Annotated in this window: 48 protein-coding genes and 3 pseudogenes (1 of these 51 running past the window's edge); 16 read left to right on the top strand and 35 right to left on the bottom strand. The window is 71.4% G+C overall.

Features of this window, described 5'->3' with window-relative positions; translation table 11 throughout:
- Nucleotides 1-79: 79 nt before the first annotated feature.
- The 3 genes from FLV34_RS05430 to metH all read right to left on the bottom strand — a co-directional run bounded on the left by FLV34_RS05430 (nucleotide 80) and on the right by metH (nucleotide 4853).
- Nucleotides 80-583, bottom strand: coding sequence for a cellulose synthase (locus FLV34_RS05430; protein WP_147942510.1), 504 nt, complete (start codon nucleotides 581-583; stop codon nucleotides 80-82).
- A 68-nt stretch (nucleotides 584-651) separates the two neighbouring features.
- A complete protein-coding gene (locus tag FLV34_RS05425; protein ID WP_142647375.1) occupies nucleotides 652-1293 on the bottom strand; it encodes an HAD family phosphatase in 642 nt (213 codons plus the stop codon).
- 95 nt (nucleotides 1294-1388) lie between these two features.
- The gene (gene metH / locus FLV34_RS05420; protein WP_147942509.1) at nucleotides 1389-4853 is read right to left on the bottom strand and encodes a methionine synthase; all 3465 of its coding nucleotides are present in this window, start codon (nucleotides 4851-4853) and stop codon (nucleotides 1389-1391) included.
- A gap of 220 nt (nucleotides 4854-5073) precedes the next feature.
- On the opposite strand from metH, the gene FLV34_RS05415 reads away from it, so the two are divergent.
- Nucleotides 5074-5928 (top strand): PAC2 family protein, encoded by an 855-nt coding sequence (locus FLV34_RS05415; protein WP_079315266.1) that lies wholly within the window; start codon nucleotides 5074-5076, stop codon nucleotides 5926-5928.
- A 150-nt stretch (nucleotides 5929-6078) separates the two neighbouring features.
- Here the strand turns inward: FLV34_RS05415 and FLV34_RS05410 are convergent, their stop codons facing one another.
- The 5 genes from FLV34_RS05410 to epsC are packed head-to-tail and all read right to left on the bottom strand — an operon-like array spanning nucleotide 6079 to nucleotide 12317.
- Nucleotides 6079-7014, bottom strand: a complete 936-nt coding sequence (locus tag FLV34_RS05410) for a PLP-dependent cysteine synthase family protein (RefSeq protein WP_147942508.1) — start codon at nucleotides 7012-7014, stop codon at nucleotides 6079-6081.
- Nucleotides 7011-7688, bottom strand: a complete 678-nt coding sequence (locus FLV34_RS05405; RefSeq protein ID WP_142647378.1) for a TRM11 family methyltransferase — start codon at nucleotides 7686-7688, stop codon at nucleotides 7011-7013. The genes FLV34_RS05410 and FLV34_RS05405 overlap by 4 nt, the downstream gene beginning before the upstream one ends.
- Complete coding sequence (locus tag FLV34_RS05400; RefSeq protein WP_222709418.1) at nucleotides 7688-9085, bottom strand: MFS transporter; 1398 nt, start codon at nucleotides 9083-9085, stop codon at nucleotides 7688-7690. Before FLV34_RS05400 ends, FLV34_RS05405 begins: the two co-directional genes overlap by 1 nt.
- Complete coding sequence (locus tag FLV34_RS05395) at nucleotides 9082-10356, bottom strand: hypothetical protein (RefSeq protein ID WP_142647379.1); 1275 nt, start codon at nucleotides 10354-10356, stop codon at nucleotides 9082-9084. The genes FLV34_RS05400 and FLV34_RS05395 overlap by 4 nt, the downstream gene beginning before the upstream one ends.
- Nucleotides 10357-10400: 44 nt before the next feature.
- Nucleotides 10401-12317 (bottom strand): serine O-acetyltransferase EpsC, encoded by a 1917-nt coding sequence (gene epsC, locus FLV34_RS05390; protein WP_205830160.1) that lies wholly within the window; start codon nucleotides 12315-12317, stop codon nucleotides 10401-10403.
- Nucleotides 12318-12877: 560 nt separating this feature from the next.
- On the opposite strand from epsC, the pseudogene FLV34_RS05380 reads away from it, so the two are divergent.
- Nucleotides 12878-13291: pseudogene (locus tag FLV34_RS05380) on the top strand (transposase); the annotation flags it as partial.
- Nucleotides 13292-14027: 736 nt separating this feature from the next.
- Here FLV34_RS05380 and FLV34_RS05370 read toward each other — a convergent pair.
- Nucleotides 14028-14366: a hypothetical protein gene (locus FLV34_RS05370; RefSeq protein WP_147942507.1), complete on the bottom strand. Its 339-nt coding sequence runs from the start codon at nucleotides 14364-14366 to the stop codon at nucleotides 14028-14030.
- 33 nt (nucleotides 14367-14399) lie between these two features.
- Nucleotides 14400-14795, bottom strand: a complete 396-nt coding sequence (locus FLV34_RS05365; protein ID WP_147942506.1) for a hypothetical protein — start codon at nucleotides 14793-14795, stop codon at nucleotides 14400-14402.
- A 528-nt stretch (nucleotides 14796-15323) separates the two neighbouring features.
- Here FLV34_RS05365 and FLV34_RS40215 point away from each other — a divergent pair.
- From FLV34_RS40215 to FLV34_RS05355, 3 genes and pseudogenes are all read left to right on the top strand, one after another.
- The gene (locus FLV34_RS40215; protein ID WP_187280545.1) at nucleotides 15324-16217 is read left to right on the top strand and encodes a hypothetical protein; all 894 of its coding nucleotides are present in this window, start codon (nucleotides 15324-15326) and stop codon (nucleotides 16215-16217) included.
- A 142-nt stretch (nucleotides 16218-16359) separates the two neighbouring features.
- Nucleotides 16360-16632: pseudogene (locus FLV34_RS40210) on the top strand (hypothetical protein); the annotation flags it as partial.
- Between the two features lie 148 nt (nucleotides 16633-16780).
- Nucleotides 16781-17110 carry a ribbon-helix-helix protein, CopG family gene (locus FLV34_RS05355; protein ID WP_147942504.1) on the top strand — a complete coding sequence of 110 codons (330 nt, stop codon included), beginning with the start codon at nucleotides 16781-16783 and terminating at the stop codon, nucleotides 17108-17110.
- A 32-nt stretch (nucleotides 17111-17142) separates the two neighbouring features.
- Here FLV34_RS05355 and FLV34_RS05350 read toward each other — a convergent pair whose 3' ends face one another.
- From FLV34_RS05350 to FLV34_RS05320, 7 genes are all read right to left on the bottom strand, one after another.
- Nucleotides 17143-17892: a sirohydrochlorin chelatase gene (locus tag FLV34_RS05350; protein WP_147942503.1), complete on the bottom strand. Its 750-nt coding sequence runs from the start codon at nucleotides 17890-17892 to the stop codon at nucleotides 17143-17145.
- Nucleotides 17889-19052 carry a uroporphyrinogen-III synthase gene (locus FLV34_RS05345; RefSeq protein WP_142647381.1) on the bottom strand — a complete coding sequence of 388 codons (1164 nt, stop codon included), beginning with the start codon at nucleotides 19050-19052 and terminating at the stop codon, nucleotides 17889-17891. The genes FLV34_RS05350 and FLV34_RS05345 overlap by 4 nt, the downstream gene beginning before the upstream one ends.
- Entirely contained in the window at nucleotides 19049-19405 is a 357-nt protein-coding gene (nirD, locus tag FLV34_RS05340) for a nitrite reductase small subunit NirD (RefSeq protein ID WP_142647382.1), read from the bottom strand. The genes FLV34_RS05345 and nirD overlap by 4 nt, the downstream gene beginning before the upstream one ends.
- Nucleotides 19402-21855 (bottom strand): nitrite reductase large subunit NirB, encoded by a 2454-nt coding sequence (nirB, locus tag FLV34_RS05335; protein ID WP_142647383.1) that lies wholly within the window; start codon nucleotides 21853-21855, stop codon nucleotides 19402-19404. The genes nirD and nirB overlap by 4 nt, the downstream gene beginning before the upstream one ends.
- 14 nt (nucleotides 21856-21869) lie before the next feature.
- On the bottom strand, nucleotides 21870-23279 hold the full coding sequence (locus FLV34_RS05330) for an FAD-dependent oxidoreductase (RefSeq protein ID WP_142647384.1): 1410 nt from the start codon (nucleotides 23277-23279) through the stop codon (nucleotides 21870-21872).
- Nucleotides 23276-25372: a molybdopterin oxidoreductase family protein gene (locus FLV34_RS05325; protein ID WP_261985671.1), complete on the bottom strand. Its 2097-nt coding sequence runs from the start codon at nucleotides 25370-25372 to the stop codon at nucleotides 23276-23278. Before FLV34_RS05325 ends, FLV34_RS05330 begins: the two co-directional genes overlap by 4 nt.
- Before the next feature lie 246 nt (nucleotides 25373-25618).
- The gene (locus FLV34_RS05320; protein WP_147942501.1) at nucleotides 25619-26989 is read right to left on the bottom strand and encodes an MFS transporter; all 1371 of its coding nucleotides are present in this window, start codon (nucleotides 26987-26989) and stop codon (nucleotides 25619-25621) included.
- 457 nt (nucleotides 26990-27446) lie between these two features.
- Between FLV34_RS05320 and FLV34_RS05315 the strand changes: the two genes are divergently transcribed.
- Nucleotides 27447-28259 (top strand): peptidoglycan recognition family protein, encoded by an 813-nt coding sequence (locus FLV34_RS05315; RefSeq protein ID WP_261985664.1) that lies wholly within the window; start codon nucleotides 27447-27449, stop codon nucleotides 28257-28259.
- A 105-nt stretch (nucleotides 28260-28364) separates the two neighbouring features.
- Here FLV34_RS05315 and FLV34_RS05310 read toward each other — a convergent pair whose 3' ends face one another.
- The 8 genes from FLV34_RS05310 to FLV34_RS05275 form a co-directional block, all read right to left on the bottom strand.
- Entirely contained in the window at nucleotides 28365-29621 is a 1257-nt protein-coding gene (locus FLV34_RS05310; RefSeq protein WP_142647387.1) for a nucleotide sugar dehydrogenase, read from the bottom strand.
- A gap of 188 nt (nucleotides 29622-29809) precedes the next feature.
- Complete coding sequence (locus FLV34_RS05305; RefSeq protein WP_147942500.1) at nucleotides 29810-30604, bottom strand: bifunctional 2-polyprenyl-6-hydroxyphenol methylase/3-demethylubiquinol 3-O-methyltransferase UbiG; 795 nt, start codon at nucleotides 30602-30604, stop codon at nucleotides 29810-29812.
- 301 nt (nucleotides 30605-30905) lie between these two features.
- Entirely contained in the window at nucleotides 30906-32081 is a 1176-nt protein-coding gene (locus FLV34_RS05300) for a glycosyltransferase family 4 protein (RefSeq protein ID WP_142647389.1), read from the bottom strand.
- A 48-nt stretch (nucleotides 32082-32129) separates the two neighbouring features.
- Nucleotides 32130-33482 carry a lipopolysaccharide biosynthesis protein gene (locus tag FLV34_RS05295; protein WP_168065876.1) on the bottom strand — a complete coding sequence of 451 codons (1353 nt, stop codon included), beginning with the start codon at nucleotides 33480-33482 and terminating at the stop codon, nucleotides 32130-32132.
- A complete protein-coding gene (locus FLV34_RS05290) occupies nucleotides 33479-34618 on the bottom strand; it encodes a glycosyltransferase (RefSeq protein WP_147942499.1) in 1140 nt (379 codons plus the stop codon). The genes FLV34_RS05295 and FLV34_RS05290 overlap by 4 nt, the downstream gene beginning before the upstream one ends.
- Before the next feature lie 8 nt (nucleotides 34619-34626).
- Nucleotides 34627-35895, bottom strand: coding sequence for a hypothetical protein (locus FLV34_RS05285; RefSeq protein WP_142647392.1), 1269 nt, complete (start codon nucleotides 35893-35895; stop codon nucleotides 34627-34629).
- Nucleotides 35892-37007 carry a glycosyltransferase gene (locus tag FLV34_RS05280; RefSeq protein ID WP_168065878.1) on the bottom strand — a complete coding sequence of 372 codons (1116 nt, stop codon included), beginning with the start codon at nucleotides 37005-37007 and terminating at the stop codon, nucleotides 35892-35894. The genes FLV34_RS05285 and FLV34_RS05280 overlap by 4 nt, the downstream gene beginning before the upstream one ends.
- Nucleotides 37008-37044: 37 nt before the next feature.
- Nucleotides 37045-37782 carry a class I SAM-dependent methyltransferase gene (locus FLV34_RS05275; RefSeq protein ID WP_168065880.1) on the bottom strand — a complete coding sequence of 246 codons (738 nt, stop codon included), beginning with the start codon at nucleotides 37780-37782 and terminating at the stop codon, nucleotides 37045-37047.
- 774 nt (nucleotides 37783-38556) lie between these two features.
- Between FLV34_RS05275 and FLV34_RS05270 the strand changes: the two genes are divergently transcribed.
- The 5 genes from FLV34_RS05270 (at nucleotide 38557) to FLV34_RS05250 (ending at nucleotide 44164) form a co-directional block, all read left to right on the top strand.
- Entirely contained in the window at nucleotides 38557-39702 is a 1146-nt protein-coding gene (locus FLV34_RS05270) for a glycosyltransferase (protein ID WP_142647395.1), read from the top strand.
- Nucleotides 39699-40655, top strand: a complete 957-nt coding sequence (locus FLV34_RS05265; protein WP_142647396.1) for an NAD-dependent epimerase/dehydratase family protein — start codon at nucleotides 39699-39701, stop codon at nucleotides 40653-40655. Before FLV34_RS05270 ends, FLV34_RS05265 begins: the two co-directional genes overlap by 4 nt.
- An 89-nt stretch (nucleotides 40656-40744) precedes the next feature.
- Nucleotides 40745-41743 (top strand): NAD(P)-dependent oxidoreductase, encoded by a 999-nt coding sequence (locus FLV34_RS05260; RefSeq protein ID WP_142647397.1) that lies wholly within the window; start codon nucleotides 40745-40747, stop codon nucleotides 41741-41743.
- Nucleotides 41740-42777, top strand: a complete 1038-nt coding sequence (locus FLV34_RS05255; protein WP_142647398.1) for an MraY family glycosyltransferase — start codon at nucleotides 41740-41742, stop codon at nucleotides 42775-42777. Before FLV34_RS05260 ends, FLV34_RS05255 begins: the two co-directional genes overlap by 4 nt.
- A gap of 4 nt (nucleotides 42778-42781) precedes the next feature.
- The gene (locus FLV34_RS05250) at nucleotides 42782-44164 is read left to right on the top strand and encodes a tyrosine-protein kinase family protein (RefSeq protein ID WP_142647399.1); all 1383 of its coding nucleotides are present in this window, start codon (nucleotides 42782-42784) and stop codon (nucleotides 44162-44164) included.
- Here FLV34_RS05250 and FLV34_RS05245 read toward each other — a convergent pair.
- From FLV34_RS05245 to FLV34_RS05235, 3 genes are all read right to left on the bottom strand, one after another.
- Complete coding sequence (locus FLV34_RS05245) at nucleotides 44142-44687, bottom strand: low molecular weight phosphatase family protein (protein ID WP_168065882.1); 546 nt, start codon at nucleotides 44685-44687, stop codon at nucleotides 44142-44144. The two genes, FLV34_RS05250 and FLV34_RS05245, sit on opposite strands and share 23 nt — an antisense overlap.
- Before the next feature lie 342 nt (nucleotides 44688-45029).
- Nucleotides 45030-46790, bottom strand: a complete 1761-nt coding sequence (locus FLV34_RS05240) for a DUF4012 domain-containing protein (protein ID WP_147942496.1) — start codon at nucleotides 46788-46790, stop codon at nucleotides 45030-45032.
- A 31-nt stretch (nucleotides 46791-46821) separates the two neighbouring features.
- On the bottom strand, nucleotides 46822-47709 hold the full coding sequence (locus FLV34_RS05235) for a hypothetical protein (protein ID WP_142647402.1): 888 nt from the start codon (nucleotides 47707-47709) through the stop codon (nucleotides 46822-46824).
- A gap of 393 nt (nucleotides 47710-48102) precedes the next feature.
- Here FLV34_RS05235 and FLV34_RS05230 point away from each other — a divergent pair, with 393 nt between their 5' ends.
- The 3 genes and pseudogenes from FLV34_RS05230 to FLV34_RS05225 all read left to right on the top strand — a co-directional run.
- The gene (locus tag FLV34_RS05230; protein WP_260617228.1) at nucleotides 48103-48735 is read left to right on the top strand and encodes a class E sortase; all 633 of its coding nucleotides are present in this window, start codon (nucleotides 48103-48105) and stop codon (nucleotides 48733-48735) included.
- A gap of 16 nt (nucleotides 48736-48751) precedes the next feature.
- Nucleotides 48752-48892, top strand: coding sequence for a hypothetical protein (locus FLV34_RS40205; RefSeq protein WP_168065884.1), 141 nt, complete (start codon nucleotides 48752-48754; stop codon nucleotides 48890-48892).
- Nucleotides 48893-48905: 13 nt separating this feature from the next.
- Nucleotides 48906-49412 (top strand): annotated as a pseudogene (locus tag FLV34_RS05225) (snapalysin family zinc-dependent metalloprotease); the annotation flags it as partial.
- A 29-nt stretch (nucleotides 49413-49441) separates the two neighbouring features.
- On the opposite strand, the gene mshC reads toward FLV34_RS05225, so the two are convergent.
- From mshC to FLV34_RS05195, 6 genes are all read right to left on the bottom strand, one after another.
- Complete coding sequence (gene mshC, locus FLV34_RS05220; RefSeq protein WP_142647404.1) at nucleotides 49442-50653, bottom strand: cysteine--1-D-myo-inosityl 2-amino-2-deoxy-alpha-D-glucopyranoside ligase; 1212 nt, start codon at nucleotides 50651-50653, stop codon at nucleotides 49442-49444.
- Nucleotides 50654-50663: 10 nt separating this feature from the next.
- Nucleotides 50664-51428 carry an NRDE family protein gene (locus tag FLV34_RS05215; protein WP_260617229.1) on the bottom strand — a complete coding sequence of 255 codons (765 nt, stop codon included), beginning with the start codon at nucleotides 51426-51428 and terminating at the stop codon, nucleotides 50664-50666.
- Nucleotides 51429-51522: 94 nt separating this feature from the next.
- Nucleotides 51523-52284: an SCO1664 family protein gene (locus tag FLV34_RS05210; RefSeq protein WP_142647406.1), complete on the bottom strand. Its 762-nt coding sequence runs from the start codon at nucleotides 52282-52284 to the stop codon at nucleotides 51523-51525.
- 58 nt (nucleotides 52285-52342) lie between these two features.
- Complete coding sequence (locus tag FLV34_RS05205; protein ID WP_142647407.1) at nucleotides 52343-52912, bottom strand: DUF3090 family protein; 570 nt, start codon at nucleotides 52910-52912, stop codon at nucleotides 52343-52345.
- A 9-nt stretch (nucleotides 52913-52921) separates the two neighbouring features.
- Nucleotides 52922-53623: a histidine phosphatase family protein gene (locus tag FLV34_RS05200; protein ID WP_147942495.1), complete on the bottom strand. Its 702-nt coding sequence runs from the start codon at nucleotides 53621-53623 to the stop codon at nucleotides 52922-52924.
- On the bottom strand, nucleotides 53620-54438 hold the full coding sequence (locus FLV34_RS05195) for an undecaprenyl-diphosphate phosphatase (protein WP_147942494.1): 819 nt from the start codon (nucleotides 54436-54438) through the stop codon (nucleotides 53620-53622). Before FLV34_RS05195 ends, FLV34_RS05200 begins: the two co-directional genes overlap by 4 nt.
- Nucleotides 54439-54473: 35 nt before the next feature.
- Between FLV34_RS05195 and FLV34_RS05190 the strand changes: the two genes are divergently transcribed.
- A complete protein-coding gene (locus tag FLV34_RS05190) occupies nucleotides 54474-55412 on the top strand; it encodes an aldo/keto reductase (RefSeq protein WP_142647410.1) in 939 nt (312 codons plus the stop codon).
- 151 nt (nucleotides 55413-55563) lie between these two features.
- Entirely contained in the window at nucleotides 55564-56619 is a 1056-nt protein-coding gene (locus tag FLV34_RS05185; protein WP_147942493.1) for a hypothetical protein, read from the top strand.
- Nucleotides 56620-56681: 62 nt separating this feature from the next.
- On the opposite strand, the gene FLV34_RS05180 is transcribed toward FLV34_RS05185, so the two are convergent.
- Nucleotides 56682-57282 carry the final stretch of an acyl-CoA dehydrogenase family protein gene (locus FLV34_RS05180; RefSeq protein ID WP_221889907.1) on the bottom strand. 623 nt of this gene lie beyond the right edge of the window, so only the last 601 of its 1224 coding nucleotides appear in the window; its start codon lies off the right edge, out of view — the gene reads right to left on this strand; it ends in the stop codon at nucleotides 56682-56684.

Here is a 57282-nt window from a genome sequence, read left to right as displayed (position 1 = left end):
GTCCGCGTCCCGTTTCGATTATGTCGTGGAACTGTAACATTGCACTGGCCGGTAACTTCGTCTCACGATGTGAGATCGATCAGCTGATCCCCCGGCGCTTGAGAATGTCCTCGATGTCCGAGAAATCATCTGCTGCGGACTGTTCCACCTGTCGTGGTGCCATCTTTCCGGTCTGTGCCGTTTTAGACGTGGCCGTCTTGGACGTTCCGGGCTCGGCGGCGCGTTCGGACGCCGCGGCGCCGCCACCCTGCTCCGGCCGTGCCGTACGGGCCCGGGACAGGGCGCGGCCGCGCAGCGTGCCGGAGACGACGAAAAGCAGCGCCGACAGACCGGCCAGGACCACCCCGGCCCAGACCGCGGGCGACAGGACCAGGCCGGTCACGAAACCCACCGCCGCCGCGCCGATGTTCCAGATCGTCCGCAGCGCGCCGGTGAGATAGGCGGCCAGCGGCAGCAGTGACCAGGCGGTGGCGCGCAGGCCGGCGGTCACCCCCCGCCGCCGGAAGGCCAGGTAGCTGAGCCCGACGCCCACCGCGGTGAGGCCGGCGCACAGCGGCAGCCAGGCGATGTCGGTGAAATTCATGAGGGCCCCCTCGATCCACGGCGTACCCCCATCCTGGCACCCGCGCGACGATCATGCGGGGGTCCGCGTTACCGGATGAGCCCCCGCAGGAAATCGACGTCCACGTCGAGCAAAGAGGGCATCACGACCCGGCCCGGCGCCTGGGCGATCGGCAGGACGCCCGGCACGGCGACGACCCTGCACCCCGCGGCGGTGGCGGAGGCGACGCCGTTCGGCGAGTCCTCCAGCGCGACGCACCGCTCCGGGTCCACCGACAGCAGGCCGGCCGCGGTCAGGTAGGGCTCCGGGTGCGGCTTGGTGCAGGTGACGTCGTCGGCCGTCACGACGACCTCGAAGTGCTCCCGGCCGACGGCCTTGAGCACGGCGTCGGCGATGATCCGCAGCGACGAGGTGACAAGCGCGGTGCGCACCCCCTGGTCGCCGAGCCCCCGCAGCAGTTCGAGGGCTCCCGGCATGGGCTCGACGCCCCTCGACAGGCGGCTCTCCATCCCGTCGATCAGCCAGTCCCCCACGATCGCGGGATCGACATCGGCCTGCGTCAGCTCCAGCATGTACGCGACGGTGCGGTCCCAGGAGCCGCCCACGAGCTGTTCCTGGTGCTCCGGGCCCCAGTCACCGCCGAGGCGGGTGACCACCTCGGTCTCGACCTCGAACCACACCCCTTCGGTGTCGACGAGCAATCCGTCCATGTCGAACAGCACGGCGTCCACGTGGCCCCTTCCCCCGGCGAGACCCCCGAAGAGGGGGGACCAACATGGTAAGGGGTGCCCGTGGACGCCCGTGCGGCCGGTCGGACGTTGAAGTGTCAGACGTTGAAGTACTTCGCCTCGGGGTGGTGGACGACCAGTGCGGAGGTGGCCTGCTCGGGGTGAAGCTGGAACTCCTCCGACAGCGTCACGCCGATGCGCGCGGGGTCGAGCAGCTCCATGACCTGCACCTGGTCTTCCAGGTTGGGGCAGGCCGGGTAGCCGAAGGAGTAGCGGCAGCCGGTGATGTTCACCTTGAGCATGTCGGCCAGCGACTCGTCGCCGCCGATGCCCAGCTCCGACCGCACCCGGGCGTGCCAGTATTCGGCCAGCGCCTCGGTGAGCTGCACCGACAGACCATGGAGCTCCAAATATTCGCGGTAGGCGTCCTTGGCGAACAGCTCGGCCGTGGCCTCGCTGATCCGGTTGCCCATCGTGACGACCTGGAAGGCGACGACGTCGGTCTCCCCGGACTCGCGGGAGCGGAAGAAGTCGGCCAGGCACAGGTGCCGGTCGCGCCGCTGCCTCGGGAAGGTGAAGCGGGTGCGCTCCTTGCCGTCGTCGTCCAGGATGATCAGGTTGTCGCCCTCGCTGACGCAGCGGAAGTAGCCGTAGGCGACCGCCGCCTCCAGCAGGTTCTCCGTCTGCAGCCGCTCCAGCCACATCCGCAGCCGCGGCCTGCCCTCGGTCTCGACCAGCTCCTCGTACGACGGGCCGTCGCCGCCCCGGGCTGCCTTGAGGCCCCACTGGCCCATGAACGTCGCCCGCTCGTCGAGGAAGGCGGCGTAGTCGGCCAGCGGGATGCCCTTCACGATCCGGTCGCCGAAGAACGGCGCGGCGGGCACCGGGTTGTCGGCGGCGACGTCGGGGCGGGCCGGCAGGTCCTCCTCGGCGGTCCGCGTGAGCGTCGCGCCGGTCTTCACCCGCCGCGCGCGCAGCGGCGGCAGCGCCGCGCCGTCCTCGCCGCGCTTGACCGCCATGAAGGCGTCCATGAGGCGCAGGCCCTCGAACGCGTCGCGCGCGTAGCGGACCTCGCCCCGATAGAGATCGGCCAGGTCCTGCTCGACGTACGCCCTGGTCAGGGCGGCGCCGCCGAGCAGCACCGGGAACTTGTCGGCGATCCCCCGGGAGTTCATCTCCTCGAGGTTCTCCTTCATGACCACGGTGGACTTGACCAGGAGCCCGGACATGCCGATCACGTCGGCGTGGTGCTCCTCGGCGGCCTCCAGGATCGCCGAGACCGGCTGCTTGATGCCGAGGTTCACGACGTCGTAGCCGTTGTTGGACAGGATGATGTCCACCAGGTTCTTGCCGATGTCGTGGACGTCGCCCTTGACCGTGGCCAGCACGATGCGGCCCTTGCTGCTGCCCTCGACCTTCTCCATGTGCGGTTCGAGGTAGGCCACGGCCGTCTTCATCACCTCGGCCGACTGCAGCACGAAGGGCAGCTGCATCTCGCCGGAGCCGAACAGGTCGCCGACGACCTTCATGCCGTCGAGCAGCACGTCGTTGATGATCTCCAGGGCGGGCCGCTGGGCGAGGGCCTCGTCGAGGTCGGCCTCCAGGCCCTTGCGCTCGCCGTCGATGATGCGCCGCTTGAGCCGCTCCCACAGCGGCAGCCCGGCCAGCTCGGCCGCCTTGCCGGCCTTCATGGACGCCGCGTCGACGCCCTCGAACAGCTCCATGAACCGCTGCAGCGGGTCGTAGCCCTCGCGCCTGCGGTCGTACACGAGATCGAGCGCGACCTGCCGCTGCTCGTCCGGGATCCGGTTCATCGGCAGGATCTTGGACGCGTGCACGATCGCCGAGTCGAGCCCCGCGTTGACGCACTCGTTGAGGAAGACGCTGTTCAGCACCATGCGGGCCGCCGGGTTGAGGCCGAACGACACGTTGGAGACGCCGAGCGTGGTCTGCACGCCGGGATAGCGGCGCTTGAGCTCGCGGATCGCCTCGATCGTCTCGATGCCGTCGCGCCGCGTCTCCTCCTGGCCGGTGGCGATGGGGAACGTCAGGCAGTCGACGATGATGTCCTCGACCCGCATGCCCCAGGTGTTCACCAGGTCCTCGATGAGCCGGGTGGCGATGCGCACCTTGCCCTCGGTGGTGCGGGCCTGGCCCTCCTCGTCGATGGTCAGCGCGACCACGGCCGCGCCGTGCTCCTTCACCAGGCGCATGATCTTCTGGTAGCGCGAGTCGGGGCCGTCGCCGTCCTCGAAGTTCACCGAGTTGACCACGGCCCGGCCGCCGAGCATCTCCAGCCCCGCCTCCAGCACGGCGGGCTCGGTGGAGTCGATCACGATCGGCAGCGTGGAGGCGGTGGCGAACCGGAACGCCAGCTCCTTCATGTCGGCGACCCCGTCGCGGCCGACGTAGTCGACGCACAGGTCGAGCATGTGCGCGCCGTCGCGGGCCTGGGCCCGGGCGATCTCCACGCACTCCTCGTAGTCGCCGGCCAGCATCGCCTCGCGGAACGCCTTGGAGCCGTTGGCGTTGGTCCGCTCGCCGATGGCGAGGTAGGAGGTGTCCTGCCGGAACGGCACGTGCTGGTAGAGCGACGCCGCCCCCGCCTCGGGACGGGGCCGCCGCTCGCCGCGGGCGCGGCCGCCCACCCGCTCGACCACCTGGCGCAGGTGCTCGGGAGTGGTGCCGCAGCAGCCGCCGACCAGTGCGAGGCCGTAGTCGCGGGTGAACGCCTCGTGCGCGTCCGCCAGCTCACCCGGGCTCAGCGGATAGTACGCGCCGTCGGCCGTGAGCTGCGGCAGACCGGCGTTCGGCATGCAGGAGATCGGGATCCGCGAGTGCCTGGCGAGGTAGCGCAGGTGCTCGCTCATCTCGGTCGGGCCGGTCGCGCAGTTGAGGCCGATCAGGTCGACGCCGAGCGGCTCGATCGCGGTCAGCGCGGCGCCGATCTCGGAGCCGAGCAGCATCGCGCCGTTGGTCTCGATGGTGACCTGCGTGATGATCGGCACGTCGCGCCCTGCGGCCTCGACCGCCCGCTTGGCGCCGACGACCGCCGCCCGCACCTGCAGCAGGTCCTGGCAGGTCTCGATGATCAGGGCGTCCGCCCCGCCCGCGATCAGGCCGGCCGCGTTGTCGCGGTAGGCGTCGCGCAGCGTCTCGTACGGCAGGTGGCCGAGCGTGGGCAGCTTCGTGCCGGGACCCATCGAGCCGAGGACGAACCGGGGCTTGTCCGGCGTCGACCAGTGGTCGGCACGCTCCCTGGCCAGCCGCGCGCCCGCCTCGGAGAGCTCGAAGATGCGGTCCTCGATGCCGTACTCGCCCAGGGCCGCCCGGTTGGCGTTGAAGGTGTTGGTCTCGACGCAGTCGACGCCCACCTCCAGGTATGCGTCGTGCACGGCCCGTACGATGTCCGGACGGCTCACGTTGAGCACGTCGTTGCAGCCCTCGTGGCCCTGGAAGTCGTCAAGGGTGGGGTCGTAGGACTGCAGCATCGTCCCCATGGCTCCGTCGGCGATCAGGATTCGCTCGGACAGCACTTCTCGGAACGACGGTCTGCTGGTCATGGAGGCAAGCCTATCGGCCCCGACGGACGGAACATCGTCAGCGCGCGTGAAACGGGAATAGCGGTCGCGCGGGCGACGGCGGGCCCGTGTCCGCCCGGCGATCCGCCGCAGGTCAGCGCCACTACGACGGACCGGTGCCCGGCGGAGGTGACGTATGGGGGCCCTCACCGAATAGTCTTGGACTGAGCCATACTGCACAAGGCCAGTGAGGAGGCGGCGCGTGATCGAGTTCGAAGGGCTCCCCGAGCTCGTCGACCCGGTGCTGATCGCCGCGTTCGAGGGGTGGAACGACGCCGGCGAGGCGTCCAGTGGTGTGCTCGCGCACCTCGAATCCGAGTGGAAGGCCACCCCACTCGTCGAGCTGGACCCCGAGGACTACTACGACTTCCAGGTGACCCGGCCGGTGGTCGAGCTCGGCGACGGCGTGACCCGCTCCATCGTCTGGCCGACGACCCGGCTGCTGCTGGCGCGCCCGCCGGGCGCCAAGCGCGACGTGGTGCTGCTGCGCGGCATCGAGCCCAACATGCGGTGGCGGTCGTTCTGCGCCGAGATCGTCGGGCTCTGCCACGACCTCGGCATCGAGCTGGCCATCCTGCTCGGCGCGCTGCTCAACGACTCGCCGCACACCCGGCCGGTGCCGATCACCGGCTCGGTCAGCGACCCCGGCATGGCCCGCGCGCTCAACCTGGAGCTGACCAAATACGAGGGCCCGACGGGCATCGTGGGCGTGCTGCAGCACACCCTCGGCACCGCCGGGCTGCGGACGGTGTCCCTGTGGGCGTCGGTCCCGCACTACGTCGCCCAGCCGCCCAACCCCAAGGCCACGCTGGCGCTGCTGCGCCGCATCGAGGACATGCTCGACATCCCGATGCCGTACGGCGACCTCGCCGAGGAGGCGCGGGCCTGGGAGCACGGCGTGGACGAGCTGGCGGCCCAGGACAGCGAGGTGGCCGAATACGTGCGTGAGCTTGAAGAGCGCAAGGACGCGGCCGAGCTGCCCGAGGCCAGCGGCGACGCCATCGCGGCGGAGTTCGAGCGCTACCTGCGCCGCCGCGACCGCGGCACCGACCGCTGACCCCTGCGTCCGCTCCCTGTGTCGGACTCCTACGCCTGAGCCCTGGCTCCGGGCCCCGCGTCAGCCGATGTGGCCGGCCGGTCCCTCCGTTCGGGGGACGGCCGACCGGCCGGTTCGGCGTGATCAGGGCGGCCCTGGCGGCGGGATCGGTCAGGCCGGCCACCAGCTCAGGTAGCGCTCGCCGGTGTCCGGGAAGATCGTCACGACCGTCCGCCCCGACAGGTCCCGCCGGCGGGCGAGCGCGGCGCAGCCGTACGCCGCCGCGCCGGACGAGACCCCGACCAGCAGCCCGGTGGTGGCCGCGATGCGCCGGGTCATGGCGGCCGCCTCGCCGTCCGGCACGGTGATCACCTCGTCGATCAGCGTGACGTCGGTGACGGGGCTGATGAAGCCGCCGTTGAGGCCGGGGATCCGGTGCGGCCCCGGGGCGCCTCCCGACAGCAGGGGCGAGCCCTCCGGCTCCACCGCGACGACGCGCAGCCCGGGGTTGCGCTCGCGCAGGTAGCGGGCGGTTCCGGTGAGCGTGCCGCCGGTCCCGACCCCGCACACCAGCACGTCGACCTGACCGCCGGTGGCGGCCCAGATCTCCGGTCCGGTGGTCGTGTAGTGGGCCATGACGTTGGCGGGGTTCTCGTGCTGGCGGGCGTACCAGGACCCGGGGAGGGCGGCGTGCAGCTCCGTCGCCCGGTCCACGCAGCCCTGGAAGCCGAGGGTGTGGTCGGTGAACTCGACCCGCGCGCCCAGCATGCGCAGGGTCAGCGTGCGCTCCCGGGAGGCGTTGTCCGGCATCACGACCACGCACGGGTATCCCCGGCTGACCGCGAGCGCCGCCAGGGCGATGCCGGTGTTGCCGGAGGTCGACTCGATCACGGTGGCGCCGGGGGTCAGCGCCCCGGACGCCTCGGCCTCCTCGATCATGCGCAGCGCCACCCGGTCCTTGATGCTCGACAGCGGGTTGGCCGCCTCCAGCTTGGCGAGCACGGTGACGTCCGGGGGCAGGCCGTCGAGGGAGAGCCGGAGCAGGGGCGTGTCGCCGATGAGGTCGTCGATCCTGGCCGCGATGTCGCCGCCGATCAGCGGGATCATGCCTGCTCCTTCTCGGCCACGAGCAGGTATTCGTGCGAGCGGTTGGTCACCATCGGGCCGTCGTCGCTCACCGGCCAGTTGTAGCAGTGGATCCGCTCGTCGCCGAGGATCAGATGGCGGCCGAGGACCCGGGCGACGTCCCAGGCCAGCGGCACGAACCTGCCGGCCAGGCGGCGGTTCTGCACGGCGAACACCGCCCGCGCGCCGGGCCGCATGACCTTCGCCACCGCGGCCAACGCCTCGTCGATCGCGCTCAGATACTCGTCGTAGTCGCGCAGCGCGTAGAACTGGCCCTCCACGGTGGAGTCGGTGTCGAGGTTGGTGCCGAAGTAGGGCAGGTCGGCCAGGACGAAGTCCACCGACTCCGGCGGCAGCGGCGGCGTGCGGGCGTCGCCGCACAGCATGGTCTGGCCGGGATACGCCTCCAGGCGCCTGCGCGCCTGCTCCGCGCGCTCCGGCGAGACCTCAAGGCCGATCCCCTTCCGGCCCTCGACCGCGCACGCCACCAGCGTGGTGCCCCAGCCGGCGAACGGGTCGAGCACGACGTCGCCCGGCTCGGTCATCTCCACGATCAGCGGCCTCAGCTGGCTGACCCAGCCGCACTGGCCCGCCGCCTCCGGCAGCGCGAACGCGGGGTCCTCTCCCTGCAGCACGTGCCAACTCGATCTGCCCATCACTCAACACCAGCCTTCTGTGTCGCCGTCGCGGCGCGACGGTCGTCCGTGTCCGTCTTTCCGGGGTCTTCGAGAAGGTCTTCCGGGTCTTCGGGGTTCTCGGGGTCTTCGGGGTTCTCGGGGTCTTCGGAGTCCTCGGGGACTTCGGGGTCGTCGGGGACCCGCGCGTGGACGGCCCGGGCGGGCAGCCGGGGCTCCAGGCGGAGCATGGTGAGGGCCGAGCCGGAGACGCCCGCCGCGAGCAGCAGCCACATGGAGACCGGCGACAGGCTCAGCAGCGCGGTCAGCACGGCCGGGGCCAGCGTGATCGGGATCGCCCAGGAGAACTGGTAGACCGCCATGTATCTGCCCCGGGTCTCCTCGGGGGCCGCGCTCGACACGAGCGCCGACAGCGGCGCGCCGTGCAGCATCTCCCCCAGCGTGAACAGCGCCGTCGCGGCGAACACCCCGGCCAGCGCGACCGGCCGGACGGGTACCCCGGCCAGCAGGGCGAACGCCGCGAACGACGCCCCGAACGTGGCGGCGCCCGCCGCGACCGTACGGGTGCGCCGATAGCGGATCAGCCGCCGCGTCACCGGGATCTGCAGCAGCGCGATGCCGACGGTGTTGACCGCGTACAGCACGCCGACCAGCGAGGCCGGGACGCCCAGCTCCTGGGTGACGTAGACGGGCAGCGCCACCGACAGCACCATGTAGCCGAAGGCGGTCGGCACGTTCTGCAGGGTCAGGGCGAGGAACGTCCGGTCGCGTAGGACGAGCCGGTATCCCCCGCTCCCCCGGGCCGCCGCCGGAGCCGGTGCGGCCGCACCTGCCCGCGTGGCCGTACGATCCCGCCCGCCGGGAACGGGGATCGTACGGAGGATCAGCGCGGCGCCCGCGAACGCGGCGGCGCTGACGAGCACGATCACCCGGTAGGCGGCGTCGCTGCCCAGGCCGAGCGCGGCGCCCGCGATGAGGCCGCCCGCGCCGAGGCCGGCGTTGCGCAGGCTGCGCTGCGCGGCGAGGAGCCTGTCGCGGTCCGCGCCCCGCGCGATGGCGGCGACGAACGACTGGATCGACGGCGGGTAGGAGCCGTCGCCGAGCGCCACCAGCGCCACCGCGAGGAACATCGTCAGCGGCGAGTCCACCAGCGGGTAGGCGGCGAACCCCACGGCACGCACCAGATAACCGCCCACGACGACGGCCCGCGCGCCGAAGCGGTCGACGAGCACGCCCGCGATCGGGTTGGCGACCAGGCTGAACAGCGCCGCCGCGGTCATGATGACGCCGACCCGCTCGATCGGCAGCCCGGTGACGTGGTGGAAGAACAGCAGCGACAGGGGCAGGTACATGCCGCTGCCGGTGGAGTCGACCACCATGCCGGCCATGTAGCGCGCCTGCGTCGACGGGCGGATCACGACGGCACCGCCCCGATCCGCACCTGCTCCTCCAGCCGCGCCCCGAGCGAGCGCAGCCTGCGCTCGCACTCCGCGCGGGTGGGGGCCGAGGCGATGGCCACGGTGAGGAAGTCGGCCGAGCCCGCGGCGGGCGGGACCACCTGGCCCGGCCGCGCGTAGAGCCAGAAGTGCTCCACCCAGGGCTCCTGCGGGACGTCGGGCAGCGCGTGGATGAGGCCGGGCCGCTTCATCATCAGCACCTGACCGGCCATCCGGGCCGGCTCCGGCCGCCGCCCCGGCCGTACGGCCCGCTCCACGTCGGGCAGCGGAAGGCCGAGCTGGGCCCGGATGGAGCACTCGGCGAGGTTGACCCCGAACAGAGTGTGGAAGACCTCGCGGATCTTCCCGCCGCCGGACCGGCAGGCGATCTCGCACAGCACCAGCCGGTCGTCGGGCGTGTGGAAGATCTCCGCGTGGAACGCGTGGTCGCGCAGCCGCCCGCCGGGCCGCCGCAGCGCCGCCAGCGTCCGCCCGGTCAGCTCCAGCAGGCGGCCGGTGAGCGGGTCGCCGGGGTCGAGCGCCAGGTCGACCCGGGAGCCCGGGTCGCTGCCGAACGACGCAAGCTCGTACTGGTACTGCGAAGGCCAGGCGAGCACGACCTCGCCGTCCACCACCAGCCCGTCGACGTGGCACATGCGGCCGGGCACGTACGCCTCCAGCAGCAGGTCGTCGCGCTGCCCGTCGTGCCCCGGGCCGTACGCCTCGGCGAGGAAGGCCGTCAGCGCGTCGCCGTCGCGCAGGATGCGCAGGCCGATGGAGTTGAAACCGGCCCTGTTCTTGACCACCAGGGGGAACCCGTGGACGCCCGCGAAGTCCAGCACGTCGGCGGTGGTCCGCGGCACCGTGTGGGGCGCGACCTCCACGCCCGCCCGCGCCGCGTGCTCCTTCATCAGGGCCTTGTCGCGGAACGGCAGCACGTCGGCGGCCCGCGCGCCGGGCAGCCCGAGCTCCTCGCGCAGGGCGGCCACGCGCAGCACGTCGGCCTCGTGCTCCCCGATCAGGTGGGTGGCGCCATATTCGGCGACGAGCCGCGCGACCCGCCCGGCCACCTCGTCGTCGTGGTCGAAGAGCTCCAGGTGGGTGTAGCCGAGGTTCCCCTCGGGGATCCGCTCGCCGAACGGCTCGAACCTGTCGCGGGCGGCGAGGATGACCACCGGGCCCTCGTGGTCGCGCAGCCAGCGGTCGTACGGGAACGGCTCCAGCGGGTTGCGGTGCACGATGACGACGCTCATGTCACTCCCTCGCCCGGCGGCTCGGGGTTCGTTGCCTCGCCCCTTCATGCCGGCACCTCCGCGAGGGACCGCGCCTCGGCCACCTGCGCGAGCCAGGTGCGCCCGTCCTCGCCGGCGACCCGGATCCGGATCGCCTCGTCGATGACCTCCGCGCCGCGGCGGATCGCCGCCTCCGTGTCCGGGCCGGTCACCGCCACCAGGCCGAGCCGGTCCCAGTTGTCGCGCAGCGCGTGCACGGTGTCGCCGGGCTTGGCCGTGACGCGCACGTCGAGCACGCCCTCCCGCGCCGCGGCGTCGGCGACGCCCTCCACCGACTCGACCCGCCCCGGCTCGCTCACCAGGGAGCGCACGCTGGCCCCCGCGTGCGCCTCCGGCCGGTCCGGCAGCTCGGGGACCAGCCGGAACGGCCAGCCAAGGGCATACTCGATCAGGTCGATGCCGTACGCCCCCCGCACGAGCTCCGGGATCATGTCGCCGGCGACGCGGTTGTGGCTCTCGATGACCACCGGGCCGTGCGGGCCGAGCCGCAGCTCTGTGTGCGTCACGCCGTCCCTGAGACCGATCAGGTCGAGGAAGCGGCACACGCTCGCGCGGATCCGCTCCCGCACCGGCTCGTCCAGCCGGGCGGGCACGGCGTGGCCGAGCTCGGCGAACCGGTCGGGGTGCACGAACTTCTCGGTGATCGCCACCACGACGTGGCGGCCCGCGAAGCTGAACGCCTCGACGCTGAACTCCGGCCCCTCGACGTACTGCTCCATGAGGAAGTCCTGCAGGAGGAACATGGTGGAGACCCGGTCGGTGCGGGTGCCGCGCAGCCCTTCCACCGCGGCCCAGACCCGCTCGGCGTCCTCCGGTCCTGCGACGCGGTGGACGCCGATGCTCGCGGTCGCGTCGGCCGGCTTGACGATGAACGGATAGCCGTGGGCGGCGCCGAAGGCGTCCAGGTCCTCGCGGCGCAGGAGCGGCGCGGCGGCCACCGCGGAGGGGTCGAGCTCCGCGCCCGGAACCGACGCGAGGTGACGGCGCATGGCCAGTTTGTCGCGGAACCTCCGGGTGACCTCATAACCGGTGCCGCCCAGGCCGAACAGGTCGTTGACCCGTCCCGCGTTCTCCAGCCCGGGCTCGGTGATCGACAGCGCGACGCGGAACCCAGGCTCCCGCCACAGCCGCCTGGCGACGGGCTCGACCGCCGCCCAGTCGGTGTAGTCGAGCACGCGCAGGACGTCGGCGAGCTCCTCCTGCTCGGCGCTGACCTTGGTGGGGTGCTGGAGCAGCAGGACGGTCAGCCCGAGCTCCTTGGCCTTGCGCACGGTCTCGTCGGTGGCGCCGACTATCAGGACCGTGCTGTCCGGATTCATCGATCCACTCCTTTCGTCGGGGGGTCGGGGCAGGTCGGCTCCGGCCGTACGGGCCGGGACGCCGCCGCGTGGCGCGGAAACGGTGCCGGCTGGGGCGAGGACGCGCGCGCCGGCGGGCACGTCGTCGAGGACGAGCGCCCGCGCCCCGATGACGGCGTCGTCCCCCACGCGCACCGGGCCGAGAACGGTCGCCCCGGCGCCCAGCACCACACGGGCTCCGATCACCGGGTGCCGCCGTTCCCCGTCCGCGCGGAGGTTGTCGCGCCACCAGCCGACCGCCCCGAGGGTCACCTGGTGGTAGATGGTCACGTCGTCGCCCACGACCGCGGTCTCCCCGATCACCACGGCCGCGCCGTGGTCGACGAAGACCCTGCGTCCCAGCTCCGCGCCCGGATGGATCTCCACTCCGGTGACGTGGCGTGCGAGGAGCATCAGCAGCCGGGCCGGCAGCCGCCTGCCACGCCGGTGCAGCCGGTGGGCGATCCGGTGCAGCCACAGTGCAGGCAGCACCGGGTGCAGCAACGCCTCCTTCCGGTCGCGTACGGACGGGTCCCGTTCGACGATCGTCCGCAGGTCCTCGGCCAGGAGACGCGGCAGTCTCACCGGCCGTTCGCTTCCCGGGGGCGGCGGAGAAGACCTGAAATCGGCACGCGGCATCTTCGCCTCCTCACATTCACCTCGGCGAATGAACCATGAATGGAGCCCGGATTCATGGGATGGCAGCCCGCCACTGGCCTGGAGATCCTCCACGGCCATTTCCGGGAGAGTGAATTACGGACCCTTTTTCCTCGGTTATTGGGTAAGCGTGCTTGCCCTGGAACCACCAGGTCAACCCCTACCCGACCGGACTTCGACCGGTAACCGGCAGCCCGACGACCCCGACGGGACAGGCGCCGTACCGAATTATCCGAGCCCAAGGCGGAGATTCCCGGGATCGGCGGAGCCGGAGAACGCGTGCGCGTCGGCCCGAAACAGACCGGCGCGACGAAAAAGAAAAAGGCCCGACCCCCGCCCCCCCCACACGGCGTGGGGCCGCCGCAACGGCCCCCAGACGGCGCAGGGCAAGCGCGGCGCAGGGCTCAGCCGCGGGCGCCGGTGGCTGATGACTAGTGCTGTGACCGGAAACGATCACCGGAGTTCGCGCGTAGCCCTCGGGAGGCGCGGTGGCAGAACCGGTCAGAGTACGCAGACTCACTGACCAGGAGGGGCAAAAACTCCAGCAGATCGTACGCCGGGGCAGCACCAGCTCGGTGCGGTACCGGGGAGCGATGGTCCTGCTGGCCTCCGCGGGCGGCAACACCGTCCCGGTCATCGCCCGCCTGGTCCAAGCCGATGAAGACACCGTCCGCGATGTGATCCACCGCTTCAACGAGATCGGGCTGACCTGCCTGGACCCTCGGTGGGCGGGAGGCCGTCCCCGCCTGCTCAGTGACGATGAGGAAGCCTTCGTCGTCCAGACGGCCACCACACGACCGGCCAAGCTCGGACAGCCGTTCACCCGCTGGTCCATCCGCAAGCTACTCGCCTACCTGCAGGCTCTTCCCGACCACGCGATTCGCATCGGCCGAGAAGCCTTAGGCACCGCGCTCACGGACTTTGGCGACAAACTTCTCGCGATGCGGGTAGCCGGCCTGGTCCAGTGCTATCACCCACTCAAACGCCCTCGTGATCCAGGCCGTGCTCATCGACGAACTCCCCGGCCCACGCGCGGAACGCCTCGTGAAGGTCGATGAGGGTGTTATCCAAGTCGAAGAGCGCGAGCCGCTGCAAAGACACTCACGATATCCATATGCCCTCACGAGAGACGTTCACCGTGACCGAGTCTGCGATTACGTAACCGAGCCTGCGGATAACGCCGCGATGACCTACATATGAAGACATGACCTTGTGGTGGCGTCTGGCGTCAGCTCTGGGAATAGCTCTTGCGGCAGCGGACGTGGCGGCGTGGGCGGTACGAAGCCACACCCCGTTCAGGCGGGATCGGCATCACCATCGCCTGTCGCGAGCACGGTAAGACGTCAATGAGCAGGCCCTGGCTCCGGCCAGTTCTGATTGGCCGACCACCACGTGTCCTCCGGCGAGTAGAGCCACACGTCACCGTAAACTATGACGCGGTGGGTGAGGGTAGCCGGAAGCGACCCGCTGGAATAAAGTGGGTATGTGCGATACAGCCCACCGACTACACCTATCTGCACGGTATAGTGCTTGGCCCAGTATCCCCATCCCCAAAGAACCTTGGTCCAGCTATTGGCCCTCAGGTTTCCGTTCGGCAGGATTCCTCCACTCCACCGTCATTGACCGCGCACGCAGGCGTCAGATGAGCAAATGCGCGCGGCAGGAACGGTCTGTCAGGAGCCAGACTTCGGTCCACGGCGAAATACTGATCGCCGGCAGATAGAAGATGTTCTGGCTGTTGCTTCCTGGTATGTAAGCGCTTTGAGCAATCGCGAACCGACTGTTGGAGATGCTGTAGTAGAAGGGCGCGGCCCCCGAATAACGATGCACCGTGAATGACACCAAATACTCGCTCTGCGCCGAGGTGAGGGCTGTCAGTTCCATGACTTGCACCCCTGCGATATGAAACGACGGCCCCTTGAACAAAGGGGTCCACGTGCCCCCCTGGACGTTGACCCATGCGATCCCTGTGGCCATTCGCCTCTCCCGTCACGGCCATGCGGGGCGCACTCAAGCCCCTTGTCTTGCCCTCGCGTAGTCCAACGCCGCCGGGCCAGCCTCCCAACGGCATCGGACAAGCGCCAGGTGCACCATGCTGAGGAGTTCGCCTTCGTGTGCGATTGGGAACCACTCGTCGGGCATGACCCGAGCGATGGACTCCGCGTCCAGCACATGCCCGCCGAGGGTCAGCCGGTCGCCCCGGAGAACGGCCGTCAGCTCGTCCGTCGAACGCACCGGGTAGGCCAACCCGGCCTGCCGGGCCAGTTGGGCCAGCCTCGTCACCACACGCAGCTCGGGAACGACGCACAGGACGGCGTCCAGCAAATCCAGGTCCTCCGGCGCCAGGTCCAGCTCAATCGCACCGGCCCGCCAGCCTGCTATGGTCCTACCTTCCAGGTCCCTCATCGGTCCTGCTCCACCATTCGCGTAGCAATGCTGTCGGGACATGCGGAGAGTGCCGCACAGAATGTGTGATCGATGACGCTGCGAAACAAGACTACTTCGCCGACCAGAATTTCTCCGTCTTCGGCGATAACCCATGAGACTCCGTCCCGCCCCTCATGTCAACACCGGGCATTTTCGGCTCTCGAACGGAACAGCCCCGATAACGCGCTCAACGGGAGGTGGTGCGGTGTGCACGCTGTCGACGACACAGCCAAGAGTTCGACGGTTCCGGGACAGGACTCCATCGCCTGGCTGTCGCAGCAGTCGGGTGGAGCCTGAGGGCAGCCGAATCCGGGGGATGCCGGGGAGGGTGGGAAGCAGCCCTAACAACGGGGAGACGGGCCAGAACTGCCAGATGGTGCGGGCTCCTCTAGCGGGACGAGAAGGTGTACGCGAGAAACCAGTGCTAAAGCTCCGCAAGCGGAGTGCCGGCTCCAGTGTGGACGACATATTGACCTGAGCGTGAGATCTGCGAATCATGAGCCATAGGTGCCGTCAACCGACTGGACGGCATTCGTCGAGGAGCGGCACATGGCCCCCTGCGGATGGTGCGTTCACGCGAGCGACTGGCTCTACCAGAACGTCTGGGTGTGGATGTGGACGTACATCACCCAATGGTGGACGGAATGCACTGTCCAGCGCTGCCGATGGTGGTGCCTGTGCTGTAACAAATGGCTGTGCTGGATAGCCCTGATCATTCTGACAGTACTGTGGGCGATCGTCTACGCCGTCATCCAGGTCATCACGTTCATCCTCTGCTTTGCATGTCACCTCCTCTGCGCTCTGGTCTGTCTTCTACCCGGCATCCTTACCCACAGCGATCAATGCACGAATGGCTGCACCGGCGGCCCGATCGGCAGCGGCGGGACACCGCCCCGCACCTCCGGCGGTCCGGGACCGATCACCACGAGCGGACGGCGAGTCGCCGACGACGACGCGACCGGCAAGGCGAAAGCACAGGACATGGCCGACAGGCGCGGGCCTGGAGGTCCCGTGGTCATCACTTCCTCCGCTGCCCTGATCATATTCTCCCAGTGGTGGCGGATAGATTTCCTCGGCCGTCCCGCGCTTGTGGAGATCGCTGGCCTGGATCGCTCGGCAAGCGATGTCGCGCAGGCCGCGATGGATCGCAGGAATGCCGCCTGCGGATGTCTGGAGGGGAAAATCGGGGTGGCGGTCGCGCTTGCCGGTTACGTCATAGCGCGGTACTCGTCCGGCTATTCCGCTGGATGGACCGTCGCGATCACGACGGCAGCCCTGTGCGTGGTCTTCGGGGCGGTTCTCGGTAAGACGGTGGGGCTCATCATCGCCCAGGTGCGGCTGCGGAGATCCATATCCCGGATTTCCGAGATATGGATCTCGCCCTCGCCGGAAGAACCGTGACAGGATCCTGGCCCGCTGGTCCTGGAGCGTGATCGCTGAACAACCGCGGTGCGCGGCTTGCGCGAACTGCGGACGCGAGGTCGGCGGCGAGAGCCGGCGAGCCGCCCCCCGACCTTGCCCAAGACCGTCGGCTCACCTCGTGAACCGCTTCTACCTGCTGCGGCGCAAGATCCCGCACAGCATTCCCGAGCCTCGTGACCAGCGGGACAATCGCCGAAGGCTCGGGTCGGCCGATGGACGCCCGACCGGGTTCGACAAAGAGCGCCGCAAGAGGCGCAACGTTGTCGAGCGGGCGATCAATCGGCTGAAGAGCTTCCGGGCGGTGGCCACCCGCTATGAAAGGGGGTGCGAGTGGGCGCGGCGGGCGCGCGGTGCCGGGTCCTTGCCGTTATCCGGGGCCGGCCGCCCCGGATAGTGCCGCCACCCGGTCCTGGTCTGGACGAGCACTGACACTGGCTCGGCGTGAATGATCGCGGGCTGGAGCTCGAGGTGATCGCCGTTCTGACCGAGAAGTACCTGCTGGTGATCCACGCGATGCCGACCGCGTTCAGGAGGAACGAGCGATGACCGAGTACACCGGTCCCTGGCCCCCGGAGGACGTCGAGCTCGCCGTGGGCGACGAGTCGGACGTCGACCTGGACACGAAGGAGCTCTACGACAGGCGGGGGAATCGAATCGACGAGGCCTACGTCGAGGCCGCGGTCGAGCATGTGCGCCGGGCGGTCGGCCGCCCCTCTCTCACGGCACCGGGCAGGCGCTCACCGCAGGTGACGTTCCGCCTGAGTCCGGAGGAGAAGGCGGCCGCCAGGGCACTCGCGGAACGGGAGGGCAAGACCGTGTCGCAACTGGCCAGGGAGGCGTTCGCCCAGTACCTCCGCGACCACGCGGCCTGACCCGGCGTTCGGAAGGCGCGGACGCGGTCCGCTCAGGCCGGAGTGCCGGTGGCGAACGGCGCGCGGGCGGGCGCGACGGGCGCGGCGGGCGCGGCGGGCGCGCGGTGCCGGGCGAGGGCCTCGTCGAAGCGGGTCCAGACGAGGGCGGCCAGGTCGTCGTCCACGCCGAGGGGCGGGCTGACCAGGTCAGCGCCGCTGTTCAGCAGCCGGTCGTGGAAGAACCCGGGCGCGAGCAGGTAGGAGGCGACGGCGACGCGCGGGGCGAGGCCCGCCCTGGTGCGTTCCAGCGCCTCGGCGAGCGTGGGCGTCCCGGCCGAGGCGAACGCGGCCGTGACGGGACGCGAGAGCCGTACGGAAAGGAGCCGGGCCGCGGCGCGGACGTCGTCCAGAGCGGCGGGGTCGGACGAGCCGGCCGCGCCCAGGATGACGGCGTCGCAGGGCCGCAGGCCGGCCACGGCCAGGCGGCGTGCCAGCACCGAGGTCAGCAGCCGGTGCGGCCCGAGCTGCCCGGCGACGACCGCGTCGGGCCGGGTGCGGGCGACGACGGCGGGCAGGTCGATGTGCGCGTGGTATCCCCCGGCGAGCAGCATGGGGACCACCACGACGGGCCCGGCCACCCCCGACAGCACGTCGGACAGCAGCGGCGAGCTGATCTCCAGGAAGCCCAGCTCGACCGCCGAGCCCGGCCTGGCGCGGCGCACGCGGGCCGCCAGGGAGTCCATGACCGACTCCCAGTGGCCGCTGCGTGCCCCGTGCGCGGCCATCACCAGGGTCGGGGTCATCGTTCGTCCCGGCCGCAGGCGAGGCGGTAGCCGCGCTTGACGACGGTCTCGACGATGCCCGAGGGACCGAGCGCCCGGCGCAGGCGGGTGATGGCCATCTCCACCGCGTGCTCGGCCGAGTCGCGCGAGGGGCCGCCGGGCAGCACGACCCGCAGGTCGGCCCGGTTGACGACGTGCCCGGGGCGCTCGGCGAGCCGCTTCAGCACGGCCATCGGAGCGGGCGGCAGCGGCTTGAGCTCGCCGTCGACCACCACGGCGTGACCGCGGATCTCCAGCTCGTGCCCGCCCGCGACGAGCCGCGTGACGCCGCTTTCCGGCAGGTGGCGGGCGAGGATCCGGGCGAGCGCGCCGAGACGGGCACGCTCGGGCTGGACGGCCCGCACGCCGCGCTGGGTGAGCGGCCCGGCCGTGACCGGGCCGACGCAGGCCGCCACCACACGGCTGCCGAACGCCGCGAGCAGCGCGTCCTCCAGCCCGTCGGCGCGGGCCGCGCCCAGCATGGCCAGCACGGCGGGCGCGCTGGTGAAGGCCACCGCGTCCACCGACCCGGTGATCGCCTGGCTGATCAGGCGGCGCAGCGGCGAGGTGTCGCGGTAGGGCAGCCACCGGTAGACCGGCACCTCGATCACCTCCGCGCCCGCCTTCCGCAGCGCCGCGACGAAGCTGTCCAGCGGTTCGCCGTGGAGCTGTACGGCGATGCGGCGGCCGTGCAGGTCCTGCGCGAGCAGATACTCCTTGACCTCCTCGCACGACTCCGTGGCCGGCGTCCAGAAGTCCACCAGGCCGGCCGCGCGGACGGCTCCGCGCGCCTTGGGGCCGCGGGCGAGCAGCCGCGCGTTGGCGAGGTGCGCGTTCAGGTCGGCGGACAGGCCCCAGCCCTCCGCCGCCGCCATCCACCCGCGGAACCCCACCCCGGTGGTGATGACCACGTCGTCGACGGGCGCCTCCAGACAGGCCCGGGTCGCGGCGAGCAGCCCGGCGTCCTCCGCGAGCGGCACGATGCGGATCGCGGGCGCCCGCACGACCCGGGCGCCACGCCGTTCGAGGAGCGCGGCCAGCTCCTCGCTGCGGCGGGTCGCCGTCACCCCGATCGTGAACCCTGCCAGCGCGTCCGGCGCGGTCTCCAGGCTCATCGGGGTCTCGTCCAGCAGCGCGGTCATACCACGCTCACCTCCACGGTTCCATGTGTGACCCGAATGGGATAGGTCGGCACGGCTACGCCCGGGTCGTCGACGCAGACGCCGGTGACCAGGGAGAACACCTGCTTGTGCATGGGCGACGCCACGGTCGGCTCACCGTTCCTGGTGCCGACGATGCCCCGGGACATGACGTACGCCCCGCTGAACGGGTCGAGGTTGCCCAGGGCGTACAGGGCGCCGTCGAAGGTGCGGAAGACCGCCACCTGCCGGTCGCCGACGAGCACCGCCGCACCCCGCTCGGGCAGCAGGTCGGTGTAGGAGCAGACCGGGGTCCAGTGGCCGGCAAGGGCCGGCATCTCGTCGAGGATGGTCATCTGCGGGTCACCTCCAGTGGAATCAGCACCGGCTTGATCTGGTCGCGCTCGGTCTCGAAGGAGATCGAGGGGTCGGGAACGCCGGGGGCGTTGACGAAGCTCACGAAGCGGCGCAGTTTGTCGGGGTCCTCGATGGTGGCGCGCCACTCGTCGACGTACGTGGACACGTGCCGTTCCATCTGCGCGTCGAGTTCGGCGCAGATGCCGAGCGAGTCCTCCATGATCACCTCACGGAGGTAGTCGAGCCCGCCGTCGAGGTTCTCCAGCCAGGCGGCGGTGCGCTGGAGCCGGTCGGCGGTGCGGATGTAGAACATCAGGAACCGGTCGATCGTCCTGACCAGGTCGTCGGTGGACAGGTCGGACGCGAGCAGGTCGGCGTGGCGGGGCTTGAAGCCGCCGTTGCCGCCCACGTAGAGGTTCCAGCCCTGCTCGGTCGCGATGATGCCGAAGTCCTTCGACCTGGCCTCCGCGCACTCCCGGGCGCAGCCGGAGACGGCCGACTTCAGCTTGTGCGGCGAGCGCAGCCCCCGGTAGCGCAGCTCCAGGGCGATGGCCAGGCCCACCGAGTCCTGCACGCCGTAGCGGCACCAGGTGGACCCGACGCAGGACTTCACCGTCCGCAGCGCCTTGCCGTACGCGTGACCGGACTCGAAGCCGGCGTCGACGAGGCGGCGCCAGATGGCCGGAAGCTGCTCGACCCGGGCCCCGAGCAGGTCGATGCGCTGCGCTCCGGTGATCTTCGTGTAGAGCCCGAACTCTCGGGCCACCTCGCCGATGACGATGAGCTTGTCCGGGGTGATCTCGCCGCCCGGGATGCGGGGGACGACCGAGTAGGTGCCGTTCTTCTGGATGTTGGCCAGGAACTGGTCGTTGGTGTCCTGCAGCGCGGCCTGCTCGCCGTCGAGGATGTGGCCGCGGCCGAGGGAGGCGAGGATCGAGGCGACCGCGGGCTTGCAGATGTCGCAGCCGCGGCCGGTGCCGTGCTCGGCGATGAGCTGGGAGAACGTCGTGATCCCCCGGACGTTGACGATGTCGAACAGCTCGGCCCTGCTGTGCGGGAAGTGCTCGCACAGCGCCTTGCCGACGTCGACGCCCGACTTCACCAGGATCTGCTTGAGCATCGGCACGCAGCTTCCGCAGGTGGTGCCGGCGCGGGTGCAGTCCTTGATGCCCTGGACGTCGGTGAGGCCCTTGTCGGCGATGGCCTCGCAGATCCTCCCCTTGGTGACGTTGTTGCAGGAGCAGACCTGCGCGTCGTCGGGCAGGTCGACCGACGCCTTGCCCGCGCCGGCGAACAGCAGGTCGCTCGGCGCGCCGGGCAGCGGCTTGCCGACGAACGGCCGCAGCGCGTTGTAGGGGGCGGCGTCGCCGACGCAGATGCCGCCGAGCAGGGTCTTGGCGTCGTCGCTGATGAACAGCCGCTTGTAGACGCCCCCGACGGGGTCCATGTAGGTGACGTCGAGCGCGCCCGACATGGCGCCGAACTGGGCCACCTCCACGCCGAGCAGCTTGAGCTTGGTGGACATGTCGGCGCCGGTGAAGGCGGCCTGCCCGTCGAGGATCCGTTCGGCGGCCACCTCCGCCTGGGTGTTGCAGGGCCCGACGAGGCCGTAGATCATGCCTCCGGCCAGGGCGCACTCGCCGATCGCGTAGATGTGCTCGTCGGAGGTGCGCATGCCCTCGTCGACCACGATGCCGCCGCGCTCGCCGACCTCCAGGCCGCAGGCGCGGGCGAGCTCGTCGCGCGGCCGGATGCCGGCCGAGAAGACCACGACCTGCGCCTCGATCGCCTCGCCGTCGGGCTTCACGAGCGACGCGACCCGGCCGTCCGGGCCCGCCTCGATCGACCTCACGCCCGCGCCCGTGTGGATGGTCAGCCCGAGCCCCTCGATGTGCCCGCGCAGCACCGAGCCGCCGCCCTCGTCCACCTGGCGGGGCATGAGCCAGCCGCTCATCTCGATGACGTGGGTGTCGAGGCCGAGCCCGCGCAGGGCGTCGGCCGCCTCCAGGCCGAGCAGGCCGCCGCCGATGACGACGCCCGCGCGGGCGTCGCGCGACGCGTCCCTGATGGCGTCCAGGTCGTCGATCGTCCGGTAGACGAAGCAGCCCGGCAGGTCCCGGCCCGGCACCGGCGGCACGAACGGCGCCGACCCGGTGGCCAGCACCAGCACGTCGTACGGCTCGCTGTCGCCGGCGTCGGTGGTGACGGTGCGGTTCGCACGGTCGATCGCGGTGACGCGGACGCCGGTCCTGACCGTGACGCCGTCCGGCACCGGATAGGTGAGGTCTTCGACGCTCTTGCCGCTGAGGTAGGAGGTGAGCGCCACCCTGTCGTAGGCCGGGCGGGGCTCCTCCCCGAAAACGGTCACCGTGCCGTCGAAGCCCCGGCCGGCGAGCGTCTCGATCAGGCGGTGTGCCGTCGGGCCGTGACCGACAACGACGAGTCTCATGCCCTTACGGTCCTTCATGCGCTCACACCTTCCTGCTCACACAGCCAGCCGACGATGCCCTCGACCGCGTCGCGGCAACTGCCGCAGCCGGTGGTGGCCCTCGTCGCGGCGGCCACGGCCTCCACGTTCCGCGCGCCGGACTCCCAGCACGCTCTGATCTGGCCCTTCGTCACGTTGTTGCACTGGCAGACCCGCGCGGAGTCGGGCATCCGGGTGGGGCTGTCGGCCACCGCCGCGCCGCCCATGCCCGCGAGGTCGGGGAACAGCAGCCCGGTGCGGTCGCCGGGCAGAGGGCCTCCCCGGTCGAAGAGCTGGGTCAGGGTGCCCACCGCGGAGGTCTCGCCCAGCAGGATCGCGCCGACCAGCCGGCCGTCGCGGATGACGAGCTTGCGGTAGGTGCCCTTGTGCCGGTGGGAGAAGCGGACGATCTCCGCCTCGTCCTCCGTCAGCTGGGTCTCCCCCATCGCCGCGAGCTCCACGCTCCTGGCCTTGAGCCGGGTGACCAGCCGCGAGCCCCGGTAGCGTGCGCCCTTGTCGGCGCCGGTCACGAGGTCGGCCACGACCGACGCCTGCTCCCACCCGGGGGCGACCAGCCCGTAGACGAGGCCCGCGTGCTGGGCGCACTCCCCGATCGCGAAGATCGACGGGTCGTCGGTGCGCAGCTCGTCGTCCACGACGACGCCGCGCTCGACCTCAAGCCCCGCGTCGCGGGCGAGCCCGACGACCGGGCGCACCCCGCAGGCCAGCACGACCAGGTCGGCGTCGATCAGCTCGCCGCCGGCCAGTCCGACGTGCCGCTCGCGGATCGCGCTCACGGTGACGCCCGTGCGGATGGCGACGCCGAGCGCGCCGAGCGTCTCGCGCAGGATCAGCCCGGCCTCCTCGTCGAGCTGGCGCTCCATCAGGTGACCGGCGAGGTGCAGCAGCGTCACCGGGACGCCCCGCCCCGCCAGGCCCCGCGCGGCCTCGATGCCGAGCAGCCCGCCGCCGACCACGACCGCGCTGCGGGCGCTCTCGGCGGCCTCCCTGATCCGCTCGCAGTCGTCCAGCGTGCGGAATGCCGTCGCCCGCTCCACGCCGGGGATCGGCGGCACGATCGGCTCGCTGCCGGTGGCGAGCACGAGCACGTCGTACGGCTCGCGCGTCCCGTCGGCGGCGATCACCGTCTGACAGTCCCGGTCGATGGCGGTGACCGGGACGCCGAGGCGGGCGGTCACGCCGTGGTCGGCGTACCAGCGGGAGTCGAGCAGCCGGACCTGGTCCGGGCTCGACGTGCCGGCCACCACGTTCGACAGCAGCACCCGGTTGTACGGCTGCCACGCCTCGGCGCCGAACACCGTGATCTTCACGTTCTTGTCCCGGGCGCGGACCTCGCTCACCAGGCGCGAGCCCGCCATCCCGTTCCCCACCACGACGAGCCTCACGCGACACGCTCCCCGTCTTCGGCGCACCGCTCGATGGCGGCGGCGCAGACCTTGAACTCCGGCATGCGCGACATCGGGTCGAGCGCCGGGTTGGTGAGCAGGTTGACGCCCTCCCAGTGGAACGGCATGAACAACGTGTCCGGCCGGATCGAGGTGTTCACCCGGGCCACGCCCTCGGCGGCGCCTCGGCGGCTGCGCACCCGGACGCGGTCGCCGGGGGCGACTCCCAGCCGCTCGGCGAGGTCCGGGTGCAGCTCCACGAACACCTCGGGCGACGCCTGCGTCAGCGGGCGGATGCGGCGTGTCTGCGCCCCCGACTGATAGTGGGCGAGCACCCGGCCCGACGTGAGGTAGAGCGGGAACTCCTCGTCCACGTCCTCGGCGGGCGGGCGGTGCTCCACCGGCACCAGGCGGGCCCGGCCGTCGGGGGTCGCGAAGCGGTCGAGGAAGGGCCGCGGGGTTCCGGGGTGCGGGCCGGCGCTGTCGTCCCCCGTGCCGGGGCAGGGCCAGAACACGCCGGTCTCGGCCGCGATGCGCTCGTAGGTGATGCCGGAGTAGTCGGCGACGCCTCCGGCGGAGGCCCGGCGCAGCTCGTCGAAGACCGTGCGCGGGTCGGCGGGGAACTTCTCGCCGCAGCCGAGCCGCTCGGCGAGGCCCCGCAGGATCTCCAGGTCGCTGCGGGCGCCCGGAGGGGGCGCGGCGGCCTGGCGGCGCAGCAGCACCCGGCCCTCCAGGTTGGTCATCGTGCCCGCCTCCTCGGCCCACTGGGTCGTGGGCAGCACGACGTGGGCCATGGCCGCCGTCTCCGACAGCACGAAGTCGGAGACCACGAGCAGGTCGAGCGCGCCCAGCCGCCCGGCGACGTGCCCGGCGCGCGGCGCGGAGACGACGGGGTTGGAGCCGAACAGCAGCAGCGCCTTCGGGCCCTCCGGTGTGCCGAGCGCGTCGAACAGCTCGTACGCCGACCGGCCGGGACCGGGCAGGTCGTCGGGGTCGATCCCCCACACGGCGGCGACGTGCGCCCGCGCCGCCGGGTCGTCGATCTTGCGGTAGCCGGGGAGCTGGTCGGCCTTCTGGCCGTGCTCCCTGCCGCCCTGGCCGTTGCCCTGGCCGGTCACGCAGCCGTAGCCGGAGCCCTCACGGCCGGGCAGCCCGAGTGTGAGCGCCAGGTTGACGAACGCGGTGACGGTGTCGGTGCCCTTGGCGTGCTGCTCGGCGCCCCGGCCGGTCAGCACCATCGCGCGCTCGGCCTCGCCGAGGATCCGTACGGCCTCGCGCATCCGCGCGACCGGGACGCCGGTGACGCGCTCCACCCGCTCGGGCCACCAGGCCGACACGGAGGTGCGCACCTCCTCGAAGCCGGTCGTGCGGGCGGCCAGGTAGTCCAGGTCGGCGTACCCGTCGGCGATCGCGATGTGCAGCAGGCCGAGCGCGAGCGCGAGGTCGGTGCCGGGGGTGACCTGCAGGTGCAGGTCGGCCATCTTGGCGGTCTGGGTGACGCGCGGGTCGACGACGACGAGCCTGCCGCCGCCGGACCGCATGGCGCTCAGGTGGCGTACGAAGGGAGGCATGGTCTCGGCGACGTTGCCCCCGGCGAACAGCACGGCGCCGGCGCGGGCGATGTCGGTGATCGGGAACGGCAGTCCCCGGTCCATGCCGAAGGCCCGGTTGACCGCGCTGGCCGCCGACGACATGCAGAACCTGCCGTTGTAGTCGATCTGGCTGGTCCGCAGCGCGACCCTGGCGAACTTGCCGAGCTGGTAGGCCTTCTCGTTGGTCAGCCCGCCACCGCCGAACACCGCCACGGCGTCCGGCCCGTGCGCGGCCCTGATGGCCTCGATCCGCTCGGCGACGTAGTCGAGCGCCTCGTCCCAGCTCACCGGGCTGCCGTGCAGCAGCGGGGTGGTGAGCCGTTCGGGCGAGGTCAGCAGCTCCGCCGCCGTCCAGCCCTTCTGGCACAGGCCGCCGGCGTTGGCCGGGATGTCCTCTCGCGGGGTGATCTCTCCTTTCGCGACGTACATGCCGCACTGGAGGGCGCAGTAGGGGCAGTGGGTGGCCGAGCCCACGGTCGTGCCCGCGGTGGCCTGTGACATCACAGGTCCGGGAGCGTGCAGTGAGATCGGCATGGATCCGATGGTGCTGACAGGCGGTTTCACCGCTGGGTCCCTTCTGTTACCGCTGTGCTACAAGGCGCCAACCGCGCTAACTCCGGCGAGCGCGGCGTGTGAGAGACCCCGTCGTCTCGAAAGCTCACTTGTGCTGTCGCCGCTTGTGAGGCGTCGGTCCGGAAAAGGCGGGCGCCGTGACCGGCGCCCGCGAGTGGGTGCGTGTGGCCGGGCTCAGACCCGGGCCGCCGCGAGGCTCGGCGCCGTCTTCGCGCCGAGAGTGCGCATGTAGCAGAACCAGGTCAGCGCGAAGCAGAGGACGTAGAAGGCGGCGAAGGCCGCCAGCGCCGCCCCCGCGCCGCCGGTCGCGGAGATGGAGCTGCCGAACCCGCGGTTGATGAAGAACCCGCCGAACGCGCCGATCGCGGAGATGAACCCGATGGCCGCCGAGGCGTCGCGCTTGCCGGTCGCCAGCGCCTCCTCGTACGCGGGGGTGCCGGGCTCGACGCCTGCCACCGCCTTCGCCCGGAAGATCGCCGGGATCATCCGGTAGGTGGAGCCGTTGCCGACGCCCGCGGTGCCGATCAGCAGCATGAAGGCCGCGAAGAACAGCGGGAAGCTGTGCGCGGACATGGCCTGCCAGACGAGCAGGACCGAGACGGCCATCGCGGCGAAGTTCCAGAACGTCACCGAGGCGCCGCCGAGGCGGTCCGACAGCCAGCCGCCGACCGGCCGGATGAGCGACCCGACCAGCGGGCCGAGGAACGCCAGCGAGGTCAGCGCGGTGTGCTCGGGGAACTGCGACTTGATGAGCAGCGGGAACGCGGTCGAGTAGCCGATGAACGAGCCGAACGTGCCGATGTAGAGGACCGACATGATCCAGGTCTGCGCCCGGCCGGCCGCCTTGGCCATCTCCCTCGGCTCGGCCTTGGCCGAGGTGAGGTTGTCCATGCAGAAGTACGCGCCGACCGCGGCGGCCAGGACGAAGGGCACCCAGAACAACCCGGCCGCGGCCAGCCCGAACCCGGCGATGACCAGCGGCATCAGCAGCTGCACGGAGCTGACGCCGATGTTGCCGCCGGCGGCGTTCAGGCCGAGGGCGGCGCCCTGCCGGCTCTGCGGGTAGAAGTAGGTGATGTTGGCCATGCTGGAGGCGAAGTTGCCGCCGCCGAGCCCGGCCGTCGCCGCGATCACCAGGAAGGCCCAGTAGGGCGTGCCCGGGTCGTTCACCGCCACCGCGAGCAGCACGGCGGGCACCAGCAGCAGCAGCGCGCTGACCACCGTCCAGTTGCGGCCGCCGAACCGCGCGGGCGCGAAGGTGTAGGGGATGCGCAGCGTGGAGCCGACCAGGTTGGGCAGCGAGACGATCCAGAAGAGCTGGTCGGTGGAGAACTTGTAGGCGCCGAGCTTGACCGCGACGATGCTCCAGACGGTCCACAGCGTGAAGCCCAGGTGCTCGGCCAGGATCGAGAACACCAGATTCCGCCGGGCCACCTTCTTGCCGGTGCTCTCCCAGAACACCGGATCGTCCGGTCGCCAGTCACCGATCCAGCGGCCCTTCCGATGTTCTTCCGGGGCCGTGCGCGCCGCCTGCGTCGCCGTCATCGCTCCTCCTGCGTCCTTGTCGCCTGGGGCCGGTAACCGAAACTAGGAAGAGCGCGTTACGCACTTTGACCATGGGTGACCGTGCGGCCGTTACATGTGCCGCACCCGCGAAACATGCAATCCACACGCATAACGGACGCAACATCGGGTTAACATGGGCCCCCCTCTCGGTGGGCCCGCGTTTCGTCCGCGTGACCTCCGCCCCACTCGCCGCCATCGCGCATGGTCAGCACACCCGTGACCGGTACGCGGAGTATTTCGGAAATTCCCGCGATCACGGTCATGCCATTCTGTGACCGGACTACGACGTTTTCCGCCGCGGCATGGCACGGACATTTCGGTTGACATGTGACCGGTTTTCGCTCGCAGGAATATCCGCGGCGGGGAAAGGGGATATCGATGCCGCCTCCCGCCGTACGAGGGCCCCCCGAGGGCCCCGCGCACTCGGGGAGGACGGATGTCTGCGGTCTCGCGCCGCGCGTTTCTTTCGACGGGGCTCCTTTGGTCGGCGTGCCTGCCGGCGGCGATGCTGACCGCGCAGAGCGGGCTCGTCGCGGCGGCAACGCCGGTCTGGGCCGGGGGCGGCCCGCGTCCGCCGCGCGTCTACACCCGGTCGGACTGGAAGGCCGATCCGCCCAGGAGCAAGGCCGAGGTGCTCGACCGCGCGCCCGACCGTCTCGTCGTCCACCACACGGCGACGGCGAACACGGACGCGACCGACCTCGACGCGGCCTTCCGGCTGTCCCGGACCATCCAGCGCTACCACATGAAGCACAACGGCTGGGAGGACATCGGCGAGCAGTTCACCGTCAGCCGGGGCGGATACATCATGGAGGGCCGCAACCGCTCGCTGCCTGCCGTCGAGGCCGGCAAGCACGTGATGGGCGCGCAGGCGGCCGACCACAACGACCACACACTGGGCATCGAGACCGAGGGGACCTACACCTCCACCCTGCCCCCGGCCCGCCAGCTGTCCGCGCTCACCGCGCTGCTGGCCTGGCTGTGCGACGTCTACGAGCTCGACCCGCACAAGGCCATCATCGGCCACCGCGACCTCAACCGGACCGCCTGCCCGGGCGACCGCCTCTACGCGTACCTGCCCCGGCTGCGGGACGACGTCGCGCGCCGCCTGGGCGAGCGCGGGGGGCGGGACGGGCCCCCGCCTCCGCGGCTCGCGCTGCCCGGCGATCAGGCGCAGGATGCCGTGCTCGTCGGCGACCTGCCGCTGGAGCACGGTCCCGCCCTGGGCCCGCACGACCTGGCCTACTGACCCGACCTGGCCTACTGACCCGACCTGGCCTGCTGACCAAGGCCCCACGGAAACGGCACGGGCGGCTCCCCTCCGGAGGGGAGCCGCCCGTGGCGTACGGCCGGGTCAGAGGCGCTCGACGTTCGGCCCCCGGCAGCGGTTGCGCGTGTCGAACACGAAGGCGCTCTCGCGCTGGACGAGTTCGTAGTCGAAACAGTCGTGGTCGGTGAGGACCACGACCGCGTCCGCCGCCGCGATCTCCCGCGGCGACGCCTCGGCGATCGCCACCCCCTCGGGCACGAGGGCGAGGTCGACGTGCGGATCGGCCGCGCGCACGTCCGCGCCCAGCTTGCGCAGGTGCCTGGCCACCTCGATCGCCGGGGACTCGCGGCAGTCGCCCGTGTTCTTCTTGTACGACAGGCCGAGCAGGAGCACCCGGCTGCCGTTCAGGGCCTTACGCCGGTCGTTCAGCGCCAGCACCAGCCGGTCGGCGACGTGCGCGGGCATGTGGTCGTTGACGTCGTTGGCCAACTCCACGAACCGGAAGTTGTGCCCCAGGCTGCGCTTGACCTTCCAGGACAGGTATGACGGGTCGATCGGCAGGCAGTGCCCGCCCACGCCCGGCCCGGGGGTGAAGCTCATGTAGCCGAACGGCTTGGTCGAGGCGGCGTCGATGGCCTCCCATACGTCGATCCCGAGCTGCCTGGCGAAGATGGAAAGCTCGTTGACCAGGGCGATGTTCACGTGCCTGAAGGTGTTCTCCAGAAGCTTGCACAGCTCGGCCACCTGTGGCGAGGACACGGGGACGACCCGCTCGACGACGGCCTCGTAGAAGGCGCGGACCCTTGCGAGGGCGGCGTCGTCGAGACCGGAGACGACCTTCGGCGTGTTCTCCAGCCGCCACTGCGTGTTGCCGGGATCGATCCGCTCGGGGCTGTAGCCGAGGTGGAAGTCGCCGGGGGCGCGCAGGCCCGATCCCTCCTCCAGAATCGGGCGCAGGTACTCCTCCGTCGTCCCCGGATAGGTGGTCGACTCCAGCACCACGGTCGCGCCCGGCCGCAGATAAGGGGCGAGCGACCGGCCGGCCGCCGCGATGTGGCTCAAATCGGGCACGCCGTCGGTCAACGGCGTCGGCACAGTGATCACGCACACGTCGAAGCCCTCGGCATCCGCGTAGTCCGCGCTGGCCCGGTAACGACCCGTCGCATGCGCCGCCGCGAGCGCGTCGTCGCCGATGTCCTCGACGTACGACTGGGCGGCGTTGAGACGCTTGACCCGCCACTCGTCCACCTCGACGCCCACCACGTCGAATCCGGCGTGTACCGCCCGCATGGCCAGTGGCAGGCCCACGTAACCCTGCCCGACCACAACCAGTTTCTCCATCAAGGACCCCCGTCCCTTGTCTTTCACGATGTGCCGTCCTCAGCCGTGACGTCCACGAGCACCTGGATGCGGCGGTGAGGTCGAGGTTGCTCCGCTCGGCCCCACCGCGAATGTCATCGACCTCGCCCGGCACACCACATTGGTCGTCGCGGACTCGCCCGCGCCGCGTACCGGCGACTGCACGGTCGTCAGAGTGCCGGCACCCTGGTCGCGACCGCGCACAGGTGCGGCAACTTACCGCGTGACCGGCGGTGGACAGCGGTGATCGGGCTGAAGGGCGTGCGAACCGCGACTCGTGCGAGATAGCGCAGGTTCACGTCTCCTATGCCCGGCCAGGCCGGCACCTGATACGAGTTGAAATCCAGTGCGGTCACCCAGCGGACGACAAATCCATGACGTTCGATCGTCGTCGCGAGAGTGTTCTTGTCGAACGATCGGACGTGCTGCCGCTGGTGGTAGACAGAATCACAGAACGGGCAGTAGACGTTCTTGTGATCGAGAGTCAGGTCTTCCTCGTTGGGGGTGGTCAAGAATATTGACCCACCTACTTTCACGGCGTCCCGCAGATTGGCGAAGAAATCTTCTTCCTCGTGCTCGGGAATATGCTCGACCGTCTCCAGGCAGGTGACGAGGTCGAATTTGCGATTGAAGTAAGCAGAGCGGGAGTCTCCGGCGAGGCTCGCCCCATGCCAGCCTCTCCTGCCCGAGAGCAGCCTGTTCGCCGCCTCGACCGAGGCCTCGGACCAGTCACATCCCCAGCACTGGCAGCCCGCTCGGATCAGCTGCGCGGCGAGCGCACCGGGCCCGCATCCGTAGTCGAGCACCTCTCCCTGCAGCAGGCCGTTGACCCGGAGGTAACGCGCGACTCCCCTGCCCACTCGTTCAGAGAAGGTCAGCGCCCGATTGTTCTGCCGATAACAGTGATCCCAGAATGCTTTTACCCGCTCGGATGTCCAGTCGTCGGAGGTGATTCTTACCGGCATTCAGGCCCCCCAATTTCTTCACCAAGTGCTCCGGTCGGAGTCTTTCCCCGTCTCCCCGCGACGGACTTGATGGCACACGAACCTAGTGCGGCGTCCCGTGAATTGCACGCAGGCGCGCAGTTCACGCGATCAAGGCGGGTGCCGGAATGAGAGCGGCAGCCGCGGGCGCTCCGTTCAGGCTGCTTCGTGTACCACCACGTCGATCCCGGGGCGCATCGAACGACTGCCCGCCCGTCTCAGCGCCCGTCTCACCGCCCGTCTCACCGCGCGACCCACCGCGCGACCCACCGGCCCGGCGGCCTCACCGGCGTGCACCGGCTTCCACCGCGCGTACGCCGCCGCCGTCCCCGTCGGCACGTGCGACACTCCGGCGCCCGGACGGCAGGCCGGCCCGGCGGCCGACCTCCTCGTACCAGCCGACGATTCGGGCGGCCACGTCCGGCCAACCGAGGTGCGCGGTCGCCCGCCGCCCGCGCTCGGCCATCCCGGCCCGTACGGCGTCATCGTCCAGGATCACCCGCAGGTGGGCGGTCAGGTCGTCCACCGAACCGCTGCGGAAGACACGATAGGCGCCATGGTCCGTGACCACCGGGTCGAGTGTGGCCTCGGAAGACAGGAGCGCGGGAGTGCCGAGCGCGAGGGCCTCGAGAGCGGCCGTGGGCACACCCTCTCCGATGGCGGGCAGCCTGCGCGAGGCCAGAACGAAGACCTGTGCCCTGCTCACCAGCGAGGCGACCTCGTCACGGGGCAGGTGGCCCGCGAGCTCCACTCCCGGCCCGGCCTGGGCGAGCCTTTCGAGCCGGTCCCGTTCCGGCCCTTCGCCGGCGATGACCAGGCGCAGCCCCGGCCGGATGGCGCTGAGCCGCCGGAACGCCGCGATCGTCAGGGCGTGGTTCTTCACGGGCAGGAGAGAGCCCACGCTGACTATCAGGCCGGGTTCCACCGCGGTCCGGGAGCGAATCGCGTCCAGCAGCGGAAGGTCCAGGCCGCTCGACAGCGTACGGATCGCCCGCGCCGGGACTCCGGCCCGACGCAGGTCGGCGGCCGGGCGCGTGCCCAGGGCGACGAACCCGCCGACGCGGCGGAAGGCCCATCGCATGACCATCCTGTGGCGCGTCGTCAGAGCACCGTGCGCGGTGAGCACCAGGGGGATGCCCAGCCGTGCGGCGGCCGGGCCGACCGCGAGCGCCTCCCGATGGTCGCCGTGCAGGTTGACGACGTCGACCCGGCCGAGACGCGGCAGCGCGCGGGCGCACTCCAGGGCGAAGGCAAGGGGGTCGGACCTGCGCGCGACCACGCGAGCCGTCAGGGTCCGCGGCAGGGGCACCTCCAGCGCGCCCGCGGGGACGTCGCCAAGCCGCCTGGCGACCAGCACCTCGTGTCCGAGGGCGAGCTCCTCCCTGACGAGGCACTCGATGTGGCGTTCCTTGCCTCCCGGCTCGGGAGGCAGCCGATATCCGATGTGCAGAATACGCACGTGGACCTCTTCTCGATCGGTTCATGCGAAGTGCCTCCGCCCCGCCGTTCAGGAGCGGGAGGTGGCCGCCGACGCGTTCCCACACCGCCTGCCACGCAGGGCCGAGACCACCCGGCGCGCGTCCCCGAACCGGGGTAGCAGGTCCGCGGCGCCGAGGCCGGCCGCCCGGGCGAACCAGCCGACCTCGACCGCCACCATCGCGCCGTAGCTCAGGGTGGAGGCGAACGCGGCCCCGCGAGCCCCCCACAGCGGGATCAGCACGGCGTTCAGGGCGAGGTTCGACGCGAGGGCGCCAGCGGCGATGGCGGTCATCCTCATCGGACGCCCCAGCCGCACCAGGTACTGCTCCAGGGGCCGCAGCAGCGACCAGGCGACAGCGCCGGGCGCGAGGGCGAGCAGCGGTGTGACGCTCGCCGCGAAGGCCGGGCCGTACACGAGCGGGACCAGCAGTGGCGAGGCGCACGCCAGCGCGCCGACCGCGGCGCAGGAGAGCAGCAGGGTGAGGCGGATCGTCCGTGCCGTCACGTGCCGCGCGTCCGCCTCGTCCCTGACCGCCTGGCGCGACAGCGTGATCTGGGCCAGCGCGTCGGTGGGCACCCGGGACAGCGACAGCAACGAGGTGGCGACCGTGTACAGGCCGACCTCCGCCGGAGTCACGAGAGCGCCCAGGAGCAGCACGTCGACGGTCAGCAGCAGGTGAAGCGCCATCGTCCCGAGGTGATAGCGGCCGGACAGCGCGAGTTGCCTGCGGGCGAGCGCCGCATCGCCGGGTGTGGGGAGGCCGAGTGGCCGTACGAACAACGCGAAGGGCAGGATGGTGGAGACGGTCCAGCACACGACCACGGCGGTCAGGGTGACGGTCCCGGTCACGGCCATGACCAGTATCGGGACGTACTGCACCACGGCGGCAGTCACGACGGACCTGTTGGCGAGGCCGACGCGGCCCTCCAGGAGCGCGATCCCCTTGAGGTTGACCACGGCGACCGCGAACGGCACAGCGAGCAGCGCCATGACCATGAGGGCCGGACTGGGAGCCAGGGACAGCACGGTGACCACGCCGAGCGTGGCCGCTGCGGACGTCAGGCCCAGCGCCAGGCCGAGGATCGCGGCGTTGCCCGCCATGGGCCGGCGACGCTCCAGGAGTGGCCACAGCGCTATCTGCGACCTCCCGACCGACAGGTGGCCCAGCACGGTCGCGATCCCCGCGGTCGTGGTGACGGTCGCGTAGACGCCCCGCCCCTCGGGCTGCAGGCAGCGGGCGAGGAACACGCCCGCCACCGCGGCCAAGGCCAGCGGGACCGCCTGGCTCGCCATCGTCCGCAGGAGGTTCTTCACATCCGCGTTCACGTCCGCCCCACCGGCCGTGGGAGGCGGCCTGCCCACGTCCGCGGCCCGCGTCACCTCGCGCATCGTGCCGCCAGCAGCCGTTGGTACAGGTCGAGGTGCGCGTCCGTGACGGTCTCCACGTCGAGGTTCTGCCATGCCCAGGCCCGGGCCGCCGCACCGACCGAGGCGGCGAGCACGGGATCATCGAGAAGGCGGCCGATCGCGTCGGCCAGAGCCTGCGGCGACGAGGGGGCCACGAGGACGCCACGGTCCTCGAGCAGCTCCGGCGTGCCCCCCACGGCGGTGGCGACGACCGGCCGGCCCGCCGCCATGGCCTCCATGACGGCGTTGCTCAGGCCCTCCGCCGTCGACGGGAGCACCACCACGTCGGCGCGGGCCAGCAAGCCGTCGGTGTCCTGACGGAAGCCGAGGAAGCGCACGTCCACACCCGCGGCGTCCGCCTGCGCCCGCAGTCGTTCGCGCTCGGGGCCGTCGCCGACGAGCAGGAAGGTGCAGGGCCGGTTGCGCCGGGCGAGCAGGGCGGCCGCCTCGATGAGGAACCGCTGCCCCTTGTTCTCGCTGAGACGAGCCACGCACACCACCACGGGCAGCGCTGTGTCGACGGGCTCGGGCTCGGCCAGGTGGAACGCCGAGGGCGGCAGCCCGTTGTATATCACGCTCACCTTGTGAGCCGGCACGCCCTCGACGGCACGGGTGCCGTCGGCGATGGCCGCCGAGTTGGCGACGACGTGGTCGCTCATCGCGTTCACCATGCGCTCGGCGGCGGAGGTCCACGGTTTCTTCGGTCGCAGGTAGCCCTGCGTGCGCCGGGCGGTGACGATCACCGGGACCTGTGCCAGCCGGGCGGCGGGGGTCCCCAGGAGGTAGCACTCCCACAGGAAGCCGTGCAGCACCTGCGGCCGCAGCTCTTTCAGCAGCGCGACCATCCGTGCGAACGCCACGAGGTTCCTGACCAGCAGCGCCGGACCGCGGGAGCCGCGGGAGAAGCCGAGGTGGTGGACGTCGATGCCGGTGGCGCGCAGGTCCTCCTCGTGCGGGCCGCCCCGGGAGAGGACGAGGACGTGCACCTCGATGCCTCTGTCCCGCAGCCGTTCGGCCAGCAGGCACAACTGCCGTTGCGCGCCGCCGAGACCCAGATGCCCGATGAGGAGCGCGACCCGGCGGATCTTGCCTTCATCTCTAGATGCCATCGACGACCTCAGCTTCGGCGTACGAGTGGGTCAGCGGGGCCCGCGGCGCGTGGCGCGGGCGGGTCCGCGGCGGAGCGGCCGTACGGCCCGGTCCTGGACCAGGAGATGGCCGAGAGCAGGCTCGTGACCATGACGATCGGTATGCGCTGCCGGAAGATGAGGCCGACGTTGGCCATGGTCGTGGCGTACGCGATGGAGCCGGGGACGACGAAAAGCAGGAGGATCAGCAGCAATCTCCGGTCGTACCGCCACAGCCTGCGCGCGCCCAGGAAGGCATGGTAGAGCAGCCAGTACCACAGGAGTGTGTCCACCTTTCCGAGTTGCAGGGCCACGCTTCCGCCCATCCACGGGAACGGGGACAACAGCGTGTAGAGGAGCTTCGGCCCCAGGGCATTCCAGGCGTTCCCACCGTCGTCGAAGACGACGCCGGACCCGCCCTCCGCGTTCGCCAGCCGTACGTGCTCCGACTGCCCGCGGTCGAGCTGGTCCTGCACGACGGCGAACGGTCCCCCCTGGTCGACGCCCTGAAGCACGACGAGGAGCGGCAGCATCAGAACGGCGACGACGACCAGGCTCCGGGGGGACAGCGCCCGCCTGATCCGGGAGACGCCGACCAGCAGCGGCAGCATGCACATGAACACCATGTAGGGGCGCACATTCCACAGGGCCCACAGCAGCGGCCCGAGGGTCAGCACCTTGCGCACCGCGAAACGCTGCAGGTTCGAGGCGGCGATCCCGAGGCAGGCCACCACGAGGAATGCGTTGAAGCCGTCCTTGAACATGTCGGAGGTGTGCAGCAGGAACCCCGGCAGGAACGCCGTGATGACGAGCAGCCGGAACGCCGCCCGCTCGTCGGCGCCCACGAGGCGCGCGAACCGGTAGACGACGACGCACAGCAGGCAGGCGAGCAGCGCCACGACGGCGGTGCAGGCGAGCGGTGCCCGTCCGCCGCACAGGTACATCACGAACGCGAAGATGTTGCACGGCACGGCCACGGACTGGACCGAGCCGAGTTCGCCGGGGCCGACGAAATGGAGGCCCTCGCGTCTCCACAGCTCGACGATCTCGAGGGCGCGCAGCTCGTAGCCGAGGTTGTCGCCGCCGTAATCAAGGCCGTCGGACCGGATGACCAGGACGTGCACGACCAGCCGGACGGCGAAGGCCGCGAGCAGCACGGGCAGCGCACGCCGCGCCACCGGCGCCGCCAGACCGGTATGCACCATCACGACGAGCAGCACCGCGGCGGCGATGACGATGATGTACTCCACCGCGGTCACCCGTTGGTCCCCGTGCAGACCTCACCGTAGAGCTTGTCGAACCACTCGGCCGCGCGGGCGATGTCCACCTGCCCCGCGCTCTCCCTGGCGCCCGCCCGCAGCCGGGCCCGCATGTCCGGCCGCAACGCCTGAAGGATGCCCCCGGCCAGAGCGTCCGCGCTGCCGGGCACGGTGAGCACGCCGTTCTTTCCGGTCTCGATCAGGTCGGACACGCCGCCGACGGCGGTCGACACCACCGGCACCCCCGCCGCCAGCGCCTCCATGACGACGACCGGCAGGCCCTCGTAAGAGGAACTGAGCACCAGGAGGTCGGCAGCGGCGATCAGCCTGCCCGCCTCCGGCACGTGCCCGACGACGCGCACCCGGTCCAGCCCGAGACGGGACACATGCTCGGCCGTCGCGTCGCGCAGCGGCCCGGACCCGGCGAGGAGGAACAGCGCCCGCGGCTCGGCCGCGACGACCTTGGCAGCGGCCTCGACGAGCAGCCGGTGGTTCTTCTGCGGGTGGAAGTTGGCGACGTTCACTATGAGAAGGGCATCGTCCGGAACCGACCACTCGCGCCTCGTGGCCGCGGCCCGCTCGGCCCACTGGCGCTGCCCCGCCACCCGGACACCGTGGACGCAGGTGGACAGACCGCGCCCGCGCCTGCCGGTCCGCGCACGCGCCACCTGGGGCGAGACCGCCACCGTACGGCTGTCCAGCCAGGCGGTCGCCCGGTCCAGCGCCATCGTCACCGTTCGGTATCGCACGTTGTGGACGGTCGAGACCAGGATCGGCCGCGGGTGCCACAGCCGGGACGCCGGGCGCAGCAGCGCCGCGGGCAGTGGGGAGTGCAGGTTGACCACATCCGGACGCAGGCGCCTGACTTCCCGCACGAGGCGCGCCGGACGCAGCAGCCGGGGGCAGGACGACAGGTCGACGACATCGATCCCCGCCGCGCGGAGCCTACCGGTCAGTTCCTCGGTGGAAGCGCTCAGGCACACCACGGTGTACCGATTGGCCGGACGGCCCGCCTGCCGGCGCGAGGCGGCCAGCAGGCGCTCGACGAGGAGCACCTCGGCTCCCCCGACATCGAGCGTTTTTATTACTTCACAGACATTGACACCGCGCATCGCGCTTGGCTCCCTGGGAAGGCGTTCCATCGGACTGCTAGGGGCGCCTGCGCTCCAAGGCCGGCAGCCCGGCCCCCGCCACGCCGATGTACTTGCCCTCGTACTCGAAGACTCGGAAGGCCCGCTGCCTCTCCGCGTACTCCCGGAAGACCAGGTTGTCCTGGATGTCGTCCATGACGATGACATGCCTGTTGGTCAGGTGCGGACGCACGCGCCGCAGGAAGAACTCTCGTCCGTTCCTCGTCTTGTCGGAGTCGTAGTGCACGAGGTCGACCCGGGTGTCCGGGAGCAGGAACTCCTCAAGATTGCGCCGGTCGCCCTTGGTGCGCAGCGTCCATCTGCGCTTCAGGTCGTCGGGGACGACGTATCCGATGTACCGCTCGGGATCGGCGAGGCGGAAGAAGGGGAAGTCGCTCGACAGCAGGAGGCCGCTCTCGTTGGCGCGCATCGCCGCGAGGATCGCGCTGGTGGACCAACCGGCCGCCACTCCGGTCTCCAGGGCCAGGGCGGGGCGGATGAGCCTGGTCAGCAGGTACAGAAGTTCGACCCCGCCGCCCCCGCCCAGGTTCACGCCCGCGGCGGCGAGCCTGTCGAGACGCGGCCGTGCGAAGTCGGCGAAAGCGGCAGCCCAATCCAGGCCCTCTCGCCACAGGACGGGATCGACGGCGCTCCCCCAGGCGTTCATGTCCTCCGCGTGCCGCGCCGCCCACGCTCGGGCGGCTTTCCTCTCACGGTTGTGCCCGTGGCTCAGGCGCACCCATATTTTCTGCGTCATCACCGGTAGATAAGAAGGGCGGACGGCATTCCTGGCGACGACGCGAATATTCATGCCCGAAGGATATGGCGTCGTTTCATACGCGCCTCGGGAGCGCCACGGGAATATTTCGTAAAAGGAAACGGCAGGCGCGCCGGCGGAATTACGGCCGGCGCAGCGCCGAGATCGGGACCCTCGGCCGGCACCCACCGCTCGACCGGCGCGGCCGTCCGGAAGCGCCGGGGATCGCAGAGGCTCTCGTGGCCCCAGCGGCAGGGCGCGCCGGCCCCGAGCACGTCATCGGGGTCCGAGCGGGCGCACAGCCGCCGGGCCCGGTCGTCGCGGCGCTTCGACGGTGGCCGTTCCGGCGTGCCGCGAAGGCGTCGTCTCGGGCCTGGTCCAAGCCTCACAACCATCCCCGCCCGCTGGCGATTCCGACTCCGGGGCGCGGCCAAGATCTTGCCACTCCTTTGTACGGTCGGGCGGTCGCCCCGGCGGGGGCGGGCCGACCACCCCGGCGTGCGGCCGGAAAGCGCGTCCCTGTCGAGCGATTTCACGGTGGTGCGGCGGAAGGCCGAATCGAAGTCGGCTTTTTACATTTCACTGAATCGCGCCCGACGACCCGGGACACCATCCGGACCATGTGCCGGTAGGGAATGCGAAAAGGCTTCGCCGGGACCGTGACGGTGCCGCGGAGAAGCCCGATTGGCGGGTTAGCTTCTGCGACGTGAACAGGCCCATCACGAGGAGCCCCTGGTGAGACCGACGCCGAGACCGGACGGCCGGATCCGCGTAATGGAAATCATCGCGCGCATGAATATCGGCGGGCCGGCGACCCAGATTCTCGGACTGCACGAACGGCTGAACGCCGACGAGTTCGACCACCGTCTCTACACCGGACACGTCGACGGCGCCGAAGGCGACCACCTTCTGCTCCGGGACGCCGAGCTGCGGGTACGCCGGATCCCCGGACTCGGCCGCTCCGTCCGACCGGCCGACGACTACCGCGCCCTGCTGCGCCTGGCCGCCGAGATGCGCGAGTTCCGGCCGCACATCGTGCACACGCGGACGGCCAAGGCGGGCGCGCTCGGCCGCACGGCCGTCCGCCTTGCCCGCGTCGGCGCCGCCCGGGTGCACGTGTTCCACGGTCACCTGCTGAGCGGCTACTTCTCGCCCGCCAAGCGCCGGCTCTACGTGTGGGCGGAACGGCGTCTGGCCTCCGTCTCCGACCGTCTGGTGACAGTGGGAGAGAAGGTCCGCGACGACCTGCTCGCCGCCGGGATCGGCAGGCCGGAGCAGTACATCGTGATCCCTCCGGGAGTGCGGCTGGGCTCGGTCCCGGACCGGGAGGCCGCCCGCGCCGCCCTCGGCCTGCCCGGGGACGCGCCCGTCGTCGCCTTCGTCGGCAGGCTCACCCGCGTGAAGCGTCCCGACCGCTTCCTCGCCGTGGCGGAATCGCTGCTCGGACGGCTGCCCGCCTGCCGCTTCGTCGTCTGCGGCGGCGGCGAACTGACAGAGGAGGTAGAGCGGGGCGCTGCCCGAATGCCGGGCTCCTTCCACCTGCTGGGGTGGCGGCCGGACGTCGAGACCGTCTATGCCGCGGCCGACGTCGTCGTTCTGACCTCCGACAACGAGGGGACCCCGCTGAGTCTCATCGAGGCCGGCATGGCAGGCGTCCCTGTCGTGTCGACCCGGGTGGGCAGCGTCCACGAGGTCGTCCGGCACGGCGTCACCGGCCTGCTCGCCGCCCCGGATGCCGGCGAACTCGCCGCGCACACCTTGCGGCTGCTGTCGGACCCGGGTCTCGCCCACCGCATGGGCGAGGCCGCCCGCCGCTGGACGACGGACTCCTTCGCGGTCGAACGTCTGGTGGCCGACACGGAGCGGCTCTACCGGTCGCTGTGCCCCGTTCCGCTGAAGACCGAAGGGAGCCGTATATGAGAGTCCTCGTCACTGGAGGCGCCGGGTTCATCGGCGCCAACCTCTGCCGTACGCTGATCACCCGGCCGGAGGTCGAGAGCGTCACCGTCCTGGACGACCTGAGCAGCGGGGACCGCGCGAACGTCGCCGGGCTCGGAGTCGACCTGGTGATCGGCAGCATCCTCGACAAGGAGCTGGTGGCCGGCCTCACCCGCGAGGCCACGCACGTCGTCCACCTCGCCGCCCGGCCCTCGGTGCCCCGGTCGGTGAAGGACCCCGTCGCCTCGCACATGGTGAACGCCACGGGGACCCTGCAGGTGCTGGAGGCCTGCCGCGCCGCCGGACCCGGTGCGATGCCACACGTCATCCTCGCCTCCTCGTCCTCGGTGTACGGGGACTGCCCTGAGCCGTACAAGCACGAGGACCTGCCGACGCGCCCGCTGAGCCCGTACGGCGCCAGCAAACTCGCCACCGAGGCCTACGCCCTCGCGTACGCCGGCAGCTACGGGCTGCCTGTGCTGCCGTTCCGCTTCTTCAACGTGTACGGGCCCCTGCAGCCCGCCGGGCACGCGTACGCCGCGGTGATCCCGGCGTTCATGGACGCCGCCCTGCGCGGCCGGCCGCTGCCCATTTACGGCGACGGGCAGCAGGCGCGCGACTTCACCTACGTGGGCTCGGTGGCGAGCGTCCTCGCCGACGCCGCCGTGCGCCGGGTGACGAGCTCGACGCCGGTGAACCTCGCCTTCGGCACCCGCGTGTCCCTGATAAGCCTCAAACACACTCTGGAGACCGTCCTCGGACGGCCGGTCGAGACGGAGTTCCTGCCCGCCCGCGCCGGTGACATCCGGGAGTCGCAGGCGTCGTCCCGCCTGCTGCTCGAACGCTTCCCGGGGGTGCGGCCCGTCCCGCTGGACGAGGGTCTCCGCCTGACGATGACCTGGTTCGAAAAGAACCTGGACATCGACCCCCGCTGAACAGGGGTCCGGGCGACCTGTGCCCGGGCCCTTCCGCACGCACGCACCTAACTAACGATCCTGCCAATCGCCACCTGCTGGGAGAAGTCGTGACCAAGTCAAGCGGGAACACGTATCTGATAACGGGCGGAAGCGGCTTCGTCGGGTCTCACCTGACCGACGCGTTGCTCGCCCGCGGCGACTCCGTGATCATTTTGGACAACATGTCGACAGGGCGTCCGGCCAACCTCGCACGCCATGCCGCCGAGCCGCGGTTGCGGGTGGTCCAGGGCTCGGTCCTGGACGAACTCGTGGTGGACGAGCTTGTGCACGAATGTGACGTCGTGGTCCACCTCGCCGCCGCCGTCGGGGTGAAGCTGATCGTCGAACACCCCCTGAGGTCGCTGACGACCAACATCCGCGGTTCGGAGATCGTCATCGAGGCGGCACACCGATACCGGCGCAAGGTCCTGGTGGCCAGCACGAGCGAGATCTACGGCAAGAACTCCGCCGGGCCGCTCGCCGAGACGGCCGACCGCATCCTGGGCAGCCCCGACGTCGTCCGCTGGGCCTACAGCACGGCGAAGGCCGTCGACGAGATCCTGGCCAACGCCTACCACCGGGAGCGCGGGCTGCAGACGATCGTGGTCCGGTTGTTCAACACGGTGGGTCCCCGGCAGAGCCCGGCGTACGGGATGGTCATCCCGCAACTGGTCAGGCAGGCGATCAACGGTCTGCCGCTCACCGTGCACGGCGACGGCACCCAGACGCGCTGCTTCGCGCATGTCGAGGACGTCGTGCGCGCCCTGGTGCTGCTCCTGGACTGCGACGCCGCGGTCGGCCAGACCTTCAACATCGGCTCCAGCGAGGAGGTGAGCATCCTGGAGCTCGCCAAGCTCATCACCGAGCTGGCCGGGAGCACGTCCGGCGTCGACCTCGTGCCGTACGCCGACGCGTACGGGCCGGGGTTCGAGGACATGGCCCGCCGGGTGCCGGACACGACGAGGCTGCGGGAGCTCACCGGCTGGACACCGCGCCGGTCGCTCGACGACATCCTGCTGGACACCATCGCGGAAGCCCGCGCCGAACTGGCGAGCCCGCATCGGTGAACGCCTCGGCCATCCTTGCTGCCGGCTGCGCCGGCATCGTGCTCAGCGCCGCAGCGACCTTCCTGCTGCGCCGCCTCGCCCTGAGGTGGGGGATCACCGACCGGCCCAGCGGCCACAAGTCCCATCTGCACCCCACCCCGTACCTGGGCGGGGTCGCGATCACTCTGGGCACGGTCGTCCCTGCGATCGCGCTCGGCGCTTTCGAGGGACCAGCGGCCGGCATCCTTGTGGGTGCCGTGGCGATGACCCTGCTGGGGCTCATCGACGATCTGATCCCGCTCCCTCAACTCACCCGGCTGGCCGTCGAAGCCCTGGCGGCCGGCGTGGCGGTGCTGTGCGGCATCGTCGCGCCAGTCACCGGCGGGCCGCTGGACGTCCTGATCACGCTGCTGTGGATCGTCGTCGTCACCAACTCCTTCAACCTGCTCGACAACATGGACGGCGTTCTCGGCGGCGTGACCGCGGTCAGCGCGACATGCCTGGCGGCGGCCGCCTTCGTGTCGGGACAGCCACTGATCGGGCTGGTCCTGGTCACTCTGTCACCCGCCGCCCTCGGGTTCCTGCTGTACAACTGGGCGCCGGCGCGGATCTTCATGGGGGACGCCGGTTCGCTGTTCATCGGATTCGTCCTCGCCTGCAGCGCGGCACTGCTCGCCGGCACCGCCGCCCCCGCCGGCGGCCCCGGCGCCGCGATAGCGAGCCTGCTCCTGCCGACCTTCGTCTCGACCGTCGACACGGGAGTCGTGCTGCTGTCGCGATGGCGCGCAGGACGCCCACTGCTGTGCGGGGGCACCGACCATCTTTCTCACCGGCTGCGCAGGCTCGGCCTTGGGACCAGACTCACGGCGGTCACGCTCGCCGCGGGCGCCGCCGCAGCCGGCACGGCCTACCTGGCTCTGGTCCTGGGCTGGATCCCGCCGCTCGGCGCAGCGATCGGGGCAGCGGCCGTCGCCTGCCTCGCCGTCCTCCTGCCGCAACGGATTCCGGTCTACCCGGCCGCCCGCCCGCAGCCCTCTCTTCCTGTTAGGCGATGAAGGAATGGAACTTCTCTACTACGCGCGTCTGGTGCGCAGATACTGGCCGCTTCTGCTGGTCTCGCTGATCGTCGGAGTGAGCGCCGCCCTCGTCGTGACCGCGAAGACGCCGCCGAGGTACCTCGCGTCGATATCCATGCTGGTCTCGGCGAACTACCGGGAAGAGAACCTGTCCACCGCCCTGCAGGCGGGGGAACTGTCGCAGCAACGGGTCCAGTCCTACGCCGCCCTGCTGACCAGCCGACGGGTGATCGGGAGGGTCGTCGGTGCCGCGGAGGTCGCGGACCTCCAGGAGAACGTCACCGCCGAGGCCATCCCCAGCACGTCTCTGCTGCGGGCTACCGTCGCCGACTCCGACCCCCGTCGCGCCGCTGCACGGGCCGACTCACTGGGCGCCGTGTTCACCTCGATGATCGACCAGATCGAGCGGCCCACGCCCAAGAGCCCGCCTACCGTCCGGGTCACCGTCGTGGACAAGGCTGATGTCCCCGAGGAGCCCATCGCTCCCCGGCCGGCGGTCAACCTGGCGCTCGGCGTGCTCATCTCGCTGTTCGCGGCCGTCGGCGGGCTCGTCATGCGCGACCGCCTGGACACGACCATCAAGACGGCCGAGGTGCTGCAGAGGGTCGCCGGGACCTCGCTCCTCGCGGTGGTCGGATACGAGCGCGATGCCCGCAGGCACCCCCTGATCATCGGCGGAGCCGGTCGCTCCTCACGGTCGGAGTCGTTCCGTTCGCTGCGAACCAACCTGCAGTTCATCGGTGTGGACCGGAAGCCGAAGTCACTCGTCGTCACCAGTTGCCTGCCCAACGAGGGCAAGTCGTCAACGTCGGCCAACCTGGCGATCGCGATGGCGCAGGCGGGCTGGCGGGTGATCCTGGTCGACGGCGACCTGCGCCGCCCCAGTGTCCCCGGCTATCTCGGCATCGAGGGCGGCACCGGTCTCACGGACGTCCTCATCGACAAGGCCCGCCTGCCCGACGTCATCCAGACCTGGGGCCGGCCCAGCCTGTCGGTGCTGCCGAGCGGACGCGTCCCGCCGAACCCCAGCGAGCTGCTCGGCTCGCAGGGCATGCGCGCGGTGCTGACCCAGCTCACGCAGGAGTACGACATGGTGATAATCGACGCGCCGCCGCTACTCCCCGTCACCGACGCCGCGGCGCTCGCCGCGATCTGCGACGGCACGCTGCTCGTCGTGCGCCACGGCAAGACCCGGCGCGAACAGGTGACGCGCGCCGAGGAGCTGCTGTCGTCGGTCAACGCCCGCCTCGTCGGCGCCGTGCTCAACTTCGCACCGGCCAAGCAGGGCGATCATTACGGCTACGGGTACGGCTACCAGCCGGCGGAGCAGCCGGAGGCGGACGTCAGGTCGCCGCTGCCCGTGTGAACAGCGCCACCGGGGCGGCGAGTGACTCGACGATGCGTCGGGCCGCCGCCCGGTAGGCTCTGCGGGAGCCCCGGTAGGGATCGGCGATGTCGGGCTGCTCCACCCGGACCAGCCCGCGCAGCGCCCTCGCCTCAGCGACCAGCGCGTGCGCCCGCCGCACAGGGTCGGCGTGGCGGAGAACCTCGTCAGCGGGAACCGCCCGGGCCAGCGCGCCGAACTCCGCGATGGTGAACGTGCGCGCCGCCGCCCGAGGATGCAGCGCCACAGCGTGGGAACGGTGCTCGGACGAGGCCGTCAGCACGAGGTCGGCGGCGACCACCGTCTCCGAGGTGAGAGGGCGCGAGGCGAAGCCCTCCGAATCGCCACCGAGCCGGATCAGCTCCCTACGAGCGCCCTCGTCCATCGAGCGCCCCGGCAAGGCATGGGTGCCCGCGCTGGACACGGTGATCGGCGAGCCCGGTCCGAGAGCCGCCCGCGTCAGCCGCTCGGCCAGCGGGGACCGGCAGATGTTCCCCGTGCACACGAACAGGATGCGGAAGCCGGCCCCGGGACCGGCAGGGTCATGAGAGCCGTGGACAAGGTCGCGATCGGGCTCCCGCGCAGGGTTGTGAGCGGCAGCACGGTCCCCCGCACCGCCCCGGAAATGGTCGCGGGCAGAGTCACAGTCACGCGTACGCTCCATGGAGCGGGACGCTAGGACGCGGCGGGCGGGCGGCCGTGGACGGCACGCCGCTTTTTACGATCTCCGGCCTCGTCCCGGATCTCCGGCCCGCGTCGCCGGTGTCCGGCTCTGTCACCGGTCTCCGCCCGCGTCGCCGGTCACCGCGGCGCAAGGCGCGGGCCGCGGCGTGCGGCCCGCGCCTCGTCAGTGCACTGGGCAACCCTGGTCGTTGCGCCGGATCACGGCCTCCTGCGGCCGGACGAGCGGCTGCGCCGGGACCATCGGCGGGGCGGCGGAGTAGGGTTCGAGCAGGTCGAGGTCCATCGTCCTCGTCTGCCGGGGGGCGAACTCCAGCACCGTCGAGAAGATCGGGTGCGACCGCTCATACTCCGTGTAGAACCCGGAAGGCCGGCCGTCCACCCGCATCTCGGTGGCCTGCGCGCCGATGGCGCCGTACAGCGACACCCACAGCCGGTTCGATCCGGGGACGTGGGACCGGCGCGGGGAGTCGAGCCGGTCGGTGACATAGCTGGGCAGGTGCCCGTGCGGCACGTCGTTGGCGAGGCTGATGTGCACCTTCGCCTGGCGCATCCCGTCGGGGCGGCAGGGCCCCAGCTCGTAGGTGATCGACCGGCGCAGGTAGTAGTCGAGCTTGGTCCCGGCCGAGTTGTTGACGACGAGCGCCGCGTACGGCCCCGGCCGCTCGGGCAGCACACCGCCGAGGGGGGTCGCCTCGAGCCGCGCCTCCTCGTCCTTCCTGCTGGTCCAGATCTGGACCCTGCGGTCGGTCGCGAGGCCGGCCAGGACCGGCACCAGCCGGGTGGGCTCGGGATTCGCCCTGATCAGCGCCTCACTCACGGCGCCCGCGAGCCTGATCAGGTATTTCTTGCGTTCGACCGGGTCGGAATAGCGCTCGTACGCCACCCGCTCGGTGAGGTCGACGACGTTGGCGGCGGTGACGGTCTCGCCTCCCGGCAGCCGCACCGGCCCGGTGATCTCCAGCATCCGGGCCAGGCCGACCGGATCGGTGGCGATGGCGCCGTCCACCGGCTTGCCCGTCTGCCGCTGCCACAGCCCGGCCCAGGTGGTCGCGGCGTACGGGAAGTGCGGCGACAGGTTGGACACCGACAGCATCTTGGCCGCACCGGGCCCGTAGCGCGCACGGAAGCGCACCCCGTGGTCGACCACGGGCTTACTACTGTTCGCGAGGCCGTTGTTGGCCGACAGCCGCTCGATCGCGATCCTGCCCCGGTCGGCGCGGAGGATGCCGTACGCGCCGACCAGGCCGCCCGTCCCGCGTGCCTCGGCGTTGGTCTGGAACGCCAGGAAGTAGCGCCTCGGGCCGTCGCGGCCGAGCATGGGCGGTGCGAGCGCCGCGACGTTCGCCGCCGCGCCCGCAAAGCCCTGGATCCTTGCGGTCTCCCGCACCATCGTGTCGCGCGCCCGGTCCACGGCCTCCAGGCCGGTTTCGGCCGGGGTGCGCGTCAGCTCCGACCGCGCCGCCGCGATGCGTACGGCGGCGCGGTCGAGGACCGGCGCCAGCGCGTCGAGAGTCGCGAGCATCCGGCTCTGGTCGTTCCCGGCGAGAGCGCCGCCCCCCGTCATGAGCGGGGCGGCCACCCGCTGGACCTCGGCCAGCACGTCGGTGAACTCGTCGGCCGCCCCCGCCAGTCCGCGGACCGTCGTCGCCGCGTCCCCCACCAGAGGCAGATGCGTGAGCAGGGCCCAGCCGGGGCCGCCTGTCAGCCGTCGCGCCTCCGCCGCGTGCCGCCGGGCGTCCGCGAGCGTCCTGCTCAGCGAATCGCCCGGCGACCCGAGGCGGGCGGTGCGCAGCCGGAGCAGAGCGTCCCGCGCCGCCTCAAGGTGGTCGCGCACGCTCAGCCCGAGATGCGCGGACCAGCCCCCGGCCAGCACGAGGCCGAGGGCCAGCGACGGCAGGCCGACGACGACCAGCCTGCGCCTCATCCTCTTAGGCACCGGTCTGCTCGACACCTGTCTACTTGGCGTCGGTGGACCGGCGGCGCCGTGCGGAGAGCATGGTGCAGCCGAGCGCGACGGCCAGCAGGCCCGCGCCAGCCGCGGCGATCCCCATCGGCGCGCCCGTGAACGGCAGCTGCGGGCCGGCCGCAGCCGGTGCGGGGCCGCCGCCGCCCATCTGCTCGGAGTCCATGCCCATGGGCATGTCCTCGTCGTAGGACTCCTCGTCCGCGCTCTCCTCGGGCTCCTCCTCCGACTCCTCCTCGGAGAAGTCCTCGTCGGGGAGCTCGGCGACGTCCTCCGGCGACCTCTCGCTGGTCTGGACGGCGTTCTGGACCGGGAGTGCCCCACTGTCGCTACCCGGGCCGCCCGGCCCGATGATGGGCTGGGCACCGTCGTTGTTCTGCGTGTCGTTGCTGGTCCAGGCGCCGGGTCCGGTGTTGTTCCACTGCGGTCCGGTGCCCCACCACGTCGGCCCGCAGTTGCCGTTGGGGCAGTTGGTGGTGTTCACAGTCTCCGGCTCCACGCCCTGCACGTCCGCGGCCGGGACGACGGTGGTCGTGGCCGGTTCGACGACCTTGTCGGCCTTGTCGGCCTTGTCAGCCTTGTTGACGCCGTCCGCGCCGGGGTCGCCCCACCCGTCGCCACCGCGACCGCCCCTGCCGTCGTCGCGGTCCCCGCCGCCGGCACCGCCACCGCCGCCCACGGGACCGAGCAGCCGGCCTTCCCGTGAGAGACCGGCCAGGGCATCGAAGGGGTCATCCGAGAAATCGCCCAGGAACACCAGGGCGAACGGTTCGAAGGGGGCGGGCGGGTACGGCTGCATGGCGACCTTCGGCGCCGCCGCGTAGGTCTGTGCGGCGGCCACGCCGGCACCGCCGAGCGTCAGGCCGCCCGCGACCGTCACCGCCAGAAGAATAGGTACTGTAGTTTTTCGCGCCACTTTGGACTCCCGATAACGGCCGCTCAATTCTTTGAGCATTTGCCCGGATTGCCAGCGATATTTCGCTGCTCGACTGTTATATGCGCCTGGCCAAGGTCCGCCCCATAGCGGCACACGGTGCTTACCGAAGGATCGTCCAGGTTTTCGCTTCGTTGACCCCGCCCGTGTCGCCGCAGGTGATCGGGCATATGAGTCAACCGTACGGGCCCGGTCCCGCGATTTCGGGGCGGGACACGCGCCGCGCTCATGCCCCGGTGTCCGGCGAGCCAAAGAATTCGCCAACGCCCCTCGCGCGGTCTCCGGCGGGAGATGTCCGGAGGCGATACTCGGTCCGTGCGCGGAGCAGACGACGGAGCCGTGAAAACGGTCACGCGGGTCATCGGCGAGCTGTGCCTGCCGGTAGGGCTGGTCCTGCTGCTGTTCTACGCATATCTGCTGTGGGGCACCGGAGCGGAGACCGAGCGGGAGCAGAGCGTGCTGCAGCGACAGCTCGGCGAGGTCTTCGCCAGGCACGACGGGCAGGCGCGTCCGGGCGAGGGTCCGGTGCGGCTCGGCGACGCGCTGGCGCTGCTGCGCATCCCACGGCTGGGCGCCGACTACCGGTTCGCCGTCGTCGAGGGCGTCGGCCCGGCGGAGCTGCGCAAGGGCCCCGGTCACTACCCCGGCTCGGCGATGCCCGGCCAGGTGGGCAACTTCGTGCTCTCCGGCCACCGCACCACCTACGCCGCGCCGTTCAACCGGATCGACCAGTTGCGGCGCGGCGACGACATCGTGGTGGACGCGCGGGACGCCCGCTACACCTACGAGGTGACGCGTAAGGAGATCGTGGACCCCGGCGAGGTCGACGTCGTCGATCCCGTCCCCGGCCATCCCGGGAAGCGGCCCACCACCGCGGTCATGACCATGACCACCTGCCACCCCAAGTTCTCCGCGGCGCAGCGCCTGATCGTCCAGGGCGTGCTCGTCCGCCGCGAGGAACGCCGCGACTGACCGAGGGAGATCCGGCGTGTACAGGTTCCTCTGGCGGCGGCTGCCCGGCGGCACCGCGCTCCGGCTGGCCGTCGTGCTGCTGCTGACCTGCGCGGCCGTGGCCGCGCTGTGGTACGTCGTGTTCCCCTGGCTGGCGCCGCGGGTGCCGCTCGGCTAGCGAGGCCGCCCTCATGTCCCCGATGCCCGCCTCGCGGTTCCTCCGGGCCGTCTCGGCCCTGCTCCTGGGACCGGCCGTGCTGGTCACCGTGTCACCGGTCACCGCGTCCCCGGCCCGGGCAGCCGTGCCCGCGGGTGCCCCGGCGGCGAACGCCGTACGCGTGCTGCGGTACGACGCGAGCCGCGCCGCCGAGTTCCGCACGGTGATGGACCAGGCCGCGCGGGTGTGGAGCGCGAGCGTCGCCAACGTCCGGCTGGTCGCGGGCACGCCCGCCGACTTCGTGGTGCGCGCGGACGACGGCTGGCCGCGTACGAGCGCCACCGGGCTGGGCCGGGGCACGATCTGGCTGGGCAGGGAGGCGACCGCCGGGGGCTACTCTCCCCTGCGCATCGCCACCCATGAGATCGGCCACATCCTCGGCCTGCCCGACCGGCGCACCGGCCTGTGCGCCGACCTGATGTCCGGTCACAGCGCCCCGGTGAGCTGTGCCAACTCCGCCCCGAGCGCCGCGGAGCGCCACACCGCCGACGCGAACTTCGCCGGCTCCGCTCAGAGGGCGACGCCGAGGAGCGCGTCGGCGACGTCGCGCACCAGCGCCGGAGACGAGGCGTCGTCGCCCTCCTGCGCCGCCCAGGCGTCGATCACCGCGAGCGCACCGGGGGCGTCGAGATCGTCGGCGAGGCGCTCGCGCACCGCCGCCAGCACAGGGCCGCCCTCGGGGCCCGCCGGGCGCGCCACCGCCGCCCGCCACCGCGCCAGCCTCTCCTCGGCCGCGGTGAGCTGGTCCGGCGTCCACTCCCAGTCCGAACGGTAGTGGTGCGCCAGCAGGGCCAGCCGGATGGCCATGGGGTCGGCGGCCTGCCGCAGCCTGGAGACGAACACGAGGTTGCCCCTGGACTTCGACATCTTCTCGCCGTCCAGGCCGACCATGCCCGCGTGGACGTACGCCCGGGCGAACGGCCACTCGCCGGTGGCCACGTGGCCCTCACAGGCGCCCATCTCGTGGTGGGGGAAGATCAGGTCCGAGCCGCCGCCGGCGACGTCGAAGCCGCTGCCCAGGTTGCGCAGGGCGATGGCGGTGCACTCGATGTGCCAGCCGGGCCTGCCGCGGCCGAGCGGCGAATCCCAGGACGGCTCTCCGGGCCGTTCCGCCCGCCACAGCAGCCAGTCGAGCGGGTGGCGCTTGCCCTCCCTGCCGGGGTCGCCCCCGCGCTCGCCGAACAGCTCGAGCATGGTCTCCTCGGAGTAGCCCGAGACCGCGCCGAACTTGGGCGCGGACGCGACCGAGAAGTAGACGTCCCCGTCGATCTCGTACGTGGCGCCCCGCTCGGCCAGCCGGGTGACCAGTTCGGCGATCTCCCCCACGGTCTCGGTCACCCCGACGTACTCGCGGGGCGGCAGGATGCGCAGCGCCTCCATGTCGGAGCGGAACAGCTCGATCTCACGCTCGCCGAGGGAGCGCCAGTCGGTGCCGGTCGCCTCGGCCCGCTCCAGCAGGGGGTCGTCCACGTCGGTGGCGTTCTGGGTGTAGTGCACGTCGTGGCCGGCGTCCCGCCACACCCGGTTGACCAGGTCGAAGGCGAGGTAGGTGTTGGCGTGGCCCAGGTGGGTGGCGTCGTACGGCGTGATGCCGCAGACGTAGAGCCTGGCCTCGCCGGAGGGGGTAGTCTCCCGCACCTCCCGGGCGGCCGTGTCGTACAGACGGAGCATGAGGCCCGAACCGGGCAGCCTTGGGACATTCGGAGCAGACCACGATCGCATGGTGTGAAGCCTATCCGCGCCGCCGGCGGACCCGGTCAGCCGGTGCGCCCCACGAGGTGTCCACTTCGTGCCAGGTGGCGGGGTCGTCCGGCTGGGGGCAGAAGTCGTAGCGAAGCCCCTCCTCCGCCACGGCGACCAGCGTGATCGAGAGGCTGGCGAAGACCCGCCCGTCCGGCAGCCGCCGGCGCATGACCAGCGCGCGGGGATCGTCCCAGGGCATCCCCGCGCCCGAGGCGGGGTCGAGCCACTCCCCCCAGAACCGCTCGGTCGAGCCTCCCGTGGTCCACCCGGGCCGGGCGGCCCTGGCGAAGCGGGGCCGGAACCACGCGGTGCGCGGCTCGCTCTCCTCGCGATCCCAGCCGGCGTTCACGATCATGTGCACGCCCGCGGGCAGCTTCTCCTCGGCAAGGGACCTGCCGTCCCAGCTCCACAGCCGTACACCGTCGAGCCCGCCGAGAAGCAGATGAAATGGGTCGTACCACGATAAATTGAGCGGCGGGAACTCTCCCGCCGCCGCGGCGAGCAGCGGCAGCTCGCCGCGCGAGTGACGCCTGCCCTCCGAGGCCGCGACGCCGTCGCCGTTGAGCAGCGCGGCCACGCGCCGGTTTTCGGGGTCGGCGGCCAGCCAGGTGCCGCCCGCCTGCAGGTCGCGGCCCCCGACCAGGCCGGGGTACGCGGGCCAGTGCCGGTCCGGTGACATCCACGGCCGCGTGACGAACTCGTCACGCACTCCCGCCAGGAGCACCGGCGCGTCCGCCTCCGGCTCGACGCTCACGATGACCGTACACAATGCGTGTTCCCTCCAATATCGGTAGAGACCCCTGCAGAGTGCACAATTCGCACGTTTTGCGCAAGCCTGACCGAGTCGATCAAATCGGGGGCCACGGTATCGCCGGCCAGTCTTCGGACGGGTGGGGGTGGACCCCCGTGGCGAGCAGCCTCTTGACCCGCTCCCACGTGGCCTCCACCTCGGCCTGGGTCAGCAGCTCGCGCAGGCGCCGGCCGAGACGCCCCCGCTCGATCTCGTGTTCCAGCCGCACCAGCACGTTGACCGCCTCGCGCGGGAGCGCCTTGCCGCGCCACTGCCACAGCACGGTGCGCAGCTTGTCCTCCACCGCGAAGCACACCCCGTGATCGACCCCGTACACGTGCCCGTCGGGCAGCGGCAGCAGGTGGCCGCCCTTGCGGTCGGCGTTGTTCACCACGGCGTCGAACACGGCCATGCGGCGCAGGGCGGGGTTGCGGCTGCGCATCAAAGCCATCAGATCGGTCTCGGGATCGGCGTCGATCCACAGCTGCACCATCCCCGGGCCGAAGGGGCCGTCCCGATAGACGGTCGGCGGCACGATGCGCCATCCGGTGGCGGCGGCCACCTCGTAGGCGGCCACCTCCCGGGCCGCGAGCGTGCCGTCGGGAAAGTCCCACAGGGGGCGCTCCCCGCGCACCGGCTTGTACACGCACGCCGCCGTGTGCTCGCCGTTCCTGATGGAGCAGTAGAGCGTCATGTTCGTGGCCTCGACGAGTCGTCCTGCCACTTCTAAGGTGCCCTCCCGCAGCAGGCTCAGCGCCGCCGCGTCGTCCAGCCCCGGCCCGTCCACGTCGCTGATGCTCGCCTCGCCCTCGGCCGTCATCCGGTTCCTCGCCCGCGCGGCGCGAGGCCGCCCTTCCACCCGTTCACCGCCGCGCCTCTCATGCCGACAGTCCTCCGGGGTGGTGGCCGTTGAGGCGGACGCAGATGTGGCCCTCGGGGTCGAGCGGCCTGCCGCACAGCGGGCACGGCGGGCGGCCCGCGGCGACCACCTCGAGCGCCCTGCGGCTGAACGCGCGGGCGGCGGCGGCGCTGATCCGCACCCGGAGGACGGCGGGCTCGGGCCGGTCGTCCAGCGGGGGCTCCTCGTCCTCCTCGTCGCCCTCGGTGGCCTCCTGCGCCTCGATGATCACCTGGGCGGTCTCGGGATCCCAGGCGAGCGCCATCGTGCCCACCCGGAAGTCCTCGTCGATCGGCAGGTCGAGAGGGCCCTCGTCGGCCAGCTCCGCGGGGGCCATGGCCGGGACCGGCGCGCGCCCGCCACTGCGCCGCAGCACCTCGTCGAGCAGCTCGTCGAGGCGATCGGCCAGCACGGCGACCTGGAACTTCTCCAGCGCAACCGTGGTGATCCTGCCCTGGCCTCTGGCTTGCAGGAAGAAGGCTCGCGCGCCCGGTTGCCCCACGGCACCGGCCACGAACCTGTCAGGCGGATCGTAGTCGAAGACCGGCATAGCCCGACCTTATGTGGTCCCGGGTCCGCCGCCGACGGCGGCATCGCTTCCGGTGATGGTTTCTCCCCCGTCTTCGTCCTCCGACACCTCCGGCGGGAGCACCAGGTTGGCCACTCCCCCGCCCACGTCGTTGGCCCTGAGCAGGAAGGGACGCAAGGGGGTGTAGCGGATCACCGTGACAGACGCGGGGTCGGCCGTGATCCGCTGGAACTGGTCCAGGTGCATGCCCAGGGCGTCGGCCACGATCGCCTTGATCACGTCACCGTGGCTGCAGATGAGATAGGTGGCCTTCTCGCCGAGCCGCTCGTTCCAGTCGCGTACGGCCCGCACGGCCCGGCTCTGCACGTCCGCCAGGGCCTCGCCGCCGGGGAAGACGGCCGCGCTGGGATGGGCCTGCACCACCCGCCACAGCGGCTCCTCGGCGAGCTCCTTCAGCGGCCTGCCGGTCCAGTCGCCGTAGCCGCACTCGCCGAACCTTTCATCGGTCTGCACCGACACGGGGCGGCCCGCCGCGATGGCGGCGGCGGTCTCCTGGCACCGCTCCAGCGGGCTGGACACGATGGCGTCCAGCTCCAGGGGCGCGAGCCGTTCCGCGACGGCGCGCGCCTGCTCCCGGCCGCGTTCGTCGAGATGGACGCCCGGGGTCCAGCCGGCCAGCACGGGGCCGGTCATCGCGGTGAGGCCGTGCCGTACGAGCAGGACGGTCGTCATGACTGCACCACTCCCAGGGCCAGCAGCGTGAGGAGGAACGTCCCGGCGAAGACGCGATAGACGACGAAGATGATGGTCGAGTGGCGCGCCACGTAGCGCAGCAGCCAGGCGATCGAGGCGTACCCGACGACGAACGACACGACCGTCGCGATCAGGGTGGGCGCGACCGGGGGGCCGCCGCCGTCGCCGACGTGGCGCAGCTCGAACAGCCCCGAGAGGATCACCGCCGGGATCGACAGCAGGAAGGAGTAGCGGGCGGCCGCCTCGCGCGTGTATCCGAGGAACATCGCGCCGGTCATCGTGGAGCCCGAGCGGGAGGCGCCGGGGATCAGCGGCAGCATCTGCCAGGCGCCGACGATCAGGCCGTCGCGCATGTTGAGGTCGGCGACCTCTTTCTTCTTGCGGCCCATCTGGTCGGCCACGAGCAGCAGCAGGCCGAAGACGATGAGCATGACCGCGTTCAGCCACAGGTTGCGGGCCGGGCCCTCGATCGCGTCCTTGAACAGCAGGCCGGCGACGCCGATCGGGATCGTGCCCAGGCCGATGTACCACCCCATGCGCGCGTCGAGGTCGCCGCGCAGCTCCGGCGTCCAGAGGCTGCGCAGCCAGGTCCACGTGATACGGACGATGTCGCGCCAGAAGTAGATGAGCACCGCGAGCATGGTGCCGAGCTGGATCACCGCGGTGAACGCCGCGCCGGGGTCGCCCCATCCGGCCAGCTTGGGCACGATCAGCAGGTGGGCCGAGCTGGAGATGGGCAGGAACTCGGTGAGACCCTGCACGAGCCCGAGCACGATCGCCTGTAGTACGTCCATGGTGCGGACAGCCTATCGGCTAGTCTGTCCGCACCATGGACCAGCGACTAGTCGGGCGCAGCGGTCTGTCGGTGTCCAGGATCGGGCTCGGCACGATGACCTGGGCCCGCGACACCTCCGCCGAGGAGGCGACGGCGCAGCTCACCGCCTTCGCCGAGGCCGGCGGCACGCTGATCGACACCGCCGACGTCTACGGGGGCGGCGACGCCGAGCGTCTGATCGGGCGGCTCATCCGCGACGTGGTGCCGCGCTCCGAGCTGGTCATCGCCACCAAGGCCGTGCTCACGCCCGGCGGCGGGCACGACGCATCGCGCCGTCACCTCATCCGCGCGCTCGACGCCTCCCTGACCCGGCTCGGCCTGGAGGAGGTCGACCTGTGGCAGCTCCACGCGTTCGACCCCAGGGTGCCGCTGGAGGAGACGCTCGCCGCCGTCGACTACGCGGTCTCCACCGGGCGTACGGCCTACGCGGGCGTGTGCAACTACACGGGCTGGCAGCTCGCGGCCGCCGCCACGTGGCAGCGGTGCGGCGACTCGCGGGCCCCGATCGTCGCGGCGCAGGTGGAGTACTCCCTGCTGGCCAGGGACGCCGAGGAGGAGGTGCTGCCGGCCGCCGGGCACGTGGGTGCCGGGATCCTCGCCGGGTCGCCGCTGGGACGCGGCGTGCTGACCGGGAAGTACCGCACCGGCATCCCCGCGGACTCCCGCGCCGCCACCCCGCACTTCTCCGAGTTCGTCCGGCCCTACCTGGACGAACGGTCCCGCAGCATCGTGGAGTCGGTGACGACGGCGGCCGAGGGGCTCGGCGTGTCGCCGCTCGCCGTGGCGCTCGCCTGGGTGCGCGACCGCCCGGGCGTGTCGTCGGCGATCGTCGGCGCGCGCACCCACGCGCAGCTTCTCGGCGTGTTGCAGGCCGAGAAGCTGACACTGCCGTGGGAGATCCGCGAGGCTCTGGACGACGTCTCCGACCCTTGAGCGCCGCGCCGGGCGCGTGAGGAGAACGAGAATCGTCCTCACGTATCACACATCGATACCGAACTGCAACTTTCTACTGCATAACCCCGCGCTCCGGCGAAGAGTGGCGGGTATGTCGGGGGATGGACCAGAGCACTGTGGAAGGGGACACATGGGGATCGTAGGCAAAGCCTCCGCGATCTCCGCCGGGGCTCTCGCGATCACCCTGGCCGGAGGGCTCCCTCTCGCCGCATCTCCGGCACAGGCCTTCGACTGCACCAGCGACGGCGGCCTGGTCTCGGGCCTCACCGGCGGCGTCTGCTCCCTGGTGGACGGCGTGAGCCAGCTGGCCGACGGCGTCACCGACATCGCGGACAAGGCCACCGGCGGCGCGACGAAACCGGTCACGAAGGCCGTGGACGACACGTTGAAAACGACCACCGGAGCCGCGGGCACGGCGGTGAACGATGTCGGGAAGGCGGTCGACAAGGCCGGCCGGACGCTCACCGGGGCGGCGGACAGCGCGAGCAGCGGGGCGAGCGCGGCGACCGGAGGCTCGGACGCCTCGGGCGACGCGACGGGCCCCGTGGGCGGGGTGACGGAGGCCGTCAGCGGAGCGGCCAAAGCCGTGAGCGGAGCGGCCGAGACGCTGACGGGCGGCGGAGCCACGAGCAGCCCCTCCCCGGCCATCCAGAAGATCACCGACGGGCTCACCAGCGCCGTCCAGGGCACCTGCCTGCCCCTGGTCGCCGGCGATGACTGCGCGTCCGACGAGGACGACGAGGGCGCGCGGAGCTCCGGGAAGGCGGGGACGGCCGGCAACAAGGCGACCCGGCCCAAGGCGTCCATGACACCCGAGGGCACCCTTTCTCCCGAGCCCTACCGGCCGCGTCTCGTCGCGGCGCTCGAGGACGACCCGAAGGCGGGCCACGCGGGGAAGGTGGACCCGGACGAGGACGGCGTGATCCCCCTCCTCTGGCCCGGGCAGAAGATGCCCGAACTGCCCGAACTGCACGGCGGCCCCGCGGGCGCGTCCACGCGGGCCCAGCGGTCCTACGACGCGGCGGGAACGGCCCTCACCGCGGTTCTGCTGCTCTCGGCGCTGCTGGCCACCCGCGTGGTCTCGGCTCGGCGGGCCCGCGCCGGACAGCAGGAGCCGGCCGAATCGATCCCGTTCGAGGGCGGCCTGCGGCTGCCCGGGAAGGCCGGGCGCCACCGGCTCGCCTGAGGACGCCCCGGGCGTGCCCGGCCTCCTCACCCGCGCCCGGGAGGAGGCCGGACGCGGCTCCGTCAGGAATACCAGGTGGGCTCGGGAATCTCGTCACGCAGCCGGTGGACGCCTACCTCACGGCGCTTGTACGCCACCGGGTCGTGCAGGGTGTGGGTGCGCACGTTGCGCCAGAACCGGTCGAGCCCGTATCGGGACGCGGTCGAGCGGGCCCCCGTGGCCTCGAAGACACGCGAGGTGACCTCCAGGGCCACGTCGGTGGCGCGCGCCTTGGCCGCGGCCACCCGCACCTCGTGCTCGCCGCGCAGCCGCGGGGTGACCTCGTCCGGGTTGAGGTGGAACCACAACCCCTCCCGGGCGACCTCGTCGGCCAGCGCCTCGGCCGCCCACAGCTTGGCGGTGAGGTCGCCGTAGAGGTCGATGACGTACGGCTCGTCGACCGCGCGCTCATACCCGCCGTGCAGCCACGGGCGGGTGTGCTCCCGCGTGTACGCCAGCGCGGTCTCCAGCGCTCCCCTCGCGATGCCGAGGTAGAAGTTCACGAACACGAGCTGGATGGTCGGCACGTTGAGGGTCGCGTAGACGCGCGGCCGGAACTCCTTGTCCACGTAACCGAGGGCGTCGCGCCAGGGCACGCGTACGCCGGAGACCGTGACGCTGCCG

It is taken from the genome of Microbispora sp. CSR-4 (genome assembly GCF_008033685.1).
Taxonomy (GTDB): domain Bacteria; phylum Actinomycetota; class Actinomycetes; order Streptosporangiales; family Streptosporangiaceae; genus Microbispora.
This window is presented reverse-complemented; position numbering and strand designations above follow the sequence as displayed.

Excerpts from the sequence above, each read along its gene's own strand:
- FLV34_RS05200 (WP_147942495.1), bottom strand. The coding sequence starts at position 53,623 with ATGACGACCGTCCTGCTCGTACGGCACGGCCTCACCGCGATGACCGGC.
- FLV34_RS05305 (WP_147942500.1), bottom strand. The coding sequence starts at position 30,604 with ATGCCGGTAAGAATCACCTCCGACGACTGGACATCCGAGCGGGTAAAA.
- FLV34_RS05405 (WP_142647378.1), bottom strand. The coding sequence starts at position 7,688 with ATGGGCAGATCGAGTTGGCACGTGCTGCAGGGAGAGGACCCCGCGTTC.
- FLV34_RS05280 (WP_168065878.1), bottom strand. The coding sequence starts at position 37,007 with ATGCGCGGTGTCAATGTCTGTGAAGTAATAAAAACGCTCGATGTCGGG.
- FLV34_RS05320 (WP_147942501.1), bottom strand. The coding sequence starts at position 26,989 with ATGACGGCGACGCAGGCGGCGCGCACGGCCCCGGAAGAACATCGGAAG.
- FLV34_RS05325 (WP_261985671.1), bottom strand. The coding sequence starts at position 25,372 with ATGTCACAGGCCACCGCGGGCACGACCGTGGGCTCGGCCACCCACTGC.
- FLV34_RS05430 (WP_147942510.1), bottom strand. The coding sequence starts at position 583 with ATGAATTTCACCGACATCGCCTGGCTGCCGCTGTGCGCCGGCCTCACC.
- FLV34_RS05315 (WP_261985664.1), top strand. The coding sequence starts at position 27,447 with ATGTCTGCGGTCTCGCGCCGCGCGTTTCTTTCGACGGGGCTCCTTTGG.
- FLV34_RS05355 (WP_147942504.1), top strand. The coding sequence starts at position 16,781 with ATGACCGAGTACACCGGTCCCTGGCCCCCGGAGGACGTCGAGCTCGCC.
- FLV34_RS05350 (WP_147942503.1), bottom strand. The coding sequence starts at position 17,892 with ATGACCCCGACCCTGGTGATGGCCGCGCACGGGGCACGCAGCGGCCAC.
- FLV34_RS05410 (WP_147942508.1), bottom strand. The coding sequence starts at position 7,014 with ATGATCCCGCTGATCGGCGGCGACATCGCGGCCAGGATCGACGACCTC.
- FLV34_RS05365 (WP_147942506.1), bottom strand. The coding sequence starts at position 14,795 with ATGAGGGACCTGGAAGGTAGGACCATAGCAGGCTGGCGGGCCGGTGCG.
- nirD (WP_142647382.1), bottom strand. The coding sequence starts at position 19,405 with ATGACCATCCTCGACGAGATGCCGGCCCTTGCCGGCCACTGGACCCCG.
- metH (WP_147942509.1), bottom strand. The coding sequence starts at position 4,853 with ATGACCAGCAGACCGTCGTTCCGAGAAGTGCTGTCCGAGCGAATCCTG.
- FLV34_RS05205 (WP_142647407.1), bottom strand. The coding sequence starts at position 52,912 with ATGCCGGTCTTCGACTACGATCCGCCTGACAGGTTCGTGGCCGGTGCC.
- FLV34_RS05310 (WP_142647387.1), bottom strand. The coding sequence starts at position 29,621 with ATGGAGAAACTGGTTGTGGTCGGGCAGGGTTACGTGGGCCTGCCACTG.
- FLV34_RS05370 (WP_147942507.1), bottom strand. The coding sequence starts at position 14,366 with ATGGCCACAGGGATCGCATGGGTCAACGTCCAGGGGGGCACGTGGACC.
- nirB (WP_142647383.1), bottom strand. The coding sequence starts at position 21,855 with ATGAGACTCGTCGTTGTCGGTCACGGCCCGACGGCACACCGCCTGATC.
- FLV34_RS05190 (WP_142647410.1), top strand. The coding sequence starts at position 54,474 with ATGGACCAGCGACTAGTCGGGCGCAGCGGTCTGTCGGTGTCCAGGATC.
- FLV34_RS05210 (WP_142647406.1), bottom strand. The coding sequence starts at position 52,284 with ATGACGGCCGAGGGCGAGGCGAGCATCAGCGACGTGGACGGGCCGGGG.
- FLV34_RS05240 (WP_147942496.1), bottom strand. The coding sequence starts at position 46,790 with ATGAGGCGCAGGCTGGTCGTCGTCGGCCTGCCGTCGCTGGCCCTCGGC.
- FLV34_RS05345 (WP_142647381.1), bottom strand. The coding sequence starts at position 19,052 with ATGACCGCGCTGCTGGACGAGACCCCGATGAGCCTGGAGACCGCGCCG.
- mshC (WP_142647404.1), bottom strand. The coding sequence starts at position 50,653 with ATGCGATCGTGGTCTGCTCCGAATGTCCCAAGGCTGCCCGGTTCGGGC.
- FLV34_RS05290 (WP_147942499.1), bottom strand. The coding sequence starts at position 34,618 with ATGGCATCTAGAGATGAAGGCAAGATCCGCCGGGTCGCGCTCCTCATC.
- FLV34_RS05250 (WP_142647399.1), top strand. The coding sequence starts at position 42,782 with ATGGAACTTCTCTACTACGCGCGTCTGGTGCGCAGATACTGGCCGCTT.
- FLV34_RS05270 (WP_142647395.1), top strand. The coding sequence starts at position 38,557 with ATGGAAATCATCGCGCGCATGAATATCGGCGGGCCGGCGACCCAGATT.
- FLV34_RS05185 (WP_147942493.1), top strand. The coding sequence starts at position 55,564 with ATGGGGATCGTAGGCAAAGCCTCCGCGATCTCCGCCGGGGCTCTCGCG.
- FLV34_RS05195 (WP_147942494.1), bottom strand. The coding sequence starts at position 54,438 with ATGGACGTACTACAGGCGATCGTGCTCGGGCTCGTGCAGGGTCTCACC.
- FLV34_RS05395 (WP_142647379.1), bottom strand. The coding sequence starts at position 10,356 with ATGAGCGTCGTCATCGTGCACCGCAACCCGCTGGAGCCGTTCCCGTAC.
- FLV34_RS05265 (WP_142647396.1), top strand. The coding sequence starts at position 39,699 with ATGAGAGTCCTCGTCACTGGAGGCGCCGGGTTCATCGGCGCCAACCTC.
- FLV34_RS05275 (WP_168065880.1), bottom strand. The coding sequence starts at position 37,782 with ATGACGCAGAAAATATGGGTGCGCCTGAGCCACGGGCACAACCGTGAG.